Below are 55,819 nucleotides of genomic sequence, written 5' to 3' on the forward strand. Positions count from 1 at the left end.
GTGAATCACGCAGCGAGACCGAAATCAATGCATCCTGACCCTAGGCTGTTTGCGGATCACACCCGCCAGAGAATGAGAGACAGAAAATTGGAACGAGCCGACATATTTGAATCCGAGAAAGGCCAAGCAGCGGAAGACCCTGATGCGACGCACCCTCCCGCTCGGGAGGTCGTAACTCAAAACTACGATTTGGTAGTGAGTTCATTGATTGAGCAAATAAAAACTGGAGACATTGTCCTCCGGCCCTCTTTTCAACGTGGATATGTATGGCCGAATGGATTAGCATCACGGCTAATTGAGTCCATAATCCTCAATGTCCCCATCCCCCCTTGCTATTTGTCTCAGAACGAGGAATTTGAACTTGATGTCGTGGACGGCCAGCAACGCCTTCAGTCTATTTTTCGATACATAGACAACCAATTTTCTCTTTCCTCGCTGGATATTGCGAATGAACTGAATGGCTTGCGATTTCACCAACTCCCTTCCCGTATCCAACGCCAGATTAAGTCCCATACTGTAAGGTGTGTGATGATAACCAACAAGTCTCATCCTGATGTGAAGTTTGACATCTTTGAAAGACTAAACTCAAACACCGCATCACTTAACTCACAGGAGCTTAGAAATTGCATTTACAGAGGTGAATTTAACGACAGATTAAAAGAAATTGCAAACCGGGACAATTGGCTCACGATACTCGGGAGGAAATCTTCAGACAAGAGGATGAGGGGTGAGGAAACTGTCCTACGGCATTTTGCCTTCAAAGAACTTGGGCTAGAGAAATACAGAACTCCCCTGAAAAACTGGCTGAATGACGCTGCGGAAGAAGGGTCTAAGCTGACATCTCGGGAAATTGATAACTTCGACGCGCAATGGGAAAATATGCTAACCGTGTCCACGATCTGGTTCCCTCCAAACGAATGCTTTCGGCGCGCTCAAAGTAAATCCATTAACCGGGCTCTCTTTGACTTAGTTGGATTGACCGCGAGCAAGATTTCACCTGAAAACGCCATAGAATCTCGAACCAAATTTAGAAGCACCTACTACATATTACTAGAAGATGCAGAGTTTGAAGACTTGATATCTAGGTCAGTGGACCACAAAAAACGGACCGAGCGCAGATTTGAAATCTGGAGCGAAAATTATTCGTGGCTGGGAATTTGACTTGGCTCGTTATACTTCAGCGTATTCGGCTTTCGTAAATCGACTGCAGGAAGTCGATATATTACTTAAGGCAGCTCGAAACTTGGAGCGCAAAAATGCGGTCGAAAATGCCTCGGAGATTAATGCGCTGTGTCGGGGAGCTACCGTCTTACTTTCCAGTCATATTGAGGGGTACATGAAGGAGCTTGGGGAACTGACACTTTCCATGATCTATGAGCGTGGAATATGCAGATCTAAGGTCTCAAACGTTGTTTCCTACCATGCCTCGCGGGACCTTATCGAGGAAATAAAGAACACTTCTGATATTGACAAAATATCCGAAAAAGTTGTTTCTATTTTCGAGCGGGACTCGTCAATTTGGGAACAATTCGGCCCGTATCCCACGCCTATTTCTGAAGAGCGTTTCAATAAAAGTTTTTCTTCGCCGTCGTTCCAAAAGATATCATCCTATATTCGCAGGTTCGGCTATTTAGAATTCAAGAAAGATTTGAAGTCTCGACTAAAAGGTGACTATCTGATTTCTTCCAACCTTATAGATCATATCGTTGACGTCAGAAACAAAATTGCTCATGGAGATTCAACTATGTCAAAGACTCCCACTGATCTGCTTGAATCTCTTCCGATCGTGAAGCTGTTCTGCCGTACGACAGACGACTTGTTCTCCAAATGGTGCAGTAAACACATCTGCAAAATAAAATGAAGGTTTCTCTAAAAACATCGACAACTTAACAACAAAAAACGGTTTGTGCACGATGCCTCCCCTCAAACCACCCCCAAAAACCGCTCAGGCAGCACCATCACCCGATCGCTCTCCTCGCGGTCGAACTGCCAGAACGCGGTGTCGCCCCGCGGCTTCCAGCTGCGGTGCATCCCCCGCCGCACGCCGGTCAGGTCAAAGGGCGCGGCCGGCGCGGCGCTGAAGGCCTCGAACACCGCCCGGTCCTCGCCCCGCGCCTCGGCGAACCAGTGCCGCCCGATCGAGGTCTGTTTGACCGAGGCCCCCACCGCCTCGGTGACCGCGTTGCGGTGGTTCATCACCGCGACGTAATTGCCGAAGTCACAGAACTTCAGGTGCAGCAGCAGCAGGTCGTTCGGCGTGTGCAGCTTGGCGGCCTGGGTGAAATGCCCGCCCCGCGCGATCTTGACACCCTGTGACACCACGCAGGGTTTGGAATAATGCGGCGCCAGGCGGACGTGGCGGCGCGGCCCGAGGATGTGGTCCTCGATCGGCGCGGGCTCTTCCGCCACCCGGTGCACCACCTCGAGCCCCACCGGCGTCAGTACCCGCCGGATCGGCTGATCGCGCAGGACGTCGAGCAAGGAGACCCCGGCGGCGGGATCGACCACCACCAGCTCGTCGACGTCGCCCACGATCACATGGTCGTAGTAACAGCGCAGCCCCTGCACCAGATTGTTGAGCAGCCGCCAGCGCTTCATGTCGAAATTGGGATGCGGGTCGCCGGGGATGCCGATGATGTTGCAGCCCTCGGCCAGGCGCGCCACCTCCTCGCCGCGGCCATGGTTGATGATGGTGCAGTTCTCGCGGCCCAGCGCCGCGCCGTAGTGCCTGAGCCAGGCCTTGAGGAAGAAGGCATCGTCACGCACCATGGTCAGCGCGGCGGCGGTTGTCTGCATGTCATATGTCCTGCTCTTGCGCGGGTCTCTGGGCCCGGTTACCACTTTTGCACAGATTAGCCGGAAAGCCCTGCATGCGCGACACAATCCTCACCGATCTGGCCGGCACAGGCTGGGCCATCCGTCACAGCGGCAGCGCGCCGAAGCGGTTTCAGGTGATGGGCGAGCGGTCCTCGGGGACGAATTTCGTCAAGCGGCTGATCGACGGCAACACCTGGCTCGGCAATTCCGAGGTGCTGGGCTGGAAACACGGGGTGCCGGGGATGCTGGCGATCCCGGCGGATTTCACCGTGGTCTGCACCTTTCGCGCCGCCGATGCCTGGGCGCTGTCGATGCATGCCAAGCCCTGGCACGCCCGGCCGCCGCTTCAGGCGCTGGGATTCTCCGACTTCATCCGCGCCCCCTGGGACAGCCGCATCGACCGGCCGCGCTATTTCCCCTGGGCCGAGGCGCCCGAGTTCCGCGGCCAGCCGCTCCAGGCCGACCGGCATCCGATCACCGGCGCGATGTTCCGCGATCTGTTCGAATTGCGGGCGGTCAAGATGGCGGTGCTGCTGAGTTTTGCCATTCGCCATTCCTCCTGCGTTTTCCTGCGGATGGAGGCGGTTCAGGCGGCGCCCGAGGCGTTTCTCGCCGATCTGCGCGCGGGCCTTGTCCTGCCCGCGACCGACACCGCCTACAAGCCCGTGACCAAGCGCCTGGGCGCCAAGTTCAAGCCGGCGGTGATGACCCGGCCGGAGACCCCCGCCGAGATGCCCGAGGCGGACCGGGCGTGGATGCGCGAACGGCTCGACCTCGGGGTCGAAGAGGCGATGGGCTATACTTACTGAGCTGCGGAGCGACGCTCTGCGCGCGGGCCCCCGAGGGGGGTATTTTTCATCCGAAGGGGAAAGTGGCGCGGTTGACGGGGCTCGAACCCGCGACCCCCGGCGTGACAGGCCGGTACTCTAACCAACTGAGCTACAACCGCGCGTGAGGGGCTGATTAAGTGAAGCGGCGGGGGGCGTCAACGGCAAATATCGCGATCAGGCAGAAGTTTTTCGCGGCCTCGCAACCTGCGGCATTTACCGGATATTCTGTGCGACAGAAGGCTCTTTGCACGGCGCGCCAAGGCAGCGCCAGCGGCCCCGTTTGGGGCATGTTCTTCAGGGCATGAAGGAGAGAAAGTGGCGCGGTTGACGGGGCTCGAACCCGCGACCCCCGGCGTGACAGGCCGGTACTCTAACCAACTGAGCTACAACCGCGCGTGAGGGGCTGATTAAGTGAAGCGGCGGGGGACGTCAAGCGGGTTGGCCGAGATTTTCTCGGGTTTTTGCTCTGCCCCGCGAGAGCAGCCGTCTGCCCTGCCCCAGCCGGCCAGCACGGCCTGTCGACGCGGACCCGCGAGGCCGAATTCTTCGCGGCCGTTCATTTCGCAGTGACCGCCAAATCTCCGAGTGAGATAGATGGGGCCAGTATGTGGATCTTGCCACTGTCTGTTTCACCGCTTTCGACTGTCTCCAAAATTACCCTGGCAGCTGTCTCGCCGATTGCGCGGCGAGCGGTGTGGGACGTGGCAATCTTCCCTGGGAACCCTTCGAGGAGGCCCAACCCGTTGAATCCGGCCAAGGCGACCTCGCCCGGAACATCGATGCCCGCGGCGATACAATGGCACAACCCGCCAAAGGCGAGGTCGTCGTTGGAGAAATGGATGCAATCGAGGTCAGGTTGACGTGCCAGAAGTTCGGCCGTCTTGCGGCGCCCGCAGGCGATGGCCGGTAGCGTGGCCTCATCCCCTTCCCGGTGAGCCCCGTCGATCGCGTCGATGAATTCGAGACCCTGGCTGCGCAAGGCATCGAGGAAGCCCTTCTTCCGCTTGGCCGCCCTGAGATCCTTGTCGAGGTTGCGCCCGACATATCCAAAGCGCCGTCGGCCCGATGCAAGAAGGGCTGCCGCCATATCGTGCCCGGCCCCGGACTGCGAGAACCCGACACAGGCATCCACCGGATCGCCATCGCAATCCATGATCTGGACGATGGGTATACCGGCGTCGGCCAGCAATCTCCGCGATTCGTCCGGCTGGTCGAGCCCGGTGACGATCAGCCCGGCAGGCCGCCATGACAGCATGTTGCGGATGGTGGTGTATTCGGCCTCAGGATCGTAATCCGTCACGCCGAAGACCGGTTGCAGCGCCGTGCCCTTCAGGGCGTCGGTCACCCCCGACATGACCTGCGGAAACACGGTGTTCGACAGGCTCGGCACCACCACCCCGATCAGATCGGTGCGCTTGCTCGACAGCGAGGCCGCGAGGTGATTCCCGTAGTAGCCGATCTCGCGCGCGGCCTGTTTCACCTTGTCGACATTGGCCTTCGACACGTCCTTGTCCCCGCGCAACGCCCGCGAAGCCGTCATCTTGCTGACGCCGGCCGCCGCCGCGACATCGGCCAAGGTCTTTCGTTTTTTCATGGCCTTGTCGCCCTCCGGGCCCTGGTTGGGCAGCGTGACGCGCCGACCAGACCGGTGCGCCGCATGCTGTTGCCTCCCGATCCTGAGGTCGGGACGTTGACAGAATAGGCAGAATGCGGCACTGGTATCAATACCGGTAGCGATACCGGTATTGATACCGGCGCCATCGTCGCCGGTGAGGAGCCGCGATCTCACAAGGATCGCACCTATCAAAGAACCAGGGCCCCGAGGGGTTCTGACGGGAGGAAACATGACTGCTTACACTTTGAAATCCGCATTTCTGAGCGGCCTCGTTGCTGCCACGTCGCTGATGGCCAGCACGGCTCTGGCGCAGGAGTACCAGTGGACGTTCCAGACCTCGGCACAGGCCGGCGACAACTTCTTTCCGATCGAGGAAGCCTGGGCCGACCGCGTCAAGGAGCTGTCCGACGGACGCATCGAAATCACCGTCGTGCCGGTTGGCACCGTGGTGGCGCACAATGAAACCCTCGACGCGGTGGGCGCCGGCATCCTGCAAGGCCACATCACCGACCCGTCGTATTTCTCCGGCAAGGATCCGGCCTTCGCGATGCTGGGCAACCTCGTCGGCGCATGGTCGGCGCCCGAGCAGATGTTCGACTACATGGAAAACGGCGGCGGCAAGGCGCTGTTCAACGAGCTGGTGAACCCCTACGGGCTACAGTTCCTGGGCGCCTCGGCCACGGGGGTCGAGGCCTTCCTGTCGACCAAGCCGCTCTATGGCGTCGACGACCTCAAGGGTATCAAGATGCGCGCCCCCGAAGGCATGGTGCAGGAAGTCTTTGCCGCCGCCGGCGCTTCTCCGGTCAACCTGCCCGGCTCCGAAGTCTATACCGCGCTGGAAAAAGGCGTGATCGACGCGGCCGACTATACCGTGTTCTCGACCAATCACGCCCAGGGCATGCATGAATTCGCCAAGTATCCGCTCTATCCCGGCTTCCACTCGATGCCGGTGATCGACGTGTCCCTGAACAAGGCGATCTACGACGGGCTGCCGGAAGACCTCAAGACGATCCTGAACGAGTCGGTTTCGGTCTTTGCCGAGGACATGATCACGCAGCTCGACGAACAGAACGAGGCCGCCGTGGCCGAGGCACAGGCCGATCCCGAGATCACCGTGATCGACTGGTCCGACGAAGAGCGCGCGAAGTTCCGCGGCATTGCCAAGTCGCAATGGGCCAAATGGGCAGACCGCTCCGAAATGGCAGGCAAGGCCTATGAGAGCGTCACCGCCTACCTGACCGACAAGGGCCTTCTGGCCGAGTGATTGCCACCTGACGGCAAGACCGGAAGGGGCCGGCCACGGCCCCTTCTTCTGACACCATCCAGCTCACGTTCCGGGAGGGGACAATGGCACAGCAAGACGCGGCGATGACCGACGCCGAAATCGAAGCGCAGCTCGAGGCGCTCAAACGCGCCCATGAAGACGACAGCGCCGGTGCCCAGAATGCGCTTGATCGCGGCATCCTGACGGTGGGCACCGCCTTCAGCTTCCTGTTTGCCATTGCGACGGTGATCTCGATCTACGAGATCATCATGCGGTATTTCTTCAACGCGCCCACGATCTGGGCGCATGAGACGGTGATCGCGCTAATCGCGGCCTGTTATCTCTATGGCGGCATGCAGTGCCTTGCCGCCGACAAACACATCCGCATCGGGCTGATCTATTTCGGCACCTCCGGCGGCACCCGCCGGCTGCTGGATGTGGTCAACGGGCTTCTGACGCTGTTCTTCGCGGTGGCGATTGCCTACGCGGCCTATACCATGGTCGAGAAATCCTGGTGGAGCCCCCAGGGCGATATCCGGCTCGAGCGCTCCGGCTCGGCCTGGAACCCGATCACGCCGGCGATCATCAAGATGCTGCTTCTGATCACCGCCATCGTGCTGGCGATCCAGTCGGTGGGGCATATCTGGACCGCCTGGAAAGGCACCGGCTTCCGGCAGAGCGCCGGCGAGGCGCCCGGCAAATTCGCCGTGGCCGGCATCGGCCTGGTCTTTGCCCTGCTTCTGGCCGGCGGCTATCTGCTGTTCAGCGAAGGCCGGAACCTCGGCATCGAGACCGGGTCACTTCTGCTGGTGGGCTCGATCATGATCCTGATCCTGACCGGCATCCCGCTGGCCTTCGTCACCGGGCTGATCGCGATCCTCTTCACCATCGCCTGGTTCGGGCCGATGGGCGTGCCGCTGGTCTCCAGCCGCATCTATTCCTTCGTCAATGAATACGTGCTTGTCGCCATTCCGATGTTCGTGCTCATGGCCTCGCTGCTCGACCGCTCGGGCATGGCCCGCGATCTCTATGATGCGATGCGCCTCATTGCCGGCCGGATCAAGGGCGGCGTCGCCGTCCAGACCCTGGTGGCCGCGGTCTTTCTCGCCGCAATCTCCGGCATCATCGGCGGCGAGATCGTCCTGCTGGGCCTGATCGCCCTGCCGCAAATGCTGCGGCTTGGCTACAACCGGGCGCTGGCCATCGGCACCGTCTGCGCCGGTGGCTCGCTGGGCACGATGATCCCGCCGTCGATCGTGCTGATCGTCTATGGCCTGACCGCCAGCGTCTCGATCGGCGACCTCTTCCTCGCCACGGTGACCCCCGGCCTGATGCTAGCCTCCTTCTACATCATCTACATCCTCATCCGCTGCTACGCGAACCCGGAAATGGGCCCGCCGATCTCTGACGCAGAGCTGGACATTCCGATGTCCGAGAAACTGCGCAAGATGCGCGGCGTGATCCTGCCGGTCGGCGTGGCGGTGACGGTTCTGGGCTCGATCTACGGCGGCATCGCCTCGGTGACCGAGGCCGCGGCCATGGGCGTGGTCGGCGTGTTCCTGTCGGCCGCGATCCGGCGCGAGGTGACCTGGACGCTGATCCGCGACAGCCTGAAACAGACGCTGGAGACCTGCGGCATGATCATCTGGATCGGCCTCGGCGCCGCGGCGCTGGTGGGTGTCTACAACCTCATGGGCGGCAACCGCTTCATCGAAGCCACCATCCTGGGCAGCGGCGCCTCGCCGATTGTCATCGTGTTGATCATGATGGGCATTCTCGTGGTGCTGGGCCTCTTCATGGACTGGATCGGCATCGCGCTGCTGACCATGCCGATCTTTGTGCCGATCATCATCAAGCTGGGGATGGACCCGGTCTGGTTCGGCATCCTCTTCGCGATGAACATGCAGGTGAGCTACCTCTCGCCGCCCTTCGGCCCGGCCGCCTTCTATCTGAAATCGGTCGCCCCCAAGGACATGAGCCTGTCGGAGATCTTCCGCGCGCTGATCCCCTTCATCTGCATTCAGGTCGTGGCGCTCGCCATCGTGTTGTTCTTCCCGCAGGTCGCACTCTGGCTGCCGGAATGGTTGAAAGGAAATTGAGATGAGCAAAGACACCCGAAACGTTGCCGTCATCGGCCTGGGCTCCATGGGCTTCGGCATGGCTGCCTCGGCATTGCGCGGGGGACACAAGGTCTGGGGCGTCGACATCGACGCCGACCGGATCGCCAGGTTTCAGGCCGAGGGCGGCCAACCGACCGCCCTGGCCGATGCCGGCGATACGCTTGACGCGGTTGCGGTGGTGGTGCTGAACGCCGCCCAGACCGAAAGCGTGCTGTTCGGCGACGCGGGCATCGTGCCACGGCTTAGGCCCGGCGCGGTCGTCCTGGCCTGCGCCACCGTGCCGCCCGAGTTCGCCCGCGACATGGCCACCCGCTGCGCAGCCCAAGGCGTGCTCTACCTCGACGCGCCGATCTCGGGCGGGGCCACCAAGGCCGCCAATGGCCAGCTCTCGATCATGGCCTCCGGCACGCCCGCCGCTTTTGACGCCGCCCGCCCGGTGCTGGACAGCATCGCCGAGACGGTCTTTGACCTGGGCGACACAGCGGGCGCCGGCAGCGCCATGAAGGCGGTCAACCAGCTGCTCGCCGGGGTGCATATCGCCACCATGGCCGAAGCGCTGACTTTCGGCATGACCCAGGGCGTCACGCCGGAGAAATTCGTCGAGGTGATCAGCAAATGCGCCGGCACCAGCTGGATGCTCGAGAACCGCGCGCCGCATGTGGTGGAGGGCGACTACACCCCGCGCAGTTCGGTCAACATCTGGCCCAAGGATCTGGGCATCGTGCTCGACATCGCCAAACAGGCGCAGTTCAGCGCCCCGATCACCGCCGCCGCGCTGCAACAATTCCTCGCCGCCGCCGGCATGGGCCACGGACAGGAGGATGACGCCGCCGTCGCCAAGGTCTATGCCCGCAACGCCGGGCTCACACTTCCGGGAGAGACCGCATGACCACCGTTCTTGGCTGCATCGCCGATGATTTCACCGGCGCCACCGATATCGCCGGCCTGCTGGCGCGCTCCGGCGTCCGCGTCTCGCTGCGCATCGGCGTGCCGGACGGCCCGCCCCGCGACACCGCCGCCTTCGAGGTGATCGCCCTGAAATCGCGCACTGCACCGGTGGGTGAGGCCCTCGCCGAGACCCGCGCGGCGCTGCGCTGGCTTCAGGCCGCCGGCGCGCAAAGGTTCTTCTGGAAATACTGCTCCACTTTCGACTCGACCTCCGAAGGCAATATCGGCCCGGTCGCCGAGGCGCTGATGGCCGATCTGGGCACCGACCAGACGATCTACTGCCCGGCCTTCCCGGAAAACGGCCGGTCGATCTTCATGGGCAACCTCTTTGTCGGCCGCCAGCCGCTGGCGGAAAGCCCGATGAAGGATCACCCGCTGACCCCGATGCGCGACAGCAACCTGATGCGCCTGCTGGAGCCGCAGGTCACCAAGGCCGTGGGTCTGGCCGACCGGCTGACCGTGGCGCAGGGACCGAAGGCGCTGCGGGCCGAACTGGCCGCGCTCAAGACGCAGGGCGTAGCGCATGTGGTGGTCGATGCAGTGGCGAACTCCGATCTCGATGTGATCGCCGAGGCCTGCCGCGACATGCCCTTGATGACCGGCGGCAGCGCGGTGGCCATGCCCTTGCCCGCACTCTACCTCGCCGATGGCACGCTCTCGGCGGATGCGCCCAAGGCAGAGGCCCCGACGCTCGGGCGGGGCACCATCGTGCTCTCGGGCAGCTGCTCGGCCATGACCAACAAGCAGGTGGCGGATTATACCAGCCGGGGCGTCCCCGCCTTCCAGCTCGACCCGTTGTCCCTGGCCGAGAATGGCCCGCAAAGGGCGCTCGATTGGCTGGCGCGCCAGGATCTGGACACGGCCCCGCTGATCTACGCCACCGCCAATCCCGACAGCGTCCGCGCCGCGCAGGAGAAGCTCGGCGTTGCCGGCGCCGGCGAGATCGTCGAGGCGACGCTCTCGGCCTGCGCCGTGGCGGCCCGCGATGCCGGCGCGCGGCGGGTGATCGTCGCCGGGGGCGAGACTTCGGGCGCGGTGACCAAGGCGCTTGGCGTCAGCCAGCTCGACATCGGCACCGAGATCGCGCCGGGCGTGCCCTGGACCTATTGCCAGTCGGGCGGCCAGCAGATCGCCCTGACCCTGAAATCCGGCAACTTCGGCACCGAGACCTTCTTTACCGACGCCCAGGCCCGACTGGAGGCCGCATGACCCCGGAAAGCCAATTGCGCGAACAGATCTGCCTGCTGGCGAAATCGATGTTCGATCGCGGTCTGACCGGCGGCAGCACCGGCAACATCTCGGCCCGGACCGAGGATGGCGGGCTCTTGGTTTCGCCCACCGGCACCAGCTTCGGCCGGCTCGATCCCGGCCGGCTCAGCCGTTTCGATGCCGCTGGCAGCCATATCGACGGCGACAAACCCACCAAGGAAATGCCGCTGCACAGCGCCTTTTACGACACCCGCAGCAGTGCCGGCGCGGTGGTCCATCTGCATTCCTGCCATTCCGTCGCCCTGTCGATGATGCCGGATGTGGACCCCGACAACTTCCTGCCGCCGCTCACGCCCTACGGCATCATGAAGCTCGGCAAGGTAAAGCTCCTGCCCTTCTACCTGCCCGGCGATCCGGCGATGGGCGACGCGGTGCGCGGCCTTGCCGGCAAACGCACGGCAGTGATGCTGGCCAACCACGGCCCGGTGGTCGCCGGCCGCGACATCGAGGCCGCCTGCAACGCCATCGAAGAGCTGGAAGACACCGCAAGGCTGGCAATGATGACCCGCGGGATGCAGCCGCGCGGTCTGACCCAAGATCAGGTGCAGGCGCTGGTCACGAAATTCGACGTGGAGTGGGATGCATGAAGTTTTCGGCCAACCTGGGCTTTCTCTGGAACGACCGCCCGCTGCCCGAGGCCATCCGCGCCGCCAAGGCCGCCGGCTTCGACGCGGTGGAATGCCACTGGCCTTACGAGACCCCTGTCGACGAGGTGAAGGCCGCCCTGCGCGAAACCGGCCTGCCGATGTTGGGCCTCAACACCCGGCGCGGCGATGTCAGCGCGGGTGACAATGGGCTGTCGGCCATACCGGGACGCGACGTCGAGGCACGGGCCGCCATCGACGAGGCCATCGCCTATGCCACCGCGATCGGCACCCCCAACATCCACGTGATGGCGGGTTTTGCCTCTGGCGCCGAGGCCCGGGCGACATTCGCCGAAAACCTCGCCTATGCCTGCACAAACGCCGCCCCGAATGGCATCACCATCCTGATCGAACCGCTGAACAAATACGACGCGCCCGGCTATTTCCTGACGACGACCGACCAGGCGCTGGCGATCATCGAGACGGTGCAGGCGCCCAATCTCAAGCTGATGTTCGACTGCTACCATGTGCAATTGATGGAGGGCGATCTCACCCGCAGGATCGAGACACTCCTGCCGTGGATCGGCCATTTCCAGTTCGCCTCCGTCCCGGATCGCGGCGCTCCCGATCACGGTGAGATCAACTACGCCCATGTGTTCGAGGTCACCCGCAGGCTTGGCTATGACGCCCCGCTTGGCGCGGAATACAAACCTGGCGGCAACACCGACCACACGCTTGGCTGGCTGAACAATGCGGCGGCCTCCCTGCCCCAGGCTTCCGTTCGGCCAGTGCGATCTGGTGTTGAAGCTGGGCGACAGCGCCGGACAGCAACTTGAGCGCATGCCGGTAGTCGCCATCCAAGGGGCTGCGCAGCTCCGTCTTGCCGACGATCTTGCGCAGATCCTTTGGTACCCACCAGCCGCGCATAATACCGTTCGGAACGGTTGATGAGGTGACGAACCTTGCCTGCCACCGGAACACCTTCTGTAACCAAAGTTGTAACCATGAAGCGGGCATAGGCCCCTACTGCAAGGGCTTATTTTAGTTTCAAAGGGTTAGGATGGTGGGTGATGAGAGACTCGAACTCCCGACATCTTCGGTGTAAACGAAGCGCTCTACCAACTGAGCTAATCACCCTTGGTCGCTGCTTCTAATGCCCCGCGTAGGGGGCTTCAAGATGGAAAGCAGGCCGGGTTGTCCGAAAATCGCACCTGCCCCGCGCCGCAGGACCCGTTGACCAGACCTCGCATTGAGCCGGGTCTGCGGTGCCTTGGCGCGCCAGATGCAGGGGTCGCGTTGCCCAGAGGTTTCAAACAGGTTTCCGGCCATGCGCAGGCGCATAGCGCCGGTCCTGGAAAATCCCGAACTTCCACCACCGGTTACATCGTGGCCGGGCAAACGCCCGCGGAACAGGTTAAATTCGCAGCACCAAGCCGGTACAATGCATCGTCAATATAGGGTTTTCTCTAGGTTGTTCGACCTTCGCCTGTGATGGTAGCCGGAAAGCCTAAGCTGTTAAATACACGACATAATATTCTAGGAAGGTCGAATGCGCACACCGAAGACGACAATCATACCCTCTGTGAACCCTGTTCGCGTTGCCAGCATGGGCCCCTCAGACGGCGGCACGTCCGAAGTTGATGCGCCTGACCGGGCCAGGAACTTCGCGGCCCTCGAAACCTGACCGCCAGTCATTACCTACGCCCTGCGCAGGCCAACTTGGGCAGAGCGAAAATCGAATTTCAGCACAGCCGTTGGCGTGCGCAGTTATTGGTATGGAGCGTTGCTTTTGGTGTCCGCCTTCCCGGTCTGAATGCCGGGTCGTTTTCGGGTATTCGGCGTGTTCTTTGAGGGCGGGCCGGAAGACCGGATGCGGCGGCGGGATCAAAGGTTACTGGTCTCCTGCGCAAGGGTTTGACGCCGCTTTTTGCGGCGGCGAATTCATCGTCGACACCACGTTTGGCCCTTGAGAAAGTTCGACCCCGGCTCCCTTCGGCCGGGGTCATTTCACTTCAGGCACGTCGTCATAAAATTCGCTCTGAACACCGAATGCCGAACGAGGCATGTTGGCGCGATCAAGATCAGGAATTGGCGGCATGACACCCAAAACCGATACACCTTAGGTCAGTCGCCGACGCCGGCATGGAATATACCCCGTTGACACCGTACCTCGGTACGGCGGTTAGAGTGCATTGGGAATCAGCAGTCCGAGGTGATCCCGATGCGCAGACAAATCCGAAAAATCCACAAGTATGCCGCCGTATTTCTGGCCCTGGGCCTCACAGCAGCGCCAGCGAGTGCTCAAACCGGCTCGATGTCCGACGGATCGGAAATGACGCCGATGATGGACATGTCGGGCGGCATGGATATGGCTGACATTCCCCGTGTGCCGCCTGTCTTCGGATATGCCACGGGAGAAGACATCCACTTCATCCATACGGAAGTCTCGGATCCCGGGATCGCCGGCATTCTGTCAGACATGATGGGATCGCCTGTTCCGGTTGTCCCGTCATTGGCGGACATTCCGGCTGACCTCCTGGCCCCCGTCTATGTCTTCGAGAATGGGCTTCAGCCGGACGGCCCCCGTGGGCCGCTGGGTTTTCAGCCAGACGTGTTCGACCGACCGGCAGGCACCGAAGCCTATACCCCCCTGCGCAAGATCATGCTGGTGAACTGGTCGGACAGCACCGAGCCGCGCGTCCTGCGCTCTGCCGAAGCCATTGCCAAGGCCGAAGCGAACAACGAGATCCGCATCTCCGACAGCGGGATCGTCGTGAACATGCCGTTTCTCACTTGGCCCGACGGTTCCCGTTAGACCCCGCGTTTTCGGCCCGCTCGCCTCTTTCTCGTTTCTCGCTGAACGAGCGGGCCGAACCCGCCTGCCCGGCAAAAACGCCGGGCGGTTACCCCAGGAAACTCGACAAGGAGAATATCGATGAATGACCAAGCCCTGAACGATTGCATCCAGGCTTGCCTCGACTGCACCACCGCGTGTGAAACCTGCGTGGATTGCTGCCTTGGCGATGCGGCAATGTCGGACTGCCTTCGCCATTGTCTCGATTGCGCGGAGGTCTGCCAGGCCTGTGCGCGGGTCATGGCGCGCAAGTCGCCGATGTCGAAGAAGTGGTGCGCCCTTTGTGCCGAAATTTGCGAGGCCTGTGCCGCCGAGTGCGAGAAGCACGACAAAGAGGCTTGCCAGCGCTGCACCGAGGCCTGCCGTCGGTGCGCCGAAGCCTGCCGCAAGATGGCTGCATAAGCCGACGCGCCGTGGCCGGGGGGGGCGTGCCATCCCCGGCCCGCAGCGCAAGAGCACAGCGTCGGTGGGCCAAACTCTCAAAGGATTGCTCGCCGGGCAGGCCGGTTCGGTTCGCGCATTTCAAGCCACTGTTGAAAACCCCAACCGGCGGGGCCGGAGATGGCTTCCCCACAAGCGCGACATCCGGCCGGGGCCGCCTTCAGGGCGATCCGGCCGATTTGCAGCAGGGCGGCGAGGGTGAGGGCCGTTGAGTTCGGGGGGTACGGACACAGCGCGCCCCGGGGTTGACCCGGGGCCCCTTGGGTGCGGGCAGACGAGAGACCGGATCATGAACTGAAAAGGGTCTGCGACCAGCTCCACGCGCCCCCCAGAAAATGCCCCGGAGGAAAGACACCCGCCGAGGTCTCCCGGGAGGGATGACGGAGGAAACGGGCAGACGCCCCTCCCCTCGACGCCAACAGGAGTCGCGGTTCAAGTATCGCTCTCAGGAAAATCGGGGAAAAGGTGACCGTGGCGGAGGAGGTGGGATTCGAACCCACGGTACGCTTTCACGCACGCCGGTTTTCAAGACCGGTGCATTCGACCACTCTGCCACTCCTCCGCGCTTCGCTTCGTTAAACGGCGGCAAGTGATTCTGCAAAGCGCTCTGATGCAGGATTTCCGCCGATCCGGCCTTGCGGGCCTTTTCTTGCATGCGGGCAGAGGATAAGCTGTCGGCGCGCGACATGGCGCAGGCAGTCTGGACAAGACCGGAAAACCGGCAAGGCCTCGGCAGAGGCACTCAAGGCGAAAAGGGCAAGATAATGATTTCTCAGCGAGTTTCCGCGGTCGGCCGATCCCCCATGCCGCGTGGCGCACGGGTGCTGCTGGCCGGCACCGCGATCTGGCTGCTGGCGGCCTGCGAGAACGGCGCACAGCTTCCCGGCTTTCTGCAATCCAAGGACAGCGCGGCCACCGCCGCCGCCCCGGCCAGCCGCGCGACCCGCCTGGTGGAGCGCGATGTCGAGGCGCCGGATGTGTTCCAGGTCACCGAAGGCGGGCTCTGGGACGGCCGGCCCTCGCTCGGCGGGGTCTGGGTGGCGCACCCGGATGTGCGCGAGCCCGAGCGGGTGATCATTCGCAACCCCTCGAACGGCAAGTTCGTGATCGGCGCGCTGTTCCGCAAGGAACGTGCCACCCCGGGGCCGGAGCTTCAAGTGTCCTCCGATGCTGCCGATGCGCTGGGCCTGGTGGCCGGCCAGCCGACCAACCTCAATGTCACCGCGCTGCGCCGCGAGAAGACGCCGGAAACCCCGCAGGTGCCCGAAACACTGGACCCTGCCGGCCTTGACGCGCCCGAGGCGATCACCGCGTCCGAGCTTGACGCCCCCGCCGCCAGCGCCGCCGCGGCGATCGCAGCCGCCCCCGCCACGCCGCCCAGGCCGAAACCGGCGCCGCAGGCCGCGAGCCTGGACAAACCCTATATCCAGCTCGGCATCTTCTCGATCGAGAAGAACGCCGAAAATACCGCCGCCGCCATGAAATCCCGCGGGTTGAACGCGATCATCAAGAAGCAGTCGAGCCAGGGCAAGACCTTCTGGCGGGTGCTTGTCGGCCCCGCCGCCAGCGCCGCGGAGCGCGCCGCCGCGCTCGGGACGATCAAGTCGGCGGGCTTTACCGATGCCTATGCCGTGACCAATTAACCGCCCCGCCGAGGGCCCTTGCCAATCGGACCTGCCATGACGAGACATTTCGCCGCCCCCCTCCTCGCCTTCGCGCTGGCCGCCTCGACGGCGCTGCCGCTGCATGCCTTCGAAACCCGCGCGCAATCGGCTTTCGTGGTCGACATGACCACCGGCACGGTGCTGCTGGCCAAGGATGCCGACACTCCGCTGCCGCCGGCGTCGATGTCCAAGCTGATGACGCTCTACATGGCCTTCGAGGCGATCCGCGACGGCCGGCTCGATCTTCAGGAAAAGCTGCCGGTGTCGGAACACGCGATGTCCTACGGCGGCTCGACCATGTTCCTCGACACCACCGACCGGGTCAGCGTCGAGGATCTGCTGCGCGGGATCATCGTGCTGTCGGGCAATGATGCCTGCGCGGTGATCGCCGAGGCGCTGAGCCCCGATGGCACCGAGGCCGGCTTTGCCCGCTACATGACGCGGCGGGCGCAACAGCTGGGCATGACCAATTCCACCTTCACCAATTCCAACGGCTGGCCCGCCGCAGGCCACCGCATGTCGACCCGGGATCTGGCGCTGATCGCCCGGCGGCTCATCGAGGATTTCCCCGAATTCTACCCGATGTTCGCCGAACGCACCTTTGCCTTCGACGGCCGCGCGCCGCAGAACGTCAGCAACCGCAACCCGTTGCTGCGGCTCGGCATCGGCGCCGACGGGCTCAAGACCGGCCACACCCAGGAGGCGGGTTATGGCCTCGTGGGCTCGGCCAAGCAGGATGAGCGCCGCATCGTCTTTGTCGTCTCGGGCCTCGACAGCGAACGGGCCCGGGCCGAGGAAAGCGAGCAGATCGTCAACTGGGCCTTCCGGCATTTCACCCAGTCCAAGGTCGCCGCCCAGGGCCAGGTGGTGGCCGAGGCCGATGTCTGGATGGGCTCGGAGATGAAAGTCGGCCTGGTGCCGGCCGAGGATATCGAAATGCTGGTGCCGGTACTGGCCAGCGGCAAGGTCAATGCCGAGGTCGTCTACAACACCCCGATCGAGGCGCCGGTGGCCAAGGGCGACCAGCTGGGCGAGATGATCATCTCGCTCGAGGGGCTGCCCGAGAAGACCGTGCCGCTGGTCGCGGATCGCGACGTCGCGGCGGGCGGTTTCATGAGCCGGGTGACGACAGCGGCCAAAGTGCTGCTCAAGCAATGGGGCGCCCCGGTGCCCGGCCTGGCCTCCTGACCCGCGCGCCCGGTGTTCATCTCTTTCGAAGGCATTGACGGATCGGGCAAATCCACCCAGGCCCGACGGCTGGCCGAGCACCTGCGGGCGCTGGGCCGCGAGGTGGTGCTGACCCGCGAGCCCGGTGGCTCGCCCGGCGCCGAGGAGATCCGCGCGCTGGTCTTGCAGGGCGATCCCGACCGCTGGTCGGCGGAGACCGAGATTCTGCTGTTCACCGCCGCGCGCCGTGATCACCTGGAGCGGACGATCCTGCCGGCGCTGGCGGCCGGCAAGGTGGTGATCTGCGACCGTTTCGCGGATTCGACGCGCATGTATCAGGGTCTCTCGCGCGGCGATCTGCGCGGCATCGTCGACCAGCTGCATGCGCTGATGATCGGCCGCGAGCCGGACCTGACGATCCTGATCGACATGGACCCGGCCCTCGGTCTGGCCCGCGCCAAGGGCCGCGGCGGCGTGGAAGAACGGTTTGAGGATTTCGGCGCCGGGTTGCAGGAGCAGATGCGGGCCGGCTTCCTGGCGCTGGCCGGCGAATTTCCGGATCGCTTTCGGGTGATTGACGGCGGCCGCGCGGTGGATGAGGTGGCGCAAGACGTCGCGGAGCTGGCGGCGCGCGAACGGCTCTGAGCTCCGGCAGGCCAACCGAGGGCGGACCGAGGCGGCCCCCACGGTGCCTCCCCGTCCCGGCCCCCGCGCCGGGACCTCTCCCGTGGCGATCGGAACCTCTTTCATGACGAACCACGGAGCCCCGGATCAGGTCCGGGGCGGGACACGCCCGACAAGGCACGCGCGCGTTTGCGCAGGGTTCAGAGCAAACGGCGGTGGCCGCCGGTCCAGACGCAAGGCGGCCGCTACAGGACCTCCCCGTCCCGGCCCCCGCGCCGGGACCTCTCCCGTGACGAACCAAGGGGCCCCGGATCAGGTCCGGGGCGGGACATTCCCGGCAAGGCACGCGCGCGCCCGCGCCGGTGCCACCGCCAAAGGCCAGATCCCCCCTTCCGTCCGGCACGCCGCCGCACTACACCTGAGCACATGAGTGACGACCGTCCCCAGCCCGACCAGACCGAAGGCGCCCCTCACCCGCGCGACACCGCCCGGCTGCTCGGCCAGGCCGCGGCCGAGCAGGCCTTTCTCGCGGCCGTCACCTCGGGCCGGCTGCACCATGGCTGGATGATCGCCGGGCCGCGCGGCACCGGCAAGGCGACGCTGGCCTGGCGCATCGCCCGACACCTGATCGCCCATCCGCCCGGCGCGGCCGATGACGGTCTGTTCGGCGCGCAGCCGCCGCCCCGCTCACTGGATATCCCCGAGGATCACCCGGTCGCCCGCCGCATCGCCGCCGGATCCGAGCCCGGGCTGTTCAAGCTCACCCGGCCCTGGGACGACCGCGCCAAGCGGCTCAAGGCCGAAATCACCGTCGACGAGGTGCGCAAACTGAAATCGCGCTTTGCGCTCTCGGCCGCGGATGGCGGCTGGCGGGTGGTGATCGTCGATGCCGCCGACGAGATGAACACCAGTGCCGCCAACGCCCTGCTGAAGCTGCTGGAAGAGCCGCCGGCGCGCGCCACGCTGCTGCTTGTCACCCACCAGCCCTCGGCGCTCCTGCCCACCATCCGCTCGCGCTGCCGCATGTTGCACCTGCGCCCGCTCTCGCCGCCCGACATGGCCGCCGCGCTCGACCAGGCCGGCGTCGCCGTGCCCCCCGAGGAGGCCGAGGCACTGGCTGCGCTTTCGGCCGGCTCGGTCGGCGATGCGATCCGGCTGTCGCTCAACGAGGGGCCGAAGCTCTATACCGCGATCCTGACGCTGCTGGGCTCCCTGCCCCAGCTTGACCGGGCCCGTGCGCTGGCACTGGCCGAGGCCGCCACCGCGCGTGGCGCCGAGGACCGGGTCAACACCATCTTTTCGCTGCTTGACCTGGCGCTGATCCGGCTGGCCCGCGCCGGCGCCTCCGGCCAGATGCCACAGCCCGCCGCGGCGAGAAACGAGGCCGAGATCTTTGCCCGCCTCGCCCCCGATCTGCGCCGCGCCCGCGCCTGGGCCGAAATCGGTCAGCAGATTTCCGAACGCAGCCGCCACGGCCGGGCGGTCAATCTTGACCCTGCCGCGCTCATCCTAGATACGATGATCAAACTCCAGAAAACGGCGTCCGACCTGGCCGCCTGAGGCGGATCATGAGCAACCCGAAGATCACCGACAGTCACACCCATCTCGATTTCCCCGATTTCGATGACGCGCGCGACGCCATTGTCGCCCGTGCCGTCGAGGCCGGGGTGCATCGCATGGTGACCATCTGCACGAAACTGAAGAACGAACCCGGGGTGCGGGCCCTGGCCGAGACCTACGATCCGGTCTTCTATGCCGCCGGCACCCACCCGATGAGCGCCGCCGACGAACCGCTGGTCACCACCGATGCGCTGGTGGCGCTGGCCGATCATCCCAAGTTCGTCGGCATCGGCGAGACCGGGCTCGACTATCATTACACCTCCGAGAGCGCTGATATCCAAAAGAAATCCCTGCGCATCCATATCGAGGCGGCGCAGAAGACCGAATTGCCTCTGATCATCCATGCCCGCGCCGCCGATGACGACATGGCCGAAATCCTTGCCGCCGAGCACCGCAATGCGCCGTTCTCCTGCGTGATGCATTGCTTTTCCTCGGGCGCCGCGCTGGCCAAACGCGCCCTCGACCTCGGCTTCTACCTGTCGATGTCGGGCATCACCGCCTTTCCGAAAAGCGCCGAGCTGCGCGATATCTTTGCCGGCGCCCCGCTCGACCGCATCCTGGTCGAGACCGATGCGCCGTATCTTGCGCCGCCGCCCCATCGGGGCAAGCGCAACGAGCCGGCCTATACCGCCCACACCGCCCGCAAGGCCGCGGAAACCTTCGGCCTCGACTACGGCGAATTCGCCGCCCGGACCGAAGCCAATTTCGAACGGCTTTTCGCCAAGGCCGCCGCGTGGTCGCCGTCATGAGCGATCACTATCGGTTCACCATTCTCGGCTGCGGCTCGTCCGGTGGCGTGCCCCGGCTTGGCGGCCATTGGGGCGATTGCGACCCGGAGAACACCAGAAACATCCGCCGCCGCTGCTCGATGCTGGTCGAGCGGGTGGGCCCGGGCGGCATCACCTCGGTGCTGATAGACACCTCGCCCGACCTGCGCAGCCAGTTGCTCGACACCGGCACCGGCCGACTCGACGGGGTGATCTTTACCCATGCTCACGCCGATCACACCCATGGCATCGACGATCTGCGGATGATCGTCTTCAACATGAAGACCCGGCTGCCGGTCTGGGCCGACGGGCCGACGCAGGACGCGCTTCTGGCGCGGTTCGGCTATGCCTTCGCCCAGCCCGAGGGCTCGCCCTATCCGCCGATCCTCGACCTGCACACCATCGCCGGCGATGTCACCGTCGATGGCGCCGGCGGGCCGATCACCTTCACCCCGTTCGAGGTCAACCACGGATCGATCGACGCGCTGGGCTTTCGCATTGCCGGGTTGGCCTATGTGCCGGATGTCGCCGAGATCCCCGAGGCGGCCTGGCCGCTGCTCCAAGGGCTCGACATCTGGATCGTCGACGCGCTGCGCCGCAAGCCGCATCCGACCCATGCCCATCTCGCGCGGACGCTCGAATGGATCACCCGCGCCGCGCCGCGGCGGGCGGTGCTGACCAACATGCATATCGATCTCGACTATGCCACGCTGGAGGCCGAAACCCCCGACCACATCACCCCGGCCTACGATCTCATGCAGCTGACACTTCCTGCATGACCTGGTGTTTCTTCTCTTTCCAAATACGCCCACGCCACGGCGGCCGCGGGGCGCAAGGCTGACATGCAGGCGCTGCTCGAGGTCATCCTGCCGGTCTTCCTGGTGATCGGCGCCGGCTATCTCGCCGTCTGGCGCCGCTGGATCAGCGACGGCGCCATCGATGGCCTGATGGATTTCACCCAGAAGATCGCCATCCCGGTGCTGTTGTTCCAGGCGATCTCGCGGCTCGATCTCGGGGCGCATTTCGACCTCGCGTTGCTGCTCAGTTTCTACACCGGGTCATTCACCGGCTTCGTCGTCGGACTGCTGGCGGGGCGCTATGTCTTCAAGCGCGCCTGGGAGGATTCGGTTGCCATCGGCTTCTGCTGCCTCTTTGCCAATTCGGTGATGCTCGGCATCGCCATCACCGAAAGCGCCTATGGCGCCGGGGCGCTGGGGCCGAACTATGCCATCGTGGCGCTGCATTCGCCCTTCTGCTACGGCCTCGGCATCACCGCGATGGAGATCGCCCGTTCGCGCGGCACCCCGGCGCGGCAGATGCCGGCCAAGGTGCTCAAGGCAATGTTCCGCAACGCGCTGGTGATTGGCATCATGCTGGGCTTTGTGGTGAATTTCTCGGGCTTCGCGCTGCCGCAGGTGGCCACCGACGGGATCGATCTGGTGGTACGTGCGGCCATTCCCTGCGCGCTCTTTGGCATGGGCGGGGTCATGTACCGCTATCGTCCTGACGGAGATTTCCGCATTATCGCAATGGTCTGTGCCGTTTCCCTCATCCTGCACCCGACGATCACCTACACAATGGCGACGATCACCGGCCTGTCCACCGGGGCGCTCCGCTCGGCGGTGCTGACGGCGACCATGGCGCCGGGGATCAACACCTATGTCTTTGCCAATATGTACGGCGTGGCCAAGCGGGTGGCGGCCTCATCGGTGCTGATCGCCACCGGGCTGTCGATCCTGACGATCTGGGTCTGGCTGTCGCTCCTGCCCTGAGCCGGTGCGCCCGGTTGACTTGAGCCGAGCGGCCATGGCGCTGAGCAGGTCATAGACCGCCCCCGCCTCCGCCTGCCATTCGGTCACCGCGCGGCCCTGGGCCCCGATCACCGCCGCATCGCCGCGCGCCGCCGGCCCGGTCAGCGCCGCCTGCGGCCCCTTGGCCAGGACATTCGCGACCGTGCCCCGCAGCAGCGTCGCATGCAGGTCGGTCACCACCGCCGCGGGCACGCCGGCCTCGGCCCAGGCCTCTTGTGCGAGGCCCTGAAGCACGGTGGTGAAGTTGTTCGAAATCACCGCCGCCGCGTGATAGAGCGCCTTGGCCTCGCCGCGGATCGGAAAGCAGCGCGCGCCGAGCGTCGAAAAGACCTCCGAGAGCCGGTCTGCCGCCGCGCCCTCGATGCCGCAGAAACAGCCGGGGAACTGGCGCGCGGCGCTCGCCGGATCGGCGAAGGACAGCACCGGATGCGCGCTGCCGGTCTGCCAGCCGGCCTCTGCCAACGGCGCCAGCAGCGCCGCCGGGTGAAAGCCGCTGCAATGCGCCGCGACGGCCGGGGGAAGGCCCTGACGGGCGAGGTCACCGGCAACGCCGGCAAGCTGATCGTCGGGTACGGTGAGCAGAAACAGATCGGCCGGGCGCAGGTCTTCGAACCCGGTGATGGCGCGGCCGCCGCCGGCGAAATCCCGCGCCGCCGCTGCCGCATCCGGCCGCCGGGCGAGGATATCGGCAAGCTCGAAAACGCCGGAGCTGTGACCGAGGCGCAACAGCGTCTGCCCCACCCTGCCAGGGCCGATGACGGTGATCGAGAGGGGGCGGGTCATGCGAAAATCCTCTGCTCGGGGCGAGGAGTGGTGCGGGTGAAGGGACTTGAACCCCCACGCCTTGCGGCGCCAGAACCTAAATCTGGTGCGTCTACCAATTCCGCCACACCCGCATCCTTGCGCCCCGCGGAACCGCGCGCGCCCGCCGGTCTCTAGCAAAGCTCGAAAGAGGATGCGAGGGGATTTCGGATAGCGGCGCGAAAATATCAGGACATTTACCGGTTCTTGAGATAACCTGTGAAAAAAACAAAACAAGTAGTAGAGCAGGTAAGCCCATGAATCCCAACGTGGTCGGGCGCGCAGGTGAGCAGGTTGCCCAGCCGGACCTTGTCCGGCACCAAGAGCGCGCGAATTCCGAAATCAATGGCCTCATCGCCGGCACCCGGCTGTGGACGCTGGATGGCGAAATGCCGGTGCAATATCTCAGCCCCGGCGACCGCATCATCACCCGCGACACCGGCATGGCGCTGTTGCGCCAGGTCGTGCTGCGCGAGGTTCGCTGCGCCACGGTGCGGATCCGGGCCGGATCTCTGGGCCACACCCGCCCCGACACCGACCTGGTGCTGCCGGCCAGCCAACCGGTGCTGGTGCGCGACTGGCGCGCCGAGGCGCTGTTCGGCGCCAAGGAGGTGCTGGTGCCCGCCGCGCGGCTGGTGGACGGCCAGTTCATCACCCGGGGCGGACATGAAAAACTGCGCCTGATCGAGCTGCATTTCGACGCGCCGCATATCCTTTATGCCGATGGCATCGAAATCGCCTGCGGCACCCGGCAGCCCACAGCCTTGGGTGTGGCCTAGAGCGCGCGCAACACCGCGGGCAGCGCCTCGGGCAGATCCTCGGAAATCAGACCGGGGCCGAAATGCCGGGCGCAGGCAACATGCAGCCAGGCGGCGGTTTGCGCCGCCGGCATCGGGGCCATTCCGCGCGCCAGCAATCCGGTGACAAAGCCCGCCAGCACGTCGCCGGTGCCTGCCGTGGCCAGCCAGGGCGCGGCGCGATCATAGACCCCGGCATTGACCGCGACCCGCCCCTGCGGATCTGCGATCACCGTATCGGGGCCCTTGAACACCACCACACAGCCGGCGCGCCGGGCCGCATCGCGTGCGGCGTCTGCCTTGGAATAGGCCGGGCCCGCGTGCGGTGTATCGCCAAGCCGCGCCGCGAGATCGGGAAAAAGCCGGGCGAATTCGCCGTCATGCGGCGTCAGCACGCAGCGCGTGTGCAGCCGGGCAAACAGTGCCTCGGGATCGTCGCGATAGGCGGTCAGCGCATCGGCATCCAGCACAACGCCGCGCGCCGGCCGGGCGCGCTCTGCGGCCTGATCCAGCGCCACCGGCACCAGCGCCCGCGTCCTGTCGAGCCCCAGCCCCGGCCCGAGGCAGAGCGCGGTGATCCGCCCGTCCTCCAGCAGCGCGGCCAGCGCCGCACCATCCTCCACCCGCGTCATCATCAACCCGGTGATCTGGCCCGCCACTTCCATCTGCGCCGCTCCCGGCACGCCCAGCGTCACCAGCCCGGAGCCGATCCGCAGCGCGCCGCGCGCGGCCAGCCGCGCCGCGCCGGTTTTGCCGAAGCCGCCCGAGATCACCACCGCATGGCCGTGCGAGAACTTGTGCCCGCCACCCTTGGCAAGCGTCTCGGCCGGCGGCGCGTCCACCCGCCGTGCAGGGCCGGGGACCGCCTCCGGTGACGGCGCAAGTCCGATATCCTGCACCACCAGCGCGCCGCATGCCTCAGGCCCCTCGGCCAGCAGATGCCCCAGCCTTGGCCGGTGAAAACTGACCGTGAGATTGGCTCGCACCACGCGGCCCGGCGGATCGTCCCGATCCCGGCCCAGGTAGCGCCCGCTGTCCGAACAGAGCCCGCTGGGCAGATCGACCGCCACCACCTGTGGCGCAGCGGCGGCCTGCCAGTGGCTCAGCACCGCCTGAACGCCCCGCAGGTCGCGGAGCGGCCGGGTCAACCCGGTGCCGAAGAGCGCATCCACCGCCAGCGCGGTTTCGGGATGCGCCTCGAGATACCCGTCGAGCGATGTCTCCTCCAGCGGTCGCACCGCGCCAAGCGCGTGCCAGCGGTCATGGTTGGCGCGGGCATCCGGCGGCAGCTTTGCCGGATCGCCAAAGAGAAAGACCTCGACCGCCCAGCCCCGCGCCAGCAACAGCCGCGCAATGACAAACCCGTCACCGCCATTGTTGCCCGGCCCGCAGAGCACCACCGCCCGCGGCGCGCCTTGCCCGAGCTCGGGCCAGATCCCGGGCCAGGTCTCGAGCACCGCCCTAACCACGCCGGCGCCGGCGCGCTCCATCAACTCCAGCCCGGTCACATCGCCCCGCGCAATCGCCGCCTGTTCGAGCGCGCGCATCTCTGCGCCGGTCAGCAATTCACTCATCGATCACCCCAAGATTCAATTCTGCTTGATTTATGTGCAAACCGCCCGTTCTTTGGGCGCATGGTTTTCGCGACCTGCCAAATCCGCCCCTCCCGAACCCTACACAATTGTAGCCCCCGGTGAGAAGTGGTCTGAGCGGCTCAACACCCTTTGCGAGGAGGCACCACATGAAGAAAATCGAGGCAATCATCAAGCCGTTCAAGCTTGATGAGGTCAAGGAGGCGCTGCAAGACGTTGGCGTCCAGGGCCTCAGCGTGGTCGAGGTCAAGGGCTTCGGACGGCAGAAAGGCCATACCGAGCTGTATCGCGGCGCGGAATATGTGGTGGATTTCCTGCCCAAGGTGAAGATCGAGGTGGTGCTGGACGACGATCAGGTCGACGGCGCGATCGAAGCCATCGTCGAGGCGGCCAAGACCGACAAGATCGGCGACGGCAAGATCTTTGTCACCCCGGTCGAACAGGCGATCCGCATCCGGACCGGCGAGACAGGCTCCGACGCGCTCTGACGCAGAGCCGCCTGCCCCGGGCTTGATCCGGGGCCTCCTGCAAGGCGTGACCACTCATCAGACCCCGGAGCGTCTCCGGGATCACGACACTGAAAAACCAATCAAGGGAATGACCAAATGAGCGCAAAAGACCTGCTCAAGCTGATCAAGGACGAGGACGTCGCCTATGTCGACATCCGCTTTACCGACCCGCGCGGCAAGCTCCAGCACGTGACCGTGATCGAAAGCGAAGTCGACGAGGATTTCCTCGAAGAGGGCTTCATGTTCGACGGCTCCTCCATCGCCGGCTGGAAATCGATCGAAGCCTCCGACATGAAGCTGATGCCCGATTGCGACAGCGCCTATATCGACCCGTTCTATGCCGAAAAGACCGTCTGCGTGCATTGCTCGGTGGTCGAGCCCGACACCAACGAGCCTTACAACCGCGACCCGCGCGGCACCGCCGAAAAGGCCGAGGCCTATCTGAAGTCCTCCGGCATCGGTGACATTTCCTACTGGGGCCCGGAAGCCGAGTTCTTCCTGTTCGACGACGTCCGCTTCTCGAACTCGATCAACAAGGTCTCCTACGAGGTCGACGCGCTCGACGCCTCCTGGAATACCGACACCGAATACGAGATGGGCAACACCGGCCACCGTCCCGGCATCAAGGGCGGCTACTTCCCGGTCAACCCGATCGACGACGGCCAGGACATCCGCTCCGAAATGCTCTCGACCATGAAGCGTCTGGGCATGAAGGTCGACAAGCACCACCACGAAGTGGCGTCGTGCCAGCACGAGCTGGGCCTGATCTTCGGTTCGCTCACCAAGCAGGCGGACGAGCTTCAGAAGTACAAATACGTGATCCACAACGTGGCCCAGGCCTACGGCAAGTCGGCGACCTTCATGCCGAAGCCGATCTATGGCGACAACGGCACCGGCATGCACTGCAACATGTCGATCTGGAAAGACGGCAAGCCGCTGTTTGCCGGCGACAAATACGCCGACCTGAGCCAGGAAGCGCTGTATTTCATCGGCGGCATCCTGAAGCACGCCAAGGCGCTCAATGCCTTCACCAACCCGTCGACCAACAGCTACAAGCGCCTGATCCCGGGCTTCGAGGCGCCCGTTCTGCGCGCCTATTCGGCCCGCAACCGCTCGGGTTGCGTGCGGATCCCGTGGACCGAGAACCCCAAGGCGAAACGTGTCGAAGCGCGCTTCCCCGATCCCTCGGCCAACCCCTACCTGTGCTTTGCCGCGCTGCTGATGGCCGGTCTCGACGGCATCACCAACAAGATCGATCCCGGCGAGGCGATGGACAAGAACCTCTACGACCTGCCGGCCGAAGAGCTCGAAGGCATCCCCACCGTCTGCGGCTCGCTCCGCGAGGCGATGCAAGAGCTGCAAGCCGATATGGACTTCCTGCTGGCCGGTGACGTTTTCACCAAGGACCAGATCGAAGGCTATATCGAGCTCAAGATGGAAGAGATCGAGCTCTATGAGCACACGCCGCACCCGGTCGAGTTCGGCATGTACTACAGCTGCTGAGGCTGCGCCGGGCCGAAGCCCGGCCCGGCACGCAATGCGGAAGGGCGTCCCTCGGGGCGCCCTTTTCGTTTTTCCGGAACGGCGCGATCTGTCTGCCCGAAAATTTCTGGACGCGATCCCCGCGCCCGCTACACTTCATGGCGAGAGATCACTTGCCACAAGGACATTTTCATGCGCCGTTTCACCATTGTTTTTTCAATTGTCGCGGGCCTCGCCGCTCCGGCCGTAGAGGCCGCACAATGCATCACCTCGAAAGGCGCCTTCTCAGGCTACAAGGCCGGGCTGGCGCAAGATGCCCAGGCCAGCGGCGTCGGCCCGCGCGGCATGCAGGCGCTGCAATCGGCGCAGCTCTCCGGCATCACCTGGCGGTTCGAATCCAATCCCTCCAGCCAGAGCGGCACCCTGCAAAGAGACCCCGCAACCTTCCTCGCCAAACGCTCCGGCAGCTCTGCCGATGCCTTCATCCAGCGCACCCGTTCGCGCATGGCCAAAAACCCCAACACCTTTGCCTCGATCGAGCAGCGTTTTGGCGTGCCGGGCAGTGTGCTGGCCACGATCTGGGGGCTGGAGACAAGCTGGGGCGGCTATCTCGGCGAAACCCCGATCGTCGGCGGTGCGGTGACGCTGGCCTCTTACTGCCGCCGGCATCCCCGGTTCGAAAGCCACGCCATCGCGGCGCTGCAACTGGTCGATCGCGGCATCATCACCGCCAACACCCGCGGCGGCCCCTCGGGCGAGTTGGGGCATATGCAGTTCCTCGCCGGCAACTGGCTGCGCTATGGCGTCGACGGCAATGGCGATGGCCGGGCCGATCCCTACAACGCGGTCGATGCGCTGGCCTCGGCGGCCAATATGCTGGCCCGCAACGGCTGGCGCGCCGGCGCGCCCTTTGGCCAGGGCACCGCGAATTTCCGGGTTCTCTCGGCCTGGAACGACAGCGGCAACTACCAGCGCGCCATCGCCTATGCGGCCGAGCGCGCGCAATGATCTGACAGGGCCCACCCCTGCCAGAACGCCGGAAGCCCGGAGGTCTCACCACCCCCGGGCTTCTTCTCTTTCAAAATACGCCACCCCGCGCTCGACAAGGCTCCCGGCCCCGCCCGGCGACACGGCAGCAAAAGCCAGCCCACCGCCAGCCGTCCTCACATGTCAGGTAAAAATGCTCAGAACCGGCGCAGCGCCAGAACGGCGTTCAATCCGCCAAAGGCAAAGGCATTCGACAGCGCCACGTCGACATCGGCCTCACGCGCCTCGTTGGGCACCACGTCGAGCGCACATTCCGGGTCGGGTTCCTCATAGCCGATGGTGGGCGCAATCACCCCGTCGCGCACCGCCATGATGCAGGCCAGAAGCTCGACCGCGCCGGTGCCGCCGATCAGGTGACCGTGCATCGACTTGGTCGAAGAGATCATCAGCTTGTCGGCATGGGCGCCAAAGACATCGGCCACCGCCGCGCTTTCGGTCTTGTCGTTGGCGGCGGTGCCGGTGCCATGGGCGTTGATATAGCCCACTTCGGTCGCATCGACCCGTGCATCGACCAGCGCGCCGCGAATGGCCCGTGCGGCGCCGCTCTTGGACGGCATGACGATGTCCGAGGCATCCGAGGACATGGCAAAGCCCACGACTTCGGCGAGGATGTCGGCGCCGCGCTTGCGGGCGTGCTCCAGCTCTTCGAAAACAAAGACCGCCGCGCCCTCGCCCTGGACCATGCCGTTGCGGTTGGCCGAGAACGGCCGGCAGCCGTCCTTGGACATCACCCGCAGGCCTTCCCAGGCCTTGACGCCGCCAAAGCAGAGCATGGCCTCGGAGCCGCCGGTGACCATTGCCGGCGTCATGCCGCCTTGAACCATCTGGAAGGCAAGGCTCATCGCGTGGTTGCTGGATGCGCAGGCGGTGGACACGGTGAAGGACGGGCCCTTGAGGTTGAACTCCATCGACACATGGCTGGCCGCGGCATTGTTCATCAACTTGGGCACCACGAAGGGATGCACCCGGTTCTTGCCGTCCTCGTAGACCGAGCGGTAGTTTTCATCCAGCGTGTTCATGCCGCCGCCGGAATTGCCCAGGATCACCCCGGCCCGCGCCGCCAGTTCGTCGGTGAACTCCAGCCCCGACTGCGCCATGGCCTCGCGGCCGGCGACAAGCGTGAATTGGGTAAAGCGGTCATAGAGCGAGAGTTGCTGGCGATTGAACCAGGCCTCCGGGTCGAAATCGCGGACCTGTCCGCCGATCTTGATCGCCAGGCGGTCGAGATCGGCGATGTCGAGCGTGCCGATGCCGCAGCGTCCCTCGCGCATGGCCGCCATCGTGTCGGGCACATTCTGCCCCAGCGCATTGACGGTTCCGGCGCCGGTGATGACAACCCGTTTCATGACTTCCTGCCCCGCTCTGTTATCTGCTCAGGGCCTAGCCCTTTTGCTCGGCGATCAGCTTCTTGATGCCGGCAACGATGCTGCCGACCGACGAGATATCGAAATCGCTTTCGGTGGGCTCGTTCGCATTAAACGGGATCGAGATATCGAAGGCCTCTTCTATCGCAAAGATGCTCTCGACCAGCCCGAGACTGTCGATTCCCAGATCCTCGAGCGTATTGTCCATGGAGACATCGGATTTTTCCAGAACGGCCTGTTCCGCAATGATCTCGACAACCTTGTCCTTAACGTCCATCGGATGGTCTCCCCGCCTTGTGATCCTCCGGTGATTTAGTCGCTCTCGCCCTGCTTGGAAACCGCTTTTTTAAGCGCTGCGACATCCCGCATCAACCGGGGCAAGCGGCGGATTGCCTTGTAGCTTTCGGTCTGGACATCCATCTTTGTCGCCGGATACCCGAGCATGACGCGGCCGCTTGGCACGTTCGACAGGATCGTCGTGCCGCCGCCGCTGATCACGTTGTCGCCGATGAAAAGATTGTCGGCGATCCCGGTCTGGCCACCAAAGACGCAGTTGTTGCCGGTCTTGACCGAACCGGCAAAGCCAACGTGACCGCAGATCAGGCAATCCTTGCCGATGATGCAATTGTGGCCAATCTGCACGAGGTTGTCGATCTTGGTGCCGTCGCCGATCACGGTGTCGCGGACGGTGCCCCTGTCGATGCAGGTGTTCGAGCCCACCTCGACATCATTGCCGATGGTCACCCCGCCCAGAGAATGGATCCGGGCCCAGGATTGCGCCTTGGCTTCGCCCTGGTCGCCCAATGTCTCGCGGGCGCGTTCGGCGCCGCTCTTTTCCGGGGTGACAAAGCTGAAGCCGTCAGACCCGATCCGGGCGCCGGACTGCGCCATGAAATGCGCGCCGATGGTGACCCCATGCGCCACGGTTACCTGGGCATGCAGCAGCGCGTCTCCGCCCAGGCGCACCTCGGCCCCGATGTAACATTGCGGTCCGATCACCGACCGGGCGCCGATCACCGCATTTGGTCCGACCATGGCCAGCGGCCCGATGGTCACCCCTTCGCCGATCTCGGCCGAAGGGTCGATCACCGCGGTGGGATGGATGCCCTGAGGATAACGCGCTCCGGGGTCCATCATCTGCGACAGGCCCGCCAGCGCAAAACGCGGTCGTTGGGCAAAGATCGCCGCCTCAAGCCCCAACGCCTGCCAATCGGCGCCGGTCCAGAGCAGCGCGGCACGCGCCCTGCCCTGCGACAGGGTTTCGGCAAATTCGGGTTTCATCGCCAAGGCAAGGTGCTCTGGACCGGCCTCTGCCGGTTCCCGCACGGCCTCGATCGAAATGTCGGTGGCGCCTGCTGCCTCACAGCCGAGCGCCGCCGCAATGTCCTGTACCGTATAGGTCATCCTGCGCCTCGCAATCGTTGCGCAGCCCGGTCTAACCCTGAACCGAGGTCAACGCCACCCCTGCATTCTGAAGCGCGCGATAGACCATCGCATCGCGGCCGTAGATGTCGGCGCGGAACTTGAGCCGGCCTTTGGCATCGGTATAGGCGGTGCGATAGATCAGATGCACCGGCACCGGCTCATCCAGAGGAACGCGGATGTTCTGGCCCGATTGCAGGCGGGTCTGAAAGAAGTCGACAGGGTCGTCGGTCTGCCGCGACAGCAACTCATAGGCAAAGTCGAACGGATCGTTCAGCCGCACACAACCATGCGAGAAGGCCCGCACTTCGTTCGAGAACAGGCTCTTGGCCGGGGTGTCGTGCAGATAGATGTTGTATTTGTTGGGGAACATGAACTTGACCAGTCCCAGCGCGTTCTTGTCCGACGGCGGCTGGCGCAGGTTGAACGGGAAGGTCCGGCCGGAATAGCGGGCAAAGTTGATCGACGAACGCGGGACCACGCGGCCACGGCCGTCGATCACCTGCAAATGCCCCGCGGCATAGGGATTGCGCCGCATCGCCGGCAGATATTCCTCGGAGGCGATCGACCGGGGCACATTCCAGTACGGGTTGATCTCCATGTATTCCATGACGTCCGAGAACTCGGGCGTTTCGCGGTCGGGCGTGTCCTTGCCCACCACCGAGCGGGTCTCGAAGGTGACCTTGTCGTTGTCGATGATCCGCGCCTTGAAATCGGGGATGTTGACCAGCACGTGCCGCGCGCCGCGCGGCCGGTTGAACCAGCGTTCGCGCTCCATCGCCACCAGCACCGATTTCAGCCGTTCCGAGGCTGGCACGTTGATCGCCCGCAGGGTGGCGGCGCCGGCGACGCCGTCGGGCTCCAGCCCCTGATCGACCTGATAGTCCTGAACCGCCTTTTGCAGCGCATTGTCGTAGGTCGCCGAATTGGACCGGTCGAGGTAGCCCATGGCGATCAGCCGGTTGCGCAGCGCGACAACGGCTGCACCGCTGTCGCCGGGGCTGACCTTGTCGGTCTGCACCAGCGCGCCCCAGCCGCCCGAGGCCACCACCCGCTCAAGTTCGAACTTGGCGCGGATCAGGCGGGTATATTCGGCCGAGGTCGGCACGATGGTGCGAAAGAAGGCGTCTGGATCGCCGGAGGCGAAATCGCGCAGATAGGTGATCGGATCGCGCAGCGGCGCCTCGCGCTTGATTCCATTGGTGACCTTTTGCGGGTTCAGCACCCCGGTCTGCATATGGCGCGAGAACAGCACCAGCGTTTCGCTGAGTTCGACCTCGAGCGCACCGAGCGCCCGCTCGCCCTGCACCGAGGCCAGTTTGCCGCGCAGGACGTCGGGATGGTACTTGTCGGCCGGCAGCCCGTAAAGGCTGGCGCGGGAAACCGCCTGCAAGAGTGCGGCGCGACGGGCGCGGTGGATGTCGCTGTCGCCGGTCCAGATCGGCGCGAACCCGGTCTCGCGATAGAACGCGGCGATGTCACGGTCCGCCGAGGCGGATTCCGCCACCGCCTGCTTGAAGGCGGTGACCTGCGCAAACGCGGGCTGAGACGGGAGGCCCAGTATGGCAATCGCCAGGGCCACGCCTCCCATCAGCGATCTGAATCCACTGGCCTTTTGCGACTGCGTCATCCCGTCCCTCCGAAGCTCAATTAATTAAACAAGACAATAATTAGTCTGTCTTATCCCTCTGTCTACTCACATATTCTTAAGTACTGTAACGCACACTTCCGAGACTTTCCCATGAATTGACAGGGGACAAGAATCGGGGGTTTTGTGCGCATTCTTGCCGTGAAGTTTGAATATTGAGCAAGTTTTCGCCCAACTTTTGCGAGACGCCAGCCATGCGGGAATCTCCGGTTGGCGAAAAATCCCCAATGTGGCATACAGACCACGCATCTGGGGATGAGATGGCAGGTTCCGCGTAACATCGCGGGCTGAACTTTTAGAGAGCGACAGACAGGCGCAATACAACATGACAGAACTTCGCGGCAGCGGTATCTCGCGGCGTGGCCTATTGGGCGCGTTCGCGGCAACTTTGGTCACAGCGGCACCGACCTACTCCAACGCAGCAGGCTTCCTTCGCGGCGGCGGCGACATCCGACGCATAAAGATGTATTCGGCCCGGACGGGCGAACGGCTCGACATGATTTATTGGGTCGAGGGCGACTATATCAAGGATGCGGTCGAAGAGGTCCACAAATTCATGCGCGACTGGCGCACCAACGATGTGAAGTACATCGATCTTCGTGCCATCGACATTCTGGCGGCCTCGCACAATCTGCTTGATGTGCCCGAGCCTTACATGCTGCTGTCGGGATACCGCAGCCCGAAAACCAATGCGATGCTGCGCGCGCGCTCCAGCGGCGTTGCCAAGAACTCGCTGCACCTCAAGGGCCAGGCGGCCGACGTGAGCCTCAAGGGCCGTTCGGTCAACCAGATCGCCAAGGCAGCCACCGCCTGTCGCGCAGGCGGCGTCGGCCGGTACTCCAGCTCGAACTTCGTGCACATGGATTGCGGCGCGGTCCGTTCCTGGGGCCGCTAACCTGGCTGCCACGCCCAAGTCTGATTGACGCCGTCCATCTGGGCGGCGTTTTGTTTTTCTCCTCCGGTTTCGTCACACCGGGGCCCTGCCATCAAAGCTGCGCATCCGGGGAGATGGCGCAACAGACCTTGGCAGTCCACAGGCGGACGAACACAATAGAAATCGACAGGGCCGCCTGTCAAATTGTGATCCTGCGCTGCGGCATCACCGTGCTGTGACTGGCAAACCGGGTGATATATCCGCCCTTCCTCGTTACGTTCCATGTCCACAACCCACCAGATATCCGGAGGTTCCCAGTGCGTGCGTTTTTTTTGTCCGTGACCCTCGTTTTCCTGGCCATGACCGCGCAGGCCCAGGACAAGCCGGCCATCGAGCGACAGTTTCAATCCTGGATCCAGTCAGAGATCTGGCCGCGCGCCCGGGCCAAGGGCGTCTCGCGCGCCACCTTTGACGCGGCCTTTTCCGGGGTCACGCTCAACTGGGACCTGCCGGATCTGGTGCCCCCCGGCACCGCGCCCGAGACCCCGAAACGTCAGCGGCAGGCCGAATTCGGCGCGCCGTCGAAGTACTTCAATCGCAACTCCATCGACGGCGCCACCCGCATCGGCAAGCAGATGGCGCAACGCCACGCCACCGCGCTGGCGCAGACCGAGCGGCGCACCGGCGTGCCGGGCCGCATCATCCTTGCCATCTGGGGCCGGGAAAGCGGCTATGGTCGGGTGGCAATCCCGCATAATGTCTTTCGCGTGCTGGGCACCAAGGGTTTCATGTCGACCCGCGCGGAATATTTCAGCGCCGAGTTGATCGCCGCGTTGCAGATCGCCGAAGCCGGTCACGCGCCGGAGAGCGCGATGAAGAGCAGCTGGGCCGGCGCGCTCGGCCAGCCGCAGTTCATGCCTTCGAGCTTTCTGAACTACGCCGCCGACGGCAATGGCGACCGCAAGGCCGACATCTGGCGCTCCGAGGCCGATACCATCGCCTCGATCGGCAATTATCTGGCCGAACACGGCTGGGTTGCCGGCCGCGACTGGGGGTTCGAGGTCATGGTGCCGGATGCGGTCTCCTGCACGCTGGAAGGCCCCGATCAGGGCCGCCCGATCGCCGATTGGGCCGCCATGGGCATCACCCGGGTCTCGGGCCGGCCCTTCCCGGCGCATGAGCTGCCCGGCGAAGGTTATCTGATGATGCCCGCCGGGCGGCATGGGCCGGCGTTCGTGGTGACGCCGAACTTCTACGTGCTCAAGGATTACAACACCTCCGACCTCTATGCGCTCTTTGTCGGCCATGTCGGCGACCGCATTCGTTTCAACGTCGGCGATTTCCGCCAGGCTTGGGGCCGGGTCGACAGGCTGTTCCGCTCCGACATCGCCGCCGCGCAGCGCTCGCTCGAGGCGATGGGCCATGACGTCGGCGGCGCCGATGGTCTGCCCGGTTACAAGACGCGCCGCTCGATCGGCCGCTGGCAGGAGGCCCGTGGGCGGCAAGCGACCTGCTTTCCCGACACGGGCAATATCGCGGCGTTGGGGGGCTGATGGCCCCTGCCTTCAGGCGATAAAGATGTTGTCCGCCATGTCGTCAAAGTGCGTCAGGTTCGAGAAAGTTATGGTTTCGCTTCCGAAATCCGGAACAGCCACGCCGCTGCTTGTGTCGGCGAACATGGCGATCACCTCTGCCCCGGTCGTGGCCGGGCCAAGCAGCGCCACGCTGACGACAATGGCGTCCTGGAAATGTCCGAAATCGGAAATCGTGTCGTTGCCGCGCCCCGGTACAAAGAGGAATGCGTCGGCCAGGGTGCCTCCGCGCAGGTCGTCGTCGCCGGAACCGCCCTCGATCACGTCGCGCCCCTGATTGCCGTGGATCCTGTCATTGCCATCCCCACCCCGGCATAGATACTCTCCCGGTTCACGTCGGTTACGTTGACGGTGAATGTCTGGCCGCTCTGCGCCGCATCGCCGGTTTCCGTGGCCGTGATTGCGACATCGATGCTGCTTTCCTGCTCGAAGTCGATATTCGTGCCCGCCAGGAGGAACAATTCGAATTGCCCGAGGGTAGCGGTCGCCCGCACCCCGAACCGGGGATCATCGACAGCCAGGCTGAAGGCGTCACCCTCGGGGTTTGACAGCGTAAAGGTGCCAAGAACGATTTGGTTCGCGAACCAGCCTTCGACCAGCGTGTCAGTCGGACCCGCAAGCGACGGCCAACACTCGGAGAAAAACGGATTTTTCAGGGAAGTTTGGCGCACCTGAAAGGATTCGAACCTTTGGCCTCTGCCTTCGGAGGGCAGCGCTCTATCCAGCTGAGCTACAGGTGCGTGCAGGGCCCTCTATACTCAGAGTACGCGGGCGCTGCAATTGCAAATCGGCGTAAAATCGCGCCTCAGGCAAAGAGATCGTGCGCCAGCTCCAGCGCGTCGATCAGCGCGTCGACCTCGGCCTCGGTGTTGTACATGCCGAACGAGGCCCGGCAGGTCGCCGTCACGCCCAGATGATCCATCAGCGGGCCGGCGCAATGGTGGCCGGCGCGCACCGCGACGCCTTTCTTGTCGAGAATGGTCGAGATGTCATGCGCATGCGCCGCGCCGTCGAGGGTGAAGGAAAAGATCGCCCCCTTGCCCGCCGCCTTGCCCTGGATCTGAAGCCAGTTCAGCCCGTCCAGCCGGCCGCGCGCATATTGGGTCAGCGCCGCTTCATGGGCGGCGATATTGTCCATGCCGTGGCCCATCATGTACTCCAGCGCCGCGCCAAGCCCGATGATCGCCACGATCGACGGAGTGCCGGCCTCGAACTTCATCGGCGGGTCGTTGTAGAGGATGCCGTCGCGATGCACCTCCTTGATCATGTCGCCGCCGCCCATGAAGGGGCGCATCTCGGCCATGCGCGCCTTCTTCATGAAGATCGCGCCGGAACCGGAGGGGCCATAGAGCTTGTGGCCGGTGATGGCATAGAAGTCGCAGCCCAGCGCATCGACATCGACAGGCCCGTGCACTGCCGCCTGGCTGCCGTCGATCAGCGTGGCGATGCCGCGCTCGCGGGCGGCGGCGCAGATCGGCGCCACATCGACCCGCGTGCCAAGCACATTGGACATATGGGTCACCGCCACCAGCCTGGTTTTCGGCCCCATGGCGTCGATCACCTTTTGCGGGTCGAGCGATCCGTCGGCCTCGATCTCGACCCATTTGATCACCACTCCCTGGCGCTCGCGCAGGAAATGCCAGGGCACGATATTGGCATGGTGTTCCATCACCGAAAGGATGATCTCGTCGCCGGCCTCCAGCCGGGGCATCGCCCAGCCGTAGGCCACGGTGTTGATGCCCTCGGTGGTGCCGGTGTTGAGCACGATCTCGTCTTCGTCGGCCACGTTTAGAAAGCGCGCGATGGTGCCGCGCACGGCCTCGTATTTCTCGGTGGCGAGGTTCGACAGGTAATGCAGGCCCCGGTGCACATTGGCGTATTCCATCGAATAGGCTTGGGTCACCGCGTCGATCACGACCTTCGGTTTCTGCGCCGAGGCGCCATTGTCGAGATAGACCAGCGGCTTGCCATTGATCTCGCGTCCGAGGATCGGAAAGTCGGCCCGGATTGCGGCCACGTCATACATATGCGGATACTCCCACGGTGCTGGCCCCGATCAGCGAGAGCATCAGGACCAGGCCCAGAACGATGCCGATCCCCGCCAGCGCGATCACGCCCAAGGCCTTGAGCGGCGACCCGAAGCGGTGCGCCACATCGATGAAATTCACGAAGATCCAGAGGCCATAGAGGTTCACGGCCATCAGGAGGATGAGCGCCAGTCCCGGCGCCACCAGGGTCAGCACGGTGGCGACCAGTTGCACCGCGAGCCGCAGCGCCTGAAGCCAGACGATGAGCACCAGCACATCGCCAAGCCCGCCCTCGCCGCCCAGCCAGTTGCCGGTAAAGGTGATGGCAAAGACTGTCACCACCGCGCCGCAGCCCAGCGTCAGGGCGAACATGAAAGGCGTCGCCATCATTGGCGGCAGCGGCGCGCTGGGCGGTGCCGCCAGGATGCCGAGGTGGAAGGCCAGCGCATTGAGCACGATCACCAGCACCAGCGCCTGCCAGAGCACCGGGCGCGGCAGATCGAGTACGATCAGCCGCGCCGCCGCCACGCGCGGCGCCACCAGCGTTTCGGTCACAAGATCGCGCCAGCCGGTCCGGGTCATGTCTCTGGCCTTTCCGCTGCGCGCAGCCCGCCGATCCAGAACCACAGGAAGACGAGAAAGCTGATGAACTCCACCGCCTTGGGGCCCGGCCCGGCGCCGATGAACCCGGCCAGAAGACCGTTGAGCAGGATCAGCGGCGAAGCCGCCAAAAGCGCCCAGAAGAGCGCCAGACGCGCGCCGAAAAAGCTGCCCCGCCCGCCCAGGGCGCGAGCCAGAAGATGGCTGAGCGCCGCCAGACCGTAGAAGATCAGCGGCGCGATCATCACCCAGGCCAGCAGCGCGCCGCCCAGAAGCGGGTTAAGCTCCTGCCCGTCGAAATGCGCCTGGCGCGCCAGCGGCGGCCATTGCGACACAAAGACCAGAAGGCAGCCTGCCATGAGAATGGCCAGCGCCCGGTCCTCGCGCTGGCCGCGCGCCAGCAGCCGGCGCATCACTTCGCCGGGGCCGCGATAGGTGGCGACGATGTCCTGTGTGATAGCCATGGCGTCGTGTCAGTCCCGATGGCGGATGAGCCATCCCTCGATCCGGGCGGTGATCTCTTCGGCCAGCGCCTCGTTCTCGATCTCCTGCACCGCTTCGGCCAGAAAGGCCAGCGTCAGCAAGTTGACCGCCTGCGGCTCCGGCACGCCGCGCGAGCGCAGATAGAACAGCGCCTCCTCGTCGATCGCGCCGGAGGTGGAGCCATGCGAACAGGCCACGTCATCGGCATAGATCTCGAGCTCGGGCTTGGCCAGGAACTGGCTGTCCTCGTCGAGCAGCAGCGACTGGCTGATCTGGTAGCCATCGGTCTTCTGCGCGCCGGCCTTGACCAGGATCTTGCCCTGAAAGACGCCGGTGGCGCCGTTGCGGAGCACCTTCTTGAAGACCTGACGGCTTTCGCAGTTCACCGCGTCATGGGTCACGAAGACGGTGTCGTCGTGGTGAAAGTCACCGTCGCCGACACAGGCCCCGGCGACATGCGCCACCGCGTCGTCACCGGTGAGCTCGATCACGCATTCATTGCGGGTCAGCACGCCGTTGGCGGTCAGGGTAAAGCTCTTGAACACCGATTCCGCGCCAAGACGGGCAAAGACATGCGTCACCGCCTGGCGCTCGTGGTCGCGGCCCTGGGTGCGGATGTGGTGCAGCCTGGCGCCATCGGCGACGTCGATCTCCATCACCTTGTTGAACCGCGCCGCCGCCGGGCCGTTCTCGAGAATGGTCACCTCGGCGCCGGCATCGACCTTGACCACATGGTGCAGCATCGCATCCGAGGTTTCGGACTTGTGCTCGTAGCAGATCGAGATCGGCTTGGACGGGGTGCCGGTCACGTGGATCAGCAGGCCGTCGGTGGCAAAGGCGGTGTTGAGCGCCGCCAGCGGGCGCTGCACCGGCACCTGGCCATTGGCCTCGAGCGTGCCGTAAAGCCCCTTGGCCCAGTGCAGATCGCTTCTGGTTTCGGCCAGGCGCTCGATCGTCACGCCTTCGAGCGCCAGATCGTCCGAAGCCTCGGCATCGAAGACCCCGTCGACAAAGACCAGATTGAGCCGCTCGACCTCGTCAAAGACCGGCGCTTCCTTGGGATCAAAGAGCGCGGCGCGCGGCGCCTCGGGCTGGGTCAGCGTGTCGGGGCGGGTGAATTTCCAGTATTCGTCGCGCCGTCCGGGCAGGCCCATTTCGCGCAACCGGCCCAGCGCGGACTGCCGCGCCGCATCCGACCAGCCACCTAGGGGCAGGTCGAGCGCCGCGATCCGCGCCTCGGTGGCATCCTGTTTGATTTGCGGAAGTGCCATTACGCCACCTCCTCCACCAGATGGGCATAGCCGCGCTCTTCGACCTCGAGCGCCAGGTCGGGCCCGCCGGTCTTGATGATGCGGCCGTTCGACATGATGTGCACCACGTCGGGTTTGATGTGGTCCAGCAAACGCTGGTAGTGGGTGATGACCAGGAAGCCCCGGCCCTCGTCGCGCAGCGCGTTGACGCCATCGGCCACCAGTTTCATCGCATCGACGTCAAGCCCCGAGTCGGTCTCGTCGAGGATGCACATCTTGGGTGCGAGCATCGCCATTTGCAGGATTTCGTTGCGCTTTTTCTCACCGCCCGAAAAGCCGACGTTGACCGGACGCTTCAGCATCTCGGCGTCGATCTTGAGATCCTTGGCCTTGGCCCGGATCAGCTTGAGGAATTCGGTGGCGTTGAGCTCTTCCTCGCCGCGCGCCTTGCGCTGCGCGTTGAGCGCGGTGCGCAGAAAGGTCATGTTGCCGACGCCGGGGATTTCCACCGGGTACTGGAACGCCAGAAACAGGCCCGCCGCGGCGCGCTCTTCCGGCTCCATGTCGAGCAGGTCATTGCCCTCCAGCGTCGCTTCGCCGTCGGTCACCTCATAGCCGTCGCGGCCCGAGAGAACGTAAGAGAGCGTCGATTTGCCAGAGCCGTTGGGGCCCATGATGGCATGCACCTTGCCGGCTTCGACCGTCAGGTCGACACCTTTGAGGATCTGCTTGTCCTCTTCTTCAAGTTTGACGTGCAGGTTCTTGATTTCCAGCATTTTTCTACCTCGTGTAAACGCGTGAAGGCAGCGCCGCCCCTTGGGGCTGCGCCGCGCTGATTTCGGATTTTTCGATTGTCAGGAAAGCGGAATGCTCACGCCGCGAAACAGGATCGATCCGGGTTCGCTCGCGGCGCGGGTGGCCTCGACCCACTCGGCCGAAAAGGCCATCGCAAAGACATCCGGCGCCATGTGCACCAGATTGTGCATCGTGGCCATGGCCACCGCGACGCCGGCAATCCTGACCGCCATGTGCCGTTTCGACGGGGCGGCAAAGACCAGCGAGACCGTCGCCAGCACCGCCATCGCGCCGACGCCATCCAGCAGCATGCGGATGTCGCCGGTCATCTTGGAATCGGGCAGGCCGAACAGGTGATACCCGCCCAATTGCGACAGCACGAACGCCAGCAGGCCCAGCACAAAGCCGAAAAGGCCCGAGGTCGACGCCGTCCGACCGGTCTCCGGCGCGGCGCGCTTTTGCATCCGCCGGGCGCTCTTGTGGGTGATCCAGCAGGTCCCACTGCCGTCCGAGACCCCCGGTTGCGGCACCTGGCTCACCTGTCCGGAATTGATCCGGGAAATCCGGGCCTGAAAGCTCGCCTGCCCCTGCGTGCCGATCATGTCTGCTGCCTCTTGCGTCTTTTGTTTCTGCAACAGTTCGCGCAGGAAGGCGGCAGAAATGCGTCGGCATTGGCTTCAATGTGAGATAAATCACAGACATCACACCTCACCTTGCGTCAGCACATCGGCCGATTCGGCCGGTGCCTCGGCCTTGGGGGCGCTTGCGGCATAGGCTTCGGTGAGCCGATCCAGATCGCCGGCATCGCAGATCAGGTGGTTCTTGTTCAGCCGATAGCGCTGATGGGTCGCGAACAGGGCATAGCCCTGCGCCGTGACCCAGGCCAGAAAGTCCGCTTCGACGGCGTTGTCGACCTCGACCATCATCACCGGCCGCGCCCGTTCCAGCACGCCGCTCAGCCCGGCCAGAACCTGCATTTCCATGCCTTCGACGTCGATCTTGATGAAATCCGGCGTCACACCCTCGAGCAGCGCGTCGCCGCGATGCACCTCGAGTTCACCCTGCCCCTCAAGCATCTTGGCGCCGCCAAGGTTGCGGTCTCGGTCCTGCATGGCAAAGCCGCCGCCCTGCGCATCCGACACGCCAACCCCCAATTTCGAGAGATCGACCGTGTCGCGCAAGCCATTGACCAGCACGTTGCTCACCAGAAGCTCGAAAGCCTTGGGATTGGGCTCGAAGGGGATCACCCGCGACGCCCCCAGAAACAGCGCGGCAAACAGCGTGTGATTGCCGACATTGGCACCGATATCGATAAAGACGCCGCCTTGGGGGAAAACCGACGCCAGCCGAGACAGCTCGCTCATCTCATAGAACTGCCCGCGCCGATGATTGCGCTGCACCGGGTCGTTCTTCATGTTGACGCAAAAGGTCACCGCCCGCTCCAGCACCCATGCCTGCACGATCTGAAGCTTCACGCTCTCGACCGGACGGCCGAGGCGCAGACGCTTCTGGATACGTTTGATACGTGGGATCATCTCTGGTCGCCTGTGTTTGCGGGCGCGCGCGCCCTCTGCCTTCTGCCGTGGCATCGGTGGGCCAGAGGGCCCACCCCTGCCTCGTCTCAGCCGACAGAGCCTTCGAGCGAGATCGCCACCAGCTGCTGCGCCTCGAGCGCGAATTCCATCGGCAGCGCCTGAAGCACTTCCTTGGCAAAGCCGTTCACGATCAGCGCCACCGCTTCCTCTTCGTCCATTCCGCGCTGACGGCAATAGAACATCTGGTCGTCATCGACCTTCGAGGTTGTGGCCTCGTGCTCGACCCGCGAGGAATTGTTCTTCACCTCGATGTAGGGCACCGTATGTGCGCCGCATTTGTCGCCGATCAGCAGGCTGTCGCACTGGGTGTAATTGCGGCTGTTCTTGGCCTTCGGATGCATGCTGACCAGCCCACGATAGGTGTTCTGTGCGAAACCGGCGCTGATCCCCTTCGACACGATGCGCGAGCGGGTGTTCTTGCCCAGGTGCACCATCTTGGTGCCGGTATCGGCCTGTTGGTAGTTGTTGGTGATGGCGATCGAATAGAACTCGCCCTGGCTGTCATCGCCGCGCAGGATGCAAGAGGGATATTTCCAGGTCACGGCAGAGCCGGTCTCGACCTGGGTCCACATGCATTTCGCCCGGTCGCCCCGGCAATCGGCGCGCTTGGTGACAAAGTTGTAGATCCCGCCCTTGCCGTTCTCATCCCCGGGGAACCAGTTCTGAACGGTGGAATATTTCACCTCGGCATCTTCCTCGACGATGATTTCCACCACCGCGGCATGCAGCTGCGAGGTGTCGCGCTGCGGCGCGGTGCAGCCTTCGAGGTAGGAGACGTAAGAGCCCTTGTCGGCAATGATCAGCGTCCGCTCGAACTGGCCGGTGTTCTCGGCGTTGATGCGGAAATAGGTGCTGAGCTCCATCGGGCAGCGCACGCCCGGCGGCACATAGACAAAGGAGCCGTCGGAGAAAACCGCGCTGTTCAGCGTGGCGTAGAAATTGTCGCTGACCGGCACCACGGAGCCCAGGTATTTCTTGACCAGCTCGGGATGTTCGCGGATCGCCTCGGAGATCGAACAGAAGATCACGCCGGCCTTCTTGAGCTCTTTCTGGAAGGTCGTGCCGACCGAAACCGAATCGAACACCGCATCCACGGCCACCTTGCGGCCCTCGGCCGGGGCCTCCTCGGCACCTTCGACACCGGCCAGGATCATCTGTTCCTTCAGCGGAATGCCCAGCTTCTCATAGGTCGCCAGCAGTGCCGGATCGACCTCGTCGAGCGATTTGGGCTTTTCCGTCATGCTCTTGGGACGGGCATAGTAATATTGGTTCTGGAAGTCGATCTCGGGGTAATCGACCATCGCCCAGTCCGGCTCCTTCTTGGTCAGCCAGCGTTCATAGGCCGCCAGCCGCCATTCGGTCATCCATTCCGGCTCTTCGTTCTTTTCCGAGATCAGCCGCACGATATCGGGGGTCAGCCCCTTGGGCGCATATTCCGTCTCGATCTCGGTTTCCCAGCCATATTTGTAGGTGCTGACCTCGCGAACCGCATCCACGGTCTCCTGGTCGACGCCTTCTTTGACCTGGGTCTGGTCAAGAGCTGCCATGATATCTACCTCCGGTGTCACGCCGCGCGGGCGCGATGCTTTTCATATGCTCTGCACCACGCTTCGGCAAAGCGCAGCACGTCGTCTTCCGTGTTCGAAGGGCCAAGGCTCACCCGGATCGCACAGGCGGCCTCTTGCTCTCCATATCCCATCGCGCGCAGCACGCGGCTGGATTTGACCTTGCCGCTGGAACAGGCCGAACCGGCGCTGATCGCGAAGCCGGCCAAATCCATCGCCATGACCTGCGTCTCGCCCTTCCAGCCCGGTGCGATCATGCAAAGGGTATTGGGCAGGCGCGACGTCGATTTCCCGACTAAAATAATCTCTTTTTCCCGAGCCTCAATGGCTTTTTCTAGAATATTTCTAAGTTCCGCCACCCGCTCCCAGGTGCCATCGGCCAGATCGCGCGCCGCCTGTTCCGCGGCGGCGCCGAAACCGGCGATGCCGATCAGGTTCTCGGTGCCCGACCGGCGGCCCATCTCCTGGCCGCCGCCCCGGATCTGCGCCGCAACATCCAGCCCGCGCTGCAACACCAGCGCCCCCACGCCTTTCGGCCCGCCCAGCTTGTGCGCCGAGATCAGCGCCATCTGCGCCCCCGACCAGGCAAAGGAAAACGACACCTTGCCAAAGGCCTGCACCGCATCGGTCAGCGCCAGCCCCGCCGGCAGGTCTTGCAGGATGCCGGTCTCGCTGTTGGCCACCTGAAGCGCGGTTGCGGCGGGGTCCGCCACCGTCACCCGGCCCGCCGCATCCACCGGCAGCGCACCCTCGCTCCAGGCGCCGACACAATCATGCTCGATCGCCGCCGAGGCCAGCCTGCGGCCCGCCAGCGCCAACCCGGCCGCCTCGGTGGCGCCGGAGGTAAAGACGATATCCGCCTCGCCGGCACCAAGCGCCTCGGCGACCTGCCGCCGGGCGGTCTCGATCAGACCCTTGGCGCGGCGACCCTCGGAATGCACCGACGACGGGTTGCCCACCACCTCCATGGCGGCCAGCATCGCCGCGCGCGCGGCCGCACCGAGCGGCGCCGTGGCATTGTGATCGAGATAGACCCTAGGCACGCGCCGGCCCCTTCTTCTCTTTGCAAATACGCCGGGGGTCCGGGGGCAGAGCCCCCGAAACACGCGCCGCATGCCGCCCCGAACGACGCTCAGCCATCATCGACCACCGCGAACAATCCCGGCACCGCCGGACAGGGCGCCAGCTCGTTGCCGACGATATCCGACAGCCGGGTCTGGTGCAGAAACACATAGACATGCGCCGAAAGACCCTCCCAGAGCCGGTTGGACAGCGATTGCGCCCGGCTGCCCGAGAGCCCGCCGCTGGCGCCGGCCCCCTTGTGCATCGCATCCACCGTCTCGTCCACCGCCCCGAGGATATCGACAACCCTGATCTCGGTGGTCGGCCGGGCCAGACGGTAGCCGCCGCCGGGGCCGCGCACCGAGGCGACAAGCTCGGCCCGGCGCAATTTGACAAAGAGCTGCTCGAGATAGGGCAGCGAAATATCCTGCCGCTGCGAGATCTCCCCCAACGTCACCAGGCGCCCCTCGGGCTGGAGTGCGATATCGACCAGCGCCACCATTGCATAGCGCCCCTTGGTACTCAGCTTCATTCGGTTCTCCCCAGGACGCCCGCCAGGCCAGTTGACCTCAGTAACCATTAGGCTTATCTGCCACAAGCCCCGTTCCGTTTCCGGCATCGGGTTTAGAACCATTCTAAGGTTAACGGACAATTGCGTCAACAATTGCCACACCTTTGCGAGGAGTACAGCCCGTTATGCCCGAGGTCATCTTTCCCGGTCCCGAAGGACGGCTCGAAGGCCGCTATCACCCCCAGAAAGAGCGGGACGCGCCGATCGCCATCGTGCTGCATCCGCATCCGCAGTTTGGCGGGACGATGAACAACAAGGTTGTCTACAACCTGCATTACGCCTTCTACAACATGGGCTTCACCGTGCTGCGGTTCAATTTCCGCGGCGTCGGCCGAAGCCAAGGCGAATACGATCAGGGCGTCGGCGAATTGTCCGATGCGGCCTCGGCGCTCGACTACCTGCAATCGATGAACAACAATTCTAAGCATTGCTGGGTCGCCGGCTTCTCCTTCGGCGCTTGGATCGGCATGCAACTGCTGATGCGCCGGCCCGAGATTACCGGCTTCGTCTCGGCCAGCCCGCCGGCCAACATGTACGATTTCTCCTTCCTCGCGCCCTGCCCCTCGTCGGGGCTGATCATCAACGGCACCGCCGACCGCGTCGCGCCGCCGTCCGACACCACGGCGCTGGTTGGCAAGCTGCACGAGCAGAAGGGCATCACCATCACCCATGAAGAGATCGAGGGCTCAGGGCATTTCTTCGAGAACGATCACATGGACACGATGATCGGCACGGTCTCGGATTACGTCAAACGACGCCTGACCGAGACCTCGCGCTAGGGCCTGCCATGGGAGTGACCGAGGATCTGGCCGACGACCTGGCCCGCGACGTGATCGAGGCGGCCGAGCTGATGGGCGACGAAACGCTTGTCGCCGAGACCGCCAAGATCATCGGTGCCTCCTCGACCACGGCCGAAGAGGCCTTTCTGACGGCCGTGCGCGTGCGCATGGCCGCCAAACGCGGCCGACGTTTCCTCGAAGACCGGCTGCGCGCCTTCGAGGCGAAGATCAAGGATCAGGGCTGAGGCGCGGCGCGACACGCAGCCAGATGCCATTGTCGGACCGCACCGTCAGATGCGCCACCGGCACCGGCGCCGGCCCCGCGCCAAGCGCGAAGCGGAAATGCCGCAGCAGGTAGGACAGCAGCAGCGGCCCTTCGACCATGGCAAACCCCGCCCCGGGACAGACCCGCGCGCCAGCGGAGAACGGCAGATAGGCCTCGCGCAGGCAGGTCTTGCCGTTATCGGTGGCGTAGCGTCCGGGATCGAATTCATCCGGCCGCTCCCAGAGCCGTTCGTGGCGATGCAGATGCCACGGGCTCAGCACGATCTGGCTGCCCTTGGGCACCTCGCGGTCGCGGAAGCTTTCGGGGCATTGTGCCTCGCGCACCATCATCGGCACCGGCGGATAAAGCCTGAGCGCCTCGCGAAAGACATCGCGCGACAGCCGCAGCTTGGCCATGACACCGAAATCCGGCGCCGCTTGCGCTGAACCGTTCGCCTCGGGCAAAAGCTCCGGCAGACATTGCGCTTCTTCCGCCAAACGCTCCTGCCACTCCGGGTACAGCGCCATGAGATAGAGCGTCCAGGCCAGGGCCGAGGCGCTGGTTTCATGGCCGGCAAGAAAGAAGATCGCCACCTGGTCGACCATTTCCTCGGTGGTAAAGGTCTCGCCGGTCTCGGGATCGGGCGTGGTCATGATCTTGGTGGCAAGATCATCGGGGGCGGTGCCGGCCGCGATCTCGGCCATGCGCGCGGTGGTCAGCCGGGTGATCAGGCGGCGGATGGTCCTGGCCGACGCCCGGGTGTCGCGGCGAAAGAACCGCGGCATCCATTTCGGCAGCGGTACAAAGGCCGCGAGGTTCAGGATCGGCTGGCTGCGCTGGTAGTGGCGGAACTCGGCAAAGACCTGCGCCGCGATCTCATGTTCGATCGGAATCGAGAACAGCGTGCGAAAGATCACGTCTGCGGCGGCATGGCTGGTCTCGGCCTCGACCTCCAGCGTCTCGCCGCTATGCGCCGCCATCCGCTGCACCGCCGCCTCCGCCGCGGCGCGCATCGCCGGAAAGCCGTGCCGCAGGCGCCCGCCTTCGAAAGCCGGGTCGATGATGCGGCGCTGGCGTTTCCAGGTCTCGCCATTGGTGACAAAGACCGAGTTGCCCAGAAGCGGCCGCAGCCCCTCGCCGATGCGGTCGGATTTCGGGAAATCATCGGCCCGCTCTTTCAGGACCGCCCGGACCAGGTCGGGCTGGTTGACGAGGAAGGAGCGAAAGAATGGCGTACGGAACTCGGCCATCCAGGCGCGATAAAGCCGCGCCGGCTGGGCCGAGAGAATATCCTTGCGAAACAGAGACATGTAACGCAGAAGCGACACCTTGTCGGCGCGCGCGGGCGGTTTTGGCGGGCGTTTCATGGCGCGGTCGAGGTAAATTTGTTGACCGGCCGGTCGATCACCGACCGCGACGAGCGGCGGTTGCGATAGCGCGTGGCCAGGGTGTCCGGGCCGGCGGTGATCTGGAAATAATCGTAATCGCCGGGGCGGTCGAAGGCACAGAGATACTGGAAATGCAGCCGGAAAAACCGCCAGCGCAGCGCCTTCCAGCGCTCTGGCGAGAGCGTTTTGGTAAAGGCGGCCGAGAACACCAGCGGCCATTTCTTCGCCGGCCCCGCCACTCCGGTGACCGCCACCGGATCGCAGAGCGCAAAGGCGCAACCGTCTCCGGGCGCGGTGACATCGACCCAGAAGATCTCGTGGCGTTCGGACAGATAGGCAAGATCGGCGCGCAGCCGCCAGGCGCGCGGCAGAAAGCTGACCATCGGCACCACATGGCCAAGGCTGAGAAAGCCCAGTGCCGGTCCGTCTGGGCGCACATGGCCGGCGCGGATCAGATCGGACAGCACCGACACGCCCAGATGCGCGCCCGAGGAATGGCCGATCACCAGAATCTCGTCGACCGGGTCATCGCAGGCCGCGGCAATGCTCTCGACAAATTCCGCGATCCGCGCCTCGAGCTCGGGGGGCATCGCGCCAAACGCGCGGGCGTTGTAGGAATAATCGTGCATCAGGTAATAGACAAAAAGCTTGCCGTCCCACCTTCTGAACTGTTCCAGCAGCGCCCAGGCCAGCGCCAGCCCCGCCGCTCCTCCTACCAGCGGCCCGAGCCAGCCGACCCAGGGCGAAAGCAGCAGCCCGAGCTTGACCGCGCCCCAGACCACCAGCGCCGCCAGCGCCGCCTCGAGCAGCAGCATCACCACAGGATAGAGCGCCGCGATCACCGGGCCCTTTTGCAGCCGGGCCAACCGCCAGAAGGCGCCCGAGCCGATATAGGCGATCGCGGTATAGATCATCCGCAAGTAGCTGATGAAAATGCCGTGGCCCATCGAATGTTTGACGATGTCGGACCAGACCAGCACCTCGACCTCGGTCTCGACCACGGCGCCGTCAAATTCGCCGGTGACATGCCAGCCGTAGTTGCGCGATTTGGCGCGCGGGCGCAACGCGATGTCATAGCCCGAGATCGCGGCCTGTCTGGCGGCCTCGCGCCGATAGAGCTCGCGGTAGCGGCGCGGGTGAATCGGGTCGTAGCCGGGGATATAGAACACCCGGCGCTTGCCGACCCTGCGCTTGTCGCCACTGCCCATCTGCCACTCACTCTTTTGCCCCCGATCCTAGCCCGGTTTCGTGGCGAGAGTAAGGCGCTGGACAAGCCTCGCGGCGGCTCCTAGACCTGAGCCATGCCCGAGACACTCGACGCCACCCACCTGCTCTGCCCCCTGCCCGTGCTCAAGGCGCGCAAACGCCTGAAATCCATGGAAGATGGGGCGATCCTGGAACTGCGCGCCGACGATCCGGCAGCGGTGGTGGATGTGCCGCATTTCTGCGCCGAAGCCGGCCATGCGCTGATCGAGACGCGCGCCGATGGCGCGGCCGAGATTTACGTGATCCGCAAGGGCGGCTGACCTCCCCAAATGCAAAAAGCCCCGGCGCATGGCCGGGGCTTTGCCTGATCAGCGGCCGATCGACCACCAGCCGCGTTTCTTCGGCTTGTCGGGGTCTTCCGCTTCGGTCTCCTGCGCCACATCGGCGGTCTCGAGCACCGGCTCGGCCTTGGCCGTGGCGGGCTCCGGCGTCTCGGCCTCGGCCTCGGCCTGTTCCGGCTCTGCCGGTGCCTCGGGCTCGGGCTGGGCCTCGGGCTCTGCCGCGACGTCGGACTGCACCGGCTCTGCCGCAGGCGCGTCCTCTGCGATCGGTGCCTCGGGCTCTGTCGCCGGGGTCTCGGGCACCTCGTCCGCTTGCGAAGCCTTGGCAGGGGCATCCACCGCTGCCGGTGCCGCTTCGGCCGCCGGCGTGTCCGCCGGGGCCTCAGTCGCCTCGGGCGTCTCCGCTGCCGCCGCAGGTTCCGGCGCCGCCGTCGGCGCCTCGCTCACATCTGCCGGGGCCTCTGCCGCCTCGGTGGCGGCACCTTCGGCAACCTGCGCCTCTGGCGCGGCTGTCTCGTCCGAAGCGGTCTCTTCGGTCTTGGCGCGCGAGGATTTGCGGCGGCTGCTCGACGTGCGGCGGGTGCGCTTGGGCTTGTCGCCGCTGCTTTCCTCGTCCGCCGGGCTGGCCTCGGCCTCTTCTTTCGGAGCTTTGGCTTTCTTGTCGCCGTCGGCTTTCTTGTCGCCGTCGGCCTGTTTGTCGCCATTGGCGTCCTTGTCGCCATTGTCGTCGTCAGACCCGTCCTGCCCATCGCCATTGTTCTCGTCCGACTTGGACTTCCGCCGACGCCGGCGCCGCCGGCGCTTCTTGGGTTTGGGGGTCTCTTCTTCGCCGGTCTCGGGGGTCTCGGCCGGTGCCTCTTCGGCGGCCTGGGCCTCTTCTTCCGGTTCCTCGGTGTCTTCGTCGACCAGATCCATGATCTTGGTGTCGGCCGAGACGACGGGCGCTTCGGCCACCTTGCGGGTGGCGGTTTTCAGCTTTTCGATGGTGAAATCGGGGCTGACCAGCGCCGGATCGCCCTCGACCCGCACGGCAATGCCATAGCGCGCCTCGATCATCGCGATATGTTCGCGCTTGGCGTTCATCAGGTAGTTGGCAATCGTCACCGGGCAGCGCACCAGCAGTTCCTTGCAGCGGCGGCGGGTGCCTTCCTCTTCGATCTGGCGCAGCACTTGCAGGGCAAGGCTGTCATCCGAACGAATGAGGCCGGTGCCGTGGCAATGCGGGCACGGCGCGGTGGTGGCCTCGATCATGCCGGGGCGCAGACGCTGGCGCGACATTTCCATCAGGCCGAAGCCGGAAATGCGGCCCACCTGGATGCGGGCCCGGTCGGTCTTGAGCTTGTCTTTCAGCTTCTTCTCGACGGCGGCGTTGTTCTTGCGCTCGTCCATGTCGATGAAGTCGATCACGATCAGCCCGGCAAGGTCGCGCAGCCGGAGCTGGCGCGCCACCTCTTCGGCGGCTTCCAGATTGGTCTTGAGCGCGGTCTCCTCGATCGAGCCTTCCTTGGTCGCGCGGCCCGAGTTGACGTCGATGGCGACAAGCGCCTCGGTGACGCCGATCACGATGTAGCCGCCGGACTTGAGCTGCACCGTCGGGTTGAACATCGCGCCGAGGTAGCTTTCCACCTGATAGCGGGAAAAAAGCGGCAGCTGGTCGCCGTATTGCTTCACGTTCTTGGCGTGGGACGGCATGATCATCTTCATGAAGTCCTTGGCGATGCGGTAGCCGCGCTCGCCCTCGACCAGAACCTCGTCGATGTCGCGGCTGTAGAGATCGCGGATCGAACGTTTGATCAGGTCGCCTTCTTCATAGATCTTGGCCGGCGCGATCGATTTCAGCGTCAGCTCGCGAATCTGCTCCCACAGGCGTTGCAGGTATTCGTAGTCGCGCTTGATCTCGGATTTGGTGCGTTTGGCGCCGGCGGTGCGGATGATCAGCCCCGCGCCCTGCGGCACGTCGATCTCGTTGGCAATCTCTTTGAGCTTCTTGCGGTCGGGGGCATTGGTGATCTTGCGGCTGATGCCACCGCCACGCGCGGTGTTGGGCATGAGCACACAATAGCGGCCCGCGAGCGAGAGATAGGTGGTCAGCGCCGCGCCCTTGTTGCCGCGCTCTTCCTTGACGACCTGCACCAGCAGGATCTGGCGCACCTTGATGACTTCCTGGATCTTGTAGCGGCGCGGGCGCGGTTTGCGCGGCGGACGGATGTCTTCCTGATCGTCGTCATCGGCCACCGATTCGATATCGCTGTCCTTGTCGGCGGCATCGGGCTTGGCCGGGGTCTCGTCTTCGTCGTCCTCGGTCTCGACCTCGGGGGCATCGCCGGTCTTGGCGGTGTCGTCCGCAGCCGTTTCGGTCGCGGACACGTCAGCCGCCTCCGGCGCCTCTTCCGCCTCGTCTGCCGGCGTGTCCGATTGGGGGTCGGCCGCGTCGACGGTCTCTTCCGCCTGAGCAGCGTCCGCCGCCGGTGCCGTTTCCGCCGCCTCGGCTTCGGGCGCATCGCCGCCCTCGGGTTCCTCGACCGGGGTCTCGGCGACGGTCGCCATCGGCGACAGCCCTTCGAGCGTGTCCTCGCCATCACCGAGGTCGATGGTTTCCATCCCCTCGACTTCGCGGCTTTCGATCGCATCGGTATTGGCGGTCTTCTCCGCCTTTGAGGCCGACCGGCGACGGCGCTTCTTGGGGCGCGCCGCTTCTTCCTCGTCCCGCGCCTTCATGGCCTCGGCATAGGCGCGCTCTTCCTCCATCAGCGCCTCACGGTCGGCGACGGGGATCTGGTAATAGTCGGGATGGATCTCGGAAAAGGCAAGGAAGCCATGGCGGTTGCCGCCATAGTCGACAAAGGCCGCTTGCAGCGACGGCTCGACCCGTGTGACTTTTGCTAGATAGATATTGCCAGCGAGCTGGCGCTTGTTTTCCGATTCAAAGTCGAATTCCTCGACTTTGTTTCCGTCCACCACCACGACGCGGGTTTCTTCCGCGTGGGTGGCATCGATAAGCATTTTCTTGGCCATTGTACTTTCATGCTTTCCCACAAGCCCAAGGCCGCGCGGGATACCCCGGGCGGCGCGGCGGATTGCAGGAAATGTCCGATTGGGGCGATGGTGGACGCGGTCAGCACAGGCATGGGTGCGGGGCCCATGATGGCCCCTGCTCTTGCCCTCTGAATTCTCGCGCGTTGCATCGCGTTTCTTCTCCGACGGTCTGGCGCACGCACCATCCGCCCGTTTGCGGCCCGCCGCTTTCACAGTCGGGCTGGTCTTACGATCGCCGCCACGTCAATCTGGCGGTCCGGCGATCAGATCGGTCTGTCTCGGAAGGTTCGGGGCATCTGGCCCGCGTGACTTCGAAAACAGCGAAACTCTCGGGCAGAGGGACTGCGCCCTTTTGCCTTCTGTCAACATAAGGTGGGAAGGCGGGCAAATACAATGGGCAATCGTCAGCCGCACCGGCCCTGCGACAAGAAACGCCGCTTTTGCCGGCGCCCGGGACAGCCGTCACCGCCCCCGCACCGGAGGCGCGCCGCCGACCGAGAGACCCCCGGATCAAGTCCGGGGCGCGGGGCCTGAAACCTCCACGCCCCGCCAAGCCCCTCAGCCCGCCGCGTTCAGCCGCTTGATCAGGCTCGAGGTGTCCCAGCGCCCGCCGCCGAGCTTCTGCACATCCTTGTAGAACTGATCGACCAGCGCCGTCACCGGCAGGCTCGCCCCCACCTCGTCGGCGGTCTTCAGACAGATCGCCAGGTCCTTGCGCATCCAGTCCACGGCGAACCCGTGTTCGAACTGATCCGCCAGCATGGTCTCGAAGCGGTTCGCCATCTGCCAGGAACCGGCGGCCCCGCCGCTGATCACATCGACCACCGCCGCACCGTCGAGCCCGGCCTTCTGGGCAAAATGCAGCCCCTCGGACAGCCCCTGCACCAGCCCGGCAATGCAGATCTGGTTGACCATCTTGGTCATCTGCCCGGCCCCGCTCTCGCCCAGCCGGCGGCAGGCCTTGGCATAGGCCGCGATCACAGGCGCGGCCCGGTCGTAGGCCGCCTGATCGCCGCCGCACATCACCGCCAGCTGGCCGTTCTCGGCGCCTGCCTGCCCGCCGGACACCGGCGCGTCGACAAAGGAGATGCCGCCAGCCTCGGCCGCGTCGTAGAGCTCGCGCGTCACCGCCGCCGAGACCGTGGTGTGATCGACAAAGACCGTGCCCTCGTCCATTCCGGCAAAGGCGCCCTCTTCGCCCAGGCACACCGCCCGCAGGTCGTCGTCATTGCCGACGCAGGCCATCACGAACTCGGCGCCCCGGGCCGCCTCGGCCGGCGTCGGGGCACTGGCACCGCCATGCTCGCCGGCCCAGGCCTCGGCCTTGGCGGCGGTGCGGTTGTAGACGGTCACCTCGTGGCCCGCCTTGGCCAGATACCCGGCCATCGGATAGCCCATCACGCCCAATCCCAGAAATGCCAGTTTCGCCATGTCGTGTGCTCCCGCTTTTGTCTTGCATCCGTTTCCTTTAAGGGGTTCTCACCCGAGCCGGACGGGAAGACAAGAGGCAAGGCAAGGCGCAGATGGCAAGCTTATTCAAATGGCTGTTCAGGCTGGCAACGGCCCTCGTGGTGCTCTGCCTGCTGGCGGTGGCCGCGGTTTATTACCTCGCCTCGCGTTCGCTGCCCGATTACGACAAGGAGCTGGCGGTGCGCGGCATCGACGGACCGGTCGAGATCGTGCGCAACAATGCCAATGTGCCGCATATCTTCGGCGCCGGGGATGCGGATGTGTTCTTTGGCCTGGGCTATGCCCATGCGCAGGACCGGCTGTGGCAGATGGTGACCCTGCGCCGCACCGTGCAGGGCCGGCTGTCCGAGGTGTTTGGCCGTCGCACCCTGAGCACCGACACGCTGATGCGCCGGCTCGATCTCTATCCCCGCGCCACCCGGTCGGTGGCGGCGCAGGATGACCGCACCCTGGCGGCGCTGACGGCCTATGCGGCCGGCGTGAACGCCCGACTGGACGAGATCAACCGTTCGGCGCTGGGCCGCGGCGCGCCCGAGTTCTTTCTCTTCGAGGCGCCCATCGCGCCCTGGCAACCGGCCGATTCCATCGCGCTGATCAAGCTGCTGGCAGTGCAGCTCTCCGGCCAGATGCAGGAAGAGGTGCTGCGCGCCCGCACGTCGCTGCTCATCCCCGACGAGGACCGGCTGCGCGATATCCTGCCCGATGTGCCCGGCTCCGGCACCGCGGCGCTGCCGGAATATGCCGCCCTGGTGCCGGAGATCCGCAAGGGGCACCAGGATTATGCCCGCCTGCCGCGCGACCCGCTCTCACCCTTCGCGCCGCGCGGGCTGGCCGGGGCGTCGAACGCCTGGGCGGCGGCGCCCTCGCGCTCGGCCTCGGGCGGCACCCTGCTGGCCAATGACCCGCACCTGGGCTTTACCGCGCCGGCGATCTGGTATCTGGCAAGGCTCGAGCTCGAAACCGGCGGCGTGATCGGCGCCACGGTGCCCGGCGTGCCGGTGGTGATGGCCGGCAAGAGCCCCAATCTCGGCTGGGGTGTCACCTCGTCTTACCTCGACGATCAGGATCTCTATATCGAGCAGCTCAACCCCGACAATCCGCAGCAATACCGCACCCCCGGCGGCTTCAAGGATTTCGAGACCCGCCGTTCGATCGTCCGCATCAAGGATGAGGCGCCGGTCACCGTCACCCTGCGCTGGACCGACAATGGCCCGGTGCTGCCGGGCTCGCATTTCGATCTGGGCGCGATCACCCCCGCCGGCCATGTCGCCACGCTGGCCTGGACGGCGCTGAGCGATGCCGACACCTCGCTCAGCGCCGCCATGGGGCTGATGTACGCCCAGGATATCGACGCGGCGGTGGCCACCGGCAAGGATTTCGTTGCCCCGAGCCAGATGCTGACCCTGGCCGACAAGGAGGGCATCGCGCTGCAACTGGTCGGCCGCATGCCGCGCCGCTCCGAGCGCCACGAGAGCCAGGGCCGCCTGCCCACCAAGGGCTGGGCCGCCGAAAACCGCTGGCAGGGCAGTCTGCCGTATGAGGACAACCCCTCTTTCCTGCGCCCCGAGGGCGGCATTGTCGGCAATACCAACAACAAGGTGATCGACCGGCCCTTCCCAGAGCATGTCTCCTTCAATTGGGGCGACAGCCAGCGGATCGAACGCTGGACCCGGCTGATGCAGGGCCGCGAAGTGCACACCCGCGACAGTTTCACCGAGGCCCAGCTCGACACCGTCAGCTTTGCCGCCCGCTCGCTGCTGCCGCTGATCGGTGCCGACCTGTGGTTTACCGGCGAGGCCGCCCCGGCGGGCACCCTGGCCCGCCAGCGGCAGGTGGCGCTGACGCTGCTGGCGGATTGGAACG

At 64.7% G+C, this 55,819-nt stretch carries 52 protein-coding genes, 6 tRNA genes and 2 pseudogenes (1 of these 60 cut by a window edge); 29 read left to right on the forward strand and 31 right to left on the reverse strand.

Going from position 1 to position 55,819, the window contains the following annotated elements; translation table 11 throughout:
* Both PVW49_RS08785 and PVW49_RS08790 read left to right on the forward strand, forming a co-directional pair.
* Positions 1–1,161, forward strand: a 1,161-nt coding sequence (locus PVW49_RS08785; protein ID WP_274590379.1) for a DUF262 domain-containing protein, incomplete at its 5' end; no start/stop codon positions are given.
* A gap of 1 nt (position 1,162) precedes the next feature.
* Positions 1,163–1,861, forward strand: a complete 699-nt coding sequence (locus tag PVW49_RS08790; RefSeq protein WP_274590380.1) for an MAE_28990/MAE_18760 family HEPN-like nuclease — start codon at positions 1,163–1,165, stop codon at positions 1,859–1,861.
* 62 nt (positions 1,862–1,923) lie between these two features.
* Here PVW49_RS08790 and PVW49_RS08795 read toward each other — a convergent pair whose 3' ends face one another.
* Positions 1,924–2,796, reverse strand: a complete 873-nt coding sequence (locus tag PVW49_RS08795) for a glycosyltransferase family 2 protein (protein WP_274590381.1) — start codon at positions 2,794–2,796, stop codon at positions 1,924–1,926.
* Positions 2,797–2,870: 74 nt separating this feature from the next.
* On the opposite strand from PVW49_RS08795, the gene PVW49_RS08800 reads away from it, so the two are divergent.
* Positions 2,871–3,626, forward strand: a complete 756-nt coding sequence (locus PVW49_RS08800) for a hypothetical protein (RefSeq protein ID WP_274590382.1) — start codon at positions 2,871–2,873, stop codon at positions 3,624–3,626.
* Between the two features lie 63 nt (positions 3,627–3,689).
* On the opposite strand, the gene PVW49_RS08805 is transcribed toward PVW49_RS08800, so the two are convergent.
* The 3 genes from PVW49_RS08805 to PVW49_RS08815 form a co-directional block, all read right to left on the reverse strand.
* Positions 3,690–3,766: transfer RNA gene (locus PVW49_RS08805), tRNA-Asp, on the reverse strand.
* Between the two features lie 197 nt (positions 3,767–3,963).
* Positions 3,964–4,040, reverse strand: a tRNA-Asp gene (locus PVW49_RS08810).
* Between the two features lie 163 nt (positions 4,041–4,203).
* Positions 4,204–5,241 carry a LacI family DNA-binding transcriptional regulator gene (locus PVW49_RS08815; protein ID WP_274590383.1) on the reverse strand — a complete coding sequence of 346 codons (1,038 nt, stop codon included), beginning with the start codon at positions 5,239–5,241 and terminating at the stop codon, positions 4,204–4,206.
* 250 nt (positions 5,242–5,491) lie between these two features.
* Here PVW49_RS08815 and PVW49_RS08820 point away from each other — a divergent pair, with 250 nt between their 5' ends.
* The 7 genes and pseudogenes from PVW49_RS08820 to PVW49_RS08850 all read left to right on the forward strand — a co-directional run bounded on the left by PVW49_RS08820 (position 5,492) and on the right by PVW49_RS08850 (position 12,283).
* Positions 5,492–6,526: a TRAP transporter substrate-binding protein gene (locus PVW49_RS08820; protein WP_274590384.1), complete on the forward strand. Its 1,035-nt coding sequence runs from the start codon at positions 5,492–5,494 to the stop codon at positions 6,524–6,526.
* A gap of 104 nt (positions 6,527–6,630) precedes the next feature.
* Positions 6,631–7,173 (forward strand): annotated as a pseudogene (locus PVW49_RS08825) (TRAP transporter small permease subunit); the annotation flags it as partial.
* A 174-nt stretch (positions 7,174–7,347) separates the two neighbouring features.
* Positions 7,348–8,625, forward strand: a complete 1,278-nt coding sequence (locus PVW49_RS08830; protein ID WP_244526446.1) for a TRAP transporter large permease — start codon at positions 7,348–7,350, stop codon at positions 8,623–8,625.
* A 1-nt stretch (position 8,626) separates the two neighbouring features.
* Positions 8,627–9,535, forward strand: coding sequence for an L-threonate dehydrogenase (gene ltnD / locus PVW49_RS08835; protein WP_274590385.1), 909 nt, complete (start codon positions 8,627–8,629; stop codon positions 9,533–9,535).
* Positions 9,532–10,803 (forward strand): 3-oxo-tetronate kinase, encoded by a 1,272-nt coding sequence (gene otnK, locus PVW49_RS08840; protein WP_274590386.1) that lies wholly within the window; start codon positions 9,532–9,534, stop codon positions 10,801–10,803. Before ltnD ends, otnK begins: the two co-directional genes overlap by 4 nt.
* A complete protein-coding gene (gene otnC, locus PVW49_RS08845; protein ID WP_274590387.1) occupies positions 10,800–11,450 on the forward strand; it encodes a 3-oxo-tetronate 4-phosphate decarboxylase in 651 nt (216 codons plus the stop codon). Before otnK ends, otnC begins: the two co-directional genes overlap by 4 nt.
* Positions 11,447–12,283 (forward strand): hydroxypyruvate isomerase family protein, encoded by an 837-nt coding sequence (locus PVW49_RS08850; protein ID WP_274590388.1) that lies wholly within the window; start codon positions 11,447–11,449, stop codon positions 12,281–12,283. Before otnC ends, PVW49_RS08850 begins: the two co-directional genes overlap by 4 nt.
* A gap of 225 nt (positions 12,284–12,508) precedes the next feature.
* On the opposite strand, the gene PVW49_RS08855 is transcribed toward PVW49_RS08850, so the two are convergent.
* A tRNA-Val gene (locus tag PVW49_RS08855) sits at positions 12,509–12,584 on the reverse strand.
* 1,084 nt (positions 12,585–13,668) lie between these two features.
* Between PVW49_RS08855 and PVW49_RS08860 the strand changes: the two genes are divergently transcribed.
* Positions 13,669–14,262 carry a DUF7482 domain-containing protein gene (locus PVW49_RS08860; RefSeq protein WP_274590389.1) on the forward strand — a complete coding sequence of 198 codons (594 nt, stop codon included), beginning with the start codon at positions 13,669–13,671 and terminating at the stop codon, positions 14,260–14,262.
* 120 nt (positions 14,263–14,382) lie between these two features.
* Positions 14,383–14,703: a four-helix bundle copper-binding protein gene (locus PVW49_RS08865; protein ID WP_274590390.1), complete on the forward strand. Its 321-nt coding sequence runs from the start codon at positions 14,383–14,385 to the stop codon at positions 14,701–14,703.
* 511 nt (positions 14,704–15,214) lie between these two features.
* On the opposite strand, the gene PVW49_RS08870 is transcribed toward PVW49_RS08865, so the two are convergent.
* Positions 15,215–15,304: transfer RNA gene (locus PVW49_RS08870), tRNA-Ser, on the reverse strand.
* Between the two features lie 241 nt (positions 15,305–15,545).
* Between PVW49_RS08870 and PVW49_RS08875 the strand changes: the two genes are divergently transcribed.
* The 7 genes from PVW49_RS08875 (at position 15,546) to PVW49_RS08905 (ending at position 22,356) form a co-directional block, all read left to right on the forward strand.
* The gene (locus PVW49_RS08875) at positions 15,546–16,385 is read left to right on the forward strand and encodes an SPOR domain-containing protein (protein ID WP_048531363.1); all 840 of its coding nucleotides are present in this window, start codon (positions 15,546–15,548) and stop codon (positions 16,383–16,385) included.
* Between the two features lie 36 nt (positions 16,386–16,421).
* Positions 16,422–17,594 (forward strand): D-alanyl-D-alanine carboxypeptidase family protein, encoded by a 1,173-nt coding sequence (locus PVW49_RS08880; RefSeq protein ID WP_048531361.1) that lies wholly within the window; start codon positions 16,422–16,424, stop codon positions 17,592–17,594.
* 12 nt (positions 17,595–17,606) lie between these two features.
* On the forward strand, positions 17,607–18,218 hold the full coding sequence (gene tmk, locus PVW49_RS08885) for a dTMP kinase (RefSeq protein WP_048531360.1): 612 nt from the start codon (positions 17,607–17,609) through the stop codon (positions 18,216–18,218).
* A 405-nt stretch (positions 18,219–18,623) separates the two neighbouring features.
* Positions 18,624–19,757, forward strand: a complete 1,134-nt coding sequence (locus PVW49_RS08890; protein ID WP_274590391.1) for a DNA polymerase III subunit delta' — start codon at positions 18,624–18,626, stop codon at positions 19,755–19,757.
* Between the two features lie 8 nt (positions 19,758–19,765).
* On the forward strand, positions 19,766–20,566 hold the full coding sequence (locus tag PVW49_RS08895; protein ID WP_274590392.1) for a TatD family hydrolase: 801 nt from the start codon (positions 19,766–19,768) through the stop codon (positions 20,564–20,566).
* Positions 20,563–21,363 carry an MBL fold metallo-hydrolase gene (locus PVW49_RS08900; RefSeq protein WP_274590393.1) on the forward strand — a complete coding sequence of 267 codons (801 nt, stop codon included), beginning with the start codon at positions 20,563–20,565 and terminating at the stop codon, positions 21,361–21,363. Before PVW49_RS08895 ends, PVW49_RS08900 begins: the two co-directional genes overlap by 4 nt.
* A 63-nt stretch (positions 21,364–21,426) precedes the next feature.
* Positions 21,427–22,356 (forward strand): AEC family transporter, encoded by a 930-nt coding sequence (locus PVW49_RS08905; RefSeq protein ID WP_048531353.1) that lies wholly within the window; start codon positions 21,427–21,429, stop codon positions 22,354–22,356.
* Here PVW49_RS08905 and PVW49_RS23740 read toward each other — a convergent pair.
* The 3 genes and pseudogenes from PVW49_RS23740 to PVW49_RS08915 form a co-directional block, all read right to left on the reverse strand.
* The gene (locus PVW49_RS23740) at positions 22,288–22,818 is read right to left on the reverse strand and encodes a DUF2520 domain-containing protein (protein ID WP_420415974.1); all 531 of its coding nucleotides are present in this window, start codon (positions 22,816–22,818) and stop codon (positions 22,288–22,290) included. The two genes, PVW49_RS08905 and PVW49_RS23740, sit on opposite strands and share 69 nt — an antisense overlap.
* A 15-nt stretch (positions 22,819–22,833) precedes the next feature.
* Positions 22,834–23,181: pseudogene (locus PVW49_RS23745) on the reverse strand (hypothetical protein); the annotation flags it as partial.
* Positions 23,182–23,206: 25 nt separating this feature from the next.
* Positions 23,207–23,291: transfer RNA gene (locus PVW49_RS08915), tRNA-Leu, on the reverse strand.
* A gap of 162 nt (positions 23,292–23,453) precedes the next feature.
* Between PVW49_RS08915 and PVW49_RS08920 the strand changes: the two genes are divergently transcribed.
* Complete coding sequence (locus PVW49_RS08920; protein WP_083415931.1) at positions 23,454–23,975, forward strand: Hint domain-containing protein; 522 nt, start codon at positions 23,454–23,456, stop codon at positions 23,973–23,975.
* On the opposite strand, the gene PVW49_RS08925 is transcribed toward PVW49_RS08920, so the two are convergent.
* The gene (locus PVW49_RS08925) at positions 23,972–25,567 is read right to left on the reverse strand and encodes an NAD(P)H-hydrate dehydratase (RefSeq protein WP_274590395.1); all 1,596 of its coding nucleotides are present in this window, start codon (positions 25,565–25,567) and stop codon (positions 23,972–23,974) included. The genes PVW49_RS08920 and PVW49_RS08925 overlap by 4 nt on opposite strands.
* Before the next feature lie 167 nt (positions 25,568–25,734).
* Between PVW49_RS08925 and PVW49_RS08930 the strand changes: the two genes are divergently transcribed.
* From PVW49_RS08930 to PVW49_RS08940, 3 genes are all read left to right on the forward strand, one after another.
* Entirely contained in the window at positions 25,735–26,073 is a 339-nt protein-coding gene (locus PVW49_RS08930) for a P-II family nitrogen regulator (RefSeq protein ID WP_048531347.1), read from the forward strand.
* 117 nt (positions 26,074–26,190) lie between these two features.
* Positions 26,191–27,597 carry a type I glutamate--ammonia ligase gene (gene glnA / locus PVW49_RS08935; RefSeq protein ID WP_048531345.1) on the forward strand — a complete coding sequence of 469 codons (1,407 nt, stop codon included), beginning with the start codon at positions 26,191–26,193 and terminating at the stop codon, positions 27,595–27,597.
* A gap of 171 nt (positions 27,598–27,768) precedes the next feature.
* Positions 27,769–28,584 (forward strand): lytic murein transglycosylase, encoded by an 816-nt coding sequence (locus PVW49_RS08940; protein WP_274590396.1) that lies wholly within the window; start codon positions 27,769–27,771, stop codon positions 28,582–28,584.
* A gap of 176 nt (positions 28,585–28,760) precedes the next feature.
* On the opposite strand, the gene PVW49_RS08945 is transcribed toward PVW49_RS08940, so the two are convergent.
* From PVW49_RS08945 to PVW49_RS08960, 4 genes are read right to left on the reverse strand one after another with little or no spacing between them, the layout of a single operon-like run.
* Positions 28,761–29,969: a beta-ketoacyl-[acyl-carrier-protein] synthase family protein gene (locus PVW49_RS08945; RefSeq protein WP_074834906.1), complete on the reverse strand. Its 1,209-nt coding sequence runs from the start codon at positions 29,967–29,969 to the stop codon at positions 28,761–28,763.
* Positions 29,970–30,003: 34 nt separating this feature from the next.
* Positions 30,004–30,264 carry an acyl carrier protein gene (locus PVW49_RS08950; protein WP_048531340.1) on the reverse strand — a complete coding sequence of 87 codons (261 nt, stop codon included), beginning with the start codon at positions 30,262–30,264 and terminating at the stop codon, positions 30,004–30,006.
* Between the two features lie 35 nt (positions 30,265–30,299).
* A complete protein-coding gene (gene lpxD / locus PVW49_RS08955; protein WP_074834907.1) occupies positions 30,300–31,391 on the reverse strand; it encodes a UDP-3-O-(3-hydroxymyristoyl)glucosamine N-acyltransferase in 1,092 nt (363 codons plus the stop codon).
* A 31-nt stretch (positions 31,392–31,422) separates the two neighbouring features.
* On the reverse strand, positions 31,423–33,039 hold the full coding sequence (locus tag PVW49_RS08960) for a L,D-transpeptidase family protein (protein WP_274590397.1): 1,617 nt from the start codon (positions 33,037–33,039) through the stop codon (positions 31,423–31,425).
* Between the two features lie 343 nt (positions 33,040–33,382).
* Between PVW49_RS08960 and PVW49_RS08965 the strand changes: the two genes are divergently transcribed.
* Complete coding sequence (locus PVW49_RS08965; protein WP_048531336.1) at positions 33,383–33,952, forward strand: YcbK family protein; 570 nt, start codon at positions 33,383–33,385, stop codon at positions 33,950–33,952.
* Positions 33,953–34,290: 338 nt separating this feature from the next.
* Complete coding sequence (locus PVW49_RS08970) at positions 34,291–35,484, forward strand: lytic murein transglycosylase (RefSeq protein ID WP_274563226.1); 1,194 nt, start codon at positions 34,291–34,293, stop codon at positions 35,482–35,484.
* 12 nt (positions 35,485–35,496) lie between these two features.
* Here the strand turns inward: PVW49_RS08970 and PVW49_RS08975 are convergent, their stop codons facing one another.
* The 13 genes from PVW49_RS08975 to PVW49_RS09035 form a co-directional block, all read right to left on the reverse strand.
* A complete protein-coding gene (locus tag PVW49_RS08975) occupies positions 35,497–35,880 on the reverse strand; it encodes a hypothetical protein (RefSeq protein ID WP_338020385.1) in 384 nt (127 codons plus the stop codon).
* Positions 35,784–36,194: a cadherin repeat domain-containing protein gene (locus tag PVW49_RS08980; RefSeq protein WP_274590399.1), complete on the reverse strand. Its 411-nt coding sequence runs from the start codon at positions 36,192–36,194 to the stop codon at positions 35,784–35,786. The genes PVW49_RS08975 and PVW49_RS08980 overlap by 97 nt, the downstream gene beginning before the upstream one ends.
* A tRNA-Arg gene (locus PVW49_RS08985) sits at positions 36,187–36,263 on the reverse strand. The genes PVW49_RS08980 and PVW49_RS08985 overlap by 8 nt, the downstream gene beginning before the upstream one ends.
* A 65-nt stretch (positions 36,264–36,328) precedes the next feature.
* A complete protein-coding gene (locus PVW49_RS08990; RefSeq protein WP_274590400.1) occupies positions 36,329–37,549 on the reverse strand; it encodes a cysteine desulfurase in 1,221 nt (406 codons plus the stop codon).
* Positions 37,542–38,132, reverse strand: coding sequence for a YIP1 family protein (locus PVW49_RS08995; RefSeq protein WP_048531295.1), 591 nt, complete (start codon positions 38,130–38,132; stop codon positions 37,542–37,544). Before PVW49_RS08995 ends, PVW49_RS08990 begins: the two co-directional genes overlap by 8 nt.
* A complete protein-coding gene (locus PVW49_RS09000) occupies positions 38,129–38,614 on the reverse strand; it encodes a YIP1 family protein (protein ID WP_274590401.1) in 486 nt (161 codons plus the stop codon). Before PVW49_RS09000 ends, PVW49_RS08995 begins: the two co-directional genes overlap by 4 nt.
* Before the next feature lie 9 nt (positions 38,615–38,623).
* Complete coding sequence (gene sufD / locus PVW49_RS09005; protein WP_274590402.1) at positions 38,624–39,904, reverse strand: Fe-S cluster assembly protein SufD; 1,281 nt, start codon at positions 39,902–39,904, stop codon at positions 38,624–38,626.
* Positions 39,904–40,659 carry a Fe-S cluster assembly ATPase SufC gene (gene sufC, locus PVW49_RS09010; RefSeq protein ID WP_048531290.1) on the reverse strand — a complete coding sequence of 252 codons (756 nt, stop codon included), beginning with the start codon at positions 40,657–40,659 and terminating at the stop codon, positions 39,904–39,906. The genes sufD and sufC overlap by 1 nt, the downstream gene beginning before the upstream one ends.
* Before the next feature lie 78 nt (positions 40,660–40,737).
* Entirely contained in the window at positions 40,738–41,280 is a 543-nt protein-coding gene (locus PVW49_RS09015) for a hypothetical protein (protein ID WP_274563171.1), read from the reverse strand.
* Positions 41,281–41,379: 99 nt separating this feature from the next.
* On the reverse strand, positions 41,380–42,213 hold the full coding sequence (locus PVW49_RS09020) for an FkbM family methyltransferase (RefSeq protein WP_274590403.1): 834 nt from the start codon (positions 42,211–42,213) through the stop codon (positions 41,380–41,382).
* 86 nt (positions 42,214–42,299) lie between these two features.
* Positions 42,300–43,820: a Fe-S cluster assembly protein SufB gene (gene sufB, locus PVW49_RS09025; RefSeq protein WP_274563169.1), complete on the reverse strand. Its 1,521-nt coding sequence runs from the start codon at positions 43,818–43,820 to the stop codon at positions 42,300–42,302.
* A gap of 17 nt (positions 43,821–43,837) precedes the next feature.
* Positions 43,838–44,881: a cysteine desulfurase family protein gene (locus PVW49_RS09030; protein ID WP_274590404.1), complete on the reverse strand. Its 1,044-nt coding sequence runs from the start codon at positions 44,879–44,881 to the stop codon at positions 43,838–43,840.
* 89 nt (positions 44,882–44,970) lie between these two features.
* Positions 44,971–45,432: an Rrf2 family transcriptional regulator gene (locus PVW49_RS09035; protein ID WP_048531283.1), complete on the reverse strand. Its 462-nt coding sequence runs from the start codon at positions 45,430–45,432 to the stop codon at positions 44,971–44,973.
* 164 nt (positions 45,433–45,596) lie between these two features.
* Between PVW49_RS09035 and PVW49_RS09040 the strand changes: the two genes are divergently transcribed.
* A complete protein-coding gene (locus tag PVW49_RS09040) occupies positions 45,597–46,250 on the forward strand; it encodes an alpha/beta hydrolase (RefSeq protein ID WP_048531281.1) in 654 nt (217 codons plus the stop codon).
* 8 nt (positions 46,251–46,258) lie between these two features.
* Positions 46,259–46,495, forward strand: a complete 237-nt coding sequence (locus PVW49_RS09045) for a hypothetical protein (RefSeq protein WP_274590405.1) — start codon at positions 46,259–46,261, stop codon at positions 46,493–46,495.
* On the opposite strand, the gene PVW49_RS09050 is transcribed toward PVW49_RS09045, so the two are convergent.
* Both PVW49_RS09050 and PVW49_RS09055 read right to left on the reverse strand, forming a co-directional pair.
* Positions 46,479–47,882: a cytochrome P450 gene (locus PVW49_RS09050; RefSeq protein ID WP_274590406.1), complete on the reverse strand. Its 1,404-nt coding sequence runs from the start codon at positions 47,880–47,882 to the stop codon at positions 46,479–46,481. The two genes, PVW49_RS09045 and PVW49_RS09050, sit on opposite strands and share 17 nt — an antisense overlap.
* Positions 47,879–49,111 (reverse strand): hypothetical protein, encoded by a 1,233-nt coding sequence (locus tag PVW49_RS09055; protein ID WP_274590407.1) that lies wholly within the window; start codon positions 49,109–49,111, stop codon positions 47,879–47,881. Before PVW49_RS09055 ends, PVW49_RS09050 begins: the two co-directional genes overlap by 4 nt.
* A 93-nt stretch (positions 49,112–49,204) precedes the next feature.
* Between PVW49_RS09055 and PVW49_RS09060 the strand changes: the two genes are divergently transcribed.
* Positions 49,205–49,429 carry a sulfurtransferase TusA family protein gene (locus tag PVW49_RS09060; protein WP_048531274.1) on the forward strand — a complete coding sequence of 75 codons (225 nt, stop codon included), beginning with the start codon at positions 49,205–49,207 and terminating at the stop codon, positions 49,427–49,429.
* 48 nt (positions 49,430–49,477) lie between these two features.
* Here PVW49_RS09060 and PVW49_RS09065 read toward each other — a convergent pair whose 3' ends face one another.
* Both PVW49_RS09065 and PVW49_RS09070 read right to left on the reverse strand, forming a co-directional pair.
* Positions 49,478–52,465 carry an Rne/Rng family ribonuclease gene (locus tag PVW49_RS09065; RefSeq protein WP_274590408.1) on the reverse strand — a complete coding sequence of 996 codons (2,988 nt, stop codon included), beginning with the start codon at positions 52,463–52,465 and terminating at the stop codon, positions 49,478–49,480.
* Positions 52,466–53,044: 579 nt separating this feature from the next.
* A complete protein-coding gene (locus PVW49_RS09070) occupies positions 53,045–53,917 on the reverse strand; it encodes an NAD(P)-dependent oxidoreductase (RefSeq protein WP_274563158.1) in 873 nt (290 codons plus the stop codon).
* A 92-nt stretch (positions 53,918–54,009) separates the two neighbouring features.
* On the opposite strand from PVW49_RS09070, the gene PVW49_RS09075 reads away from it, so the two are divergent.
* A protein-coding gene (locus tag PVW49_RS09075) for a penicillin acylase family protein (RefSeq protein ID WP_074834934.1) crosses the window boundary here: on the forward strand, positions 54,010–55,819 show its 5' portion. 656 nt of this gene lie beyond the right edge of the window; only the first 1,810 of its 2,466 coding nucleotides appear in the window; the start codon lies at positions 54,010–54,012; the stop codon falls past the right edge of the window.

It is taken from the genome of Marinovum sp. PR37 (assembly GCF_028807375.1).
Lineage (GTDB): Bacteria > Pseudomonadota > Alphaproteobacteria > Rhodobacterales > Rhodobacteraceae > Marinovum > Marinovum algicola.

What these genes read in the sequence shown, in the direction of transcription:
- PVW49_RS09040 (WP_048531281.1), top strand. Translation starts at nt 45,597, where the DNA reads ATGCCCGAGGTCATCTTTCCCGGTCCCGAAGGACGGCTCGAAGGCCGC.
- PVW49_RS08880 (WP_048531361.1), top strand. Translation starts at nt 16,422, where the DNA reads ATGACGAGACATTTCGCCGCCCCCCTCCTCGCCTTCGCGCTGGCCGCC.
- sufD (WP_274590402.1), bottom strand. Translation starts at nt 39,904, where the DNA reads ATGGCACTTCCGCAAATCAAACAGGATGCCACCGAGGCGCGGATCGCG.
- PVW49_RS09070 (WP_274563158.1), bottom strand. Translation starts at nt 53,917, where the DNA reads ATGGCGAAACTGGCATTTCTGGGATTGGGCGTGATGGGCTATCCGATG.
- PVW49_RS08940 (WP_274590396.1), top strand. Translation starts at nt 27,769, where the DNA reads ATGCGCCGTTTCACCATTGTTTTTTCAATTGTCGCGGGCCTCGCCGCT.
- PVW49_RS08925 (WP_274590395.1), bottom strand. Translation starts at nt 25,567, where the DNA reads ATGAGTGAATTGCTGACCGGCGCAGAGATGCGCGCGCTCGAACAGGCG.
- PVW49_RS08830 (WP_244526446.1), top strand. Translation starts at nt 7,348, where the DNA reads ATGATCCTGATCCTGACCGGCATCCCGCTGGCCTTCGTCACCGGGCTG.
- PVW49_RS09020 (WP_274590403.1), bottom strand. Translation starts at nt 42,213, where the DNA reads ATGATCCCACGTATCAAACGTATCCAGAAGCGTCTGCGCCTCGGCCGT.
- PVW49_RS08945 (WP_074834906.1), bottom strand. Translation starts at nt 29,969, where the DNA reads ATGAAACGGGTTGTCATCACCGGCGCCGGAACCGTCAATGCGCTGGGG.
- PVW49_RS08960 (WP_274590397.1), bottom strand. Translation starts at nt 33,039, where the DNA reads ATGACGCAGTCGCAAAAGGCCAGTGGATTCAGATCGCTGATGGGAGGC.
- otnC (WP_274590387.1), top strand. Translation starts at nt 10,800, where the DNA reads ATGACCCCGGAAAGCCAATTGCGCGAACAGATCTGCCTGCTGGCGAAA.
- PVW49_RS08920 (WP_083415931.1), top strand. Translation starts at nt 23,454, where the DNA reads ATGAATCCCAACGTGGTCGGGCGCGCAGGTGAGCAGGTTGCCCAGCCG.
- PVW49_RS08890 (WP_274590391.1), top strand. Translation starts at nt 18,624, where the DNA reads ATGAGTGACGACCGTCCCCAGCCCGACCAGACCGAAGGCGCCCCTCAC.
- PVW49_RS08970 (WP_274563226.1), top strand. Translation starts at nt 34,291, where the DNA reads ATGACCGCGCAGGCCCAGGACAAGCCGGCCATCGAGCGACAGTTTCAA.
- sufB (WP_274563169.1), bottom strand. Translation starts at nt 43,820, where the DNA reads ATGGCAGCTCTTGACCAGACCCAGGTCAAAGAAGGCGTCGACCAGGAG.
- PVW49_RS08995 (WP_048531295.1), bottom strand. Translation starts at nt 38,132, where the DNA reads ATGACCCGGACCGGCTGGCGCGATCTTGTGACCGAAACGCTGGTGGCG.
- PVW49_RS08850 (WP_274590388.1), top strand. Translation starts at nt 11,447, where the DNA reads ATGAAGTTTTCGGCCAACCTGGGCTTTCTCTGGAACGACCGCCCGCTG.
- PVW49_RS08900 (WP_274590393.1), top strand. Translation starts at nt 20,563, where the DNA reads ATGAGCGATCACTATCGGTTCACCATTCTCGGCTGCGGCTCGTCCGGT.
- PVW49_RS08905 (WP_048531353.1), top strand. Translation starts at nt 21,427, where the DNA reads ATGCAGGCGCTGCTCGAGGTCATCCTGCCGGTCTTCCTGGTGATCGGC.
- PVW49_RS08820 (WP_274590384.1), top strand. Translation starts at nt 5,492, where the DNA reads ATGACTGCTTACACTTTGAAATCCGCATTTCTGAGCGGCCTCGTTGCT.
- PVW49_RS08860 (WP_274590389.1), top strand. Translation starts at nt 13,669, where the DNA reads ATGCGCAGACAAATCCGAAAAATCCACAAGTATGCCGCCGTATTTCTG.
- PVW49_RS08990 (WP_274590400.1), bottom strand. Translation starts at nt 37,549, where the DNA reads ATGTATGACGTGGCCGCAATCCGGGCCGACTTTCCGATCCTCGGACGC.
- PVW49_RS09035 (WP_048531283.1), bottom strand. Translation starts at nt 45,432, where the DNA reads ATGAAGCTGAGTACCAAGGGGCGCTATGCAATGGTGGCGCTGGTCGAT.
- PVW49_RS08950 (WP_048531340.1), bottom strand. Translation starts at nt 30,264, where the DNA reads ATGGACGTTAAGGACAAGGTTGTCGAGATCATTGCGGAACAGGCCGTT.
- sufC (WP_048531290.1), bottom strand. Translation starts at nt 40,659, where the DNA reads ATGCTGGAAATCAAGAACCTGCACGTCAAACTTGAAGAAGAGGACAAG.
- PVW49_RS08930 (WP_048531347.1), top strand. Translation starts at nt 25,735, where the DNA reads ATGAAGAAAATCGAGGCAATCATCAAGCCGTTCAAGCTTGATGAGGTC.
- PVW49_RS08795 (WP_274590381.1), bottom strand. Translation starts at nt 2,796, where the DNA reads ATGCAGACAACCGCCGCCGCGCTGACCATGGTGCGTGACGATGCCTTC.
- otnK (WP_274590386.1), top strand. Translation starts at nt 9,532, where the DNA reads ATGACCACCGTTCTTGGCTGCATCGCCGATGATTTCACCGGCGCCACC.
- PVW49_RS09055 (WP_274590407.1), bottom strand. Translation starts at nt 49,111, where the DNA reads ATGGGCAGTGGCGACAAGCGCAGGGTCGGCAAGCGCCGGGTGTTCTAT.
- PVW49_RS08815 (WP_274590383.1), bottom strand. Translation starts at nt 5,241, where the DNA reads ATGAAAAAACGAAAGACCTTGGCCGATGTCGCGGCGGCGGCCGGCGTC.
- PVW49_RS09050 (WP_274590406.1), bottom strand. Translation starts at nt 47,882, where the DNA reads ATGAAACGCCCGCCAAAACCGCCCGCGCGCGCCGACAAGGTGTCGCTT.
- PVW49_RS08865 (WP_274590390.1), top strand. Translation starts at nt 14,383, where the DNA reads ATGAATGACCAAGCCCTGAACGATTGCATCCAGGCTTGCCTCGACTGC.
- PVW49_RS08800 (WP_274590382.1), top strand. Translation starts at nt 2,871, where the DNA reads ATGCGCGACACAATCCTCACCGATCTGGCCGGCACAGGCTGGGCCATC.
- glnA (WP_048531345.1), top strand. Translation starts at nt 26,191, where the DNA reads ATGAGCGCAAAAGACCTGCTCAAGCTGATCAAGGACGAGGACGTCGCC.
- PVW49_RS09045 (WP_274590405.1), top strand. Translation starts at nt 46,259, where the DNA reads ATGGGAGTGACCGAGGATCTGGCCGACGACCTGGCCCGCGACGTGATC.
- PVW49_RS09000 (WP_274590401.1), bottom strand. Translation starts at nt 38,614, where the DNA reads ATGGCTATCACACAGGACATCGTCGCCACCTATCGCGGCCCCGGCGAA.
- lpxD (WP_074834907.1), bottom strand. Translation starts at nt 31,391, where the DNA reads ATGACCTATACGGTACAGGACATTGCGGCGGCGCTCGGCTGTGAGGCA.
- PVW49_RS08875 (WP_048531363.1), top strand. Translation starts at nt 15,546, where the DNA reads ATGCCGCGTGGCGCACGGGTGCTGCTGGCCGGCACCGCGATCTGGCTG.
- ltnD (WP_274590385.1), top strand. Translation starts at nt 8,627, where the DNA reads ATGAGCAAAGACACCCGAAACGTTGCCGTCATCGGCCTGGGCTCCATG.
- PVW49_RS08895 (WP_274590392.1), top strand. Translation starts at nt 19,766, where the DNA reads ATGAGCAACCCGAAGATCACCGACAGTCACACCCATCTCGATTTCCCC.
- PVW49_RS08965 (WP_048531336.1), top strand. Translation starts at nt 33,383, where the DNA reads ATGACAGAACTTCGCGGCAGCGGTATCTCGCGGCGTGGCCTATTGGGC.
- PVW49_RS09015 (WP_274563171.1), bottom strand. Translation starts at nt 41,280, where the DNA reads ATGATCGGCACGCAGGGGCAGGCGAGCTTTCAGGCCCGGATTTCCCGG.
- PVW49_RS09065 (WP_274590408.1), bottom strand. Translation starts at nt 52,465, where the DNA reads ATGGCCAAGAAAATGCTTATCGATGCCACCCACGCGGAAGAAACCCGC.
- PVW49_RS09060 (WP_048531274.1), top strand. Translation starts at nt 49,205, where the DNA reads ATGCCCGAGACACTCGACGCCACCCACCTGCTCTGCCCCCTGCCCGTG.